The organism is Endozoicomonas sp. 8E, assembly GCF_032883915.1.
Taxonomy (GTDB): Bacteria; Pseudomonadota; Gammaproteobacteria; order Pseudomonadales; family Endozoicomonadaceae; genus Endozoicomonas_A.
Map to the genome: position 1 here is coordinate 3,045,782 of NZ_CP120717.1, position 56,989 is coordinate 3,102,770.

General features: G+C 47.7%; 55 protein-coding genes and 1 pseudogene (2 of these 56 cut by a window edge). 30 read left to right on the forward strand and 26 right to left on the reverse strand.

Going from position 1 to position 56,989, the window contains the following annotated elements:
- Positions 1-1,630, forward strand: the 3' portion of a protein-coding gene (locus P6910_RS09640; RefSeq protein WP_317146053.1) for a hypothetical protein. The gene continues 212 nt to the left of window position 1, outside the view; the window shows 1,630 of its 1,842 coding nt (coding positions 213-1,842); its start codon lies beyond the left edge, outside the window; its stop codon occupies positions 1,628-1,630.
- A gap of 12 nt (positions 1,631-1,642) precedes the next feature.
- Positions 1,643-1,876, forward strand: coding sequence for a hypothetical protein (locus tag P6910_RS09645; RefSeq protein ID WP_317146054.1), 234 nt, complete (start codon positions 1,643-1,645; stop codon positions 1,874-1,876).
- On the opposite strand, the gene P6910_RS09650 is transcribed toward P6910_RS09645, so the two are convergent.
- From P6910_RS09650 to P6910_RS09675, 6 genes and pseudogenes are all read right to left on the reverse strand, one after another.
- Positions 1,873-2,655, reverse strand: a complete 783-nt coding sequence (locus P6910_RS09650) for a restriction endonuclease (protein ID WP_317146055.1) — start codon at positions 2,653-2,655, stop codon at positions 1,873-1,875. The two genes, P6910_RS09645 and P6910_RS09650, sit on opposite strands and share 4 nt — an antisense overlap.
- 44 nt (positions 2,656-2,699) lie before the next feature.
- Positions 2,700-3,584, reverse strand: coding sequence for a GIY-YIG nuclease family protein (locus P6910_RS09655; RefSeq protein WP_317146056.1), 885 nt, complete (start codon positions 3,582-3,584; stop codon positions 2,700-2,702).
- A 642-nt stretch (positions 3,585-4,226) separates the two neighbouring features.
- Positions 4,227-4,580 (reverse strand): hypothetical protein, encoded by a 354-nt coding sequence (locus P6910_RS09660; protein ID WP_317146057.1) that lies wholly within the window; start codon positions 4,578-4,580, stop codon positions 4,227-4,229.
- 27 nt (positions 4,581-4,607) lie between these two features.
- On the reverse strand, positions 4,608-5,522 hold the full coding sequence (locus P6910_RS09665; protein ID WP_317146058.1) for a metallophosphoesterase: 915 nt from the start codon (positions 5,520-5,522) through the stop codon (positions 4,608-4,610).
- A 44-nt stretch (positions 5,523-5,566) separates the two neighbouring features.
- The gene (locus P6910_RS09670) at positions 5,567-6,088 is read right to left on the reverse strand and encodes a hypothetical protein (RefSeq protein WP_317146059.1); all 522 of its coding nucleotides are present in this window, start codon (positions 6,086-6,088) and stop codon (positions 5,567-5,569) included.
- Between the two features lie 239 nt (positions 6,089-6,327).
- Positions 6,328-6,546, reverse strand: a pseudogene (locus P6910_RS09675) (recombinase family protein); the annotation flags it as partial.
- Between the two features lie 248 nt (positions 6,547-6,794).
- On the opposite strand from P6910_RS09675, the gene tnpA (P6910_RS09680) reads away from it, so the two are divergent.
- Positions 6,795-7,247 carry an IS200/IS605 family transposase gene (tnpA, locus tag P6910_RS09680; RefSeq protein WP_317142097.1) on the forward strand — a complete coding sequence of 151 codons (453 nt, stop codon included), beginning with the start codon at positions 6,795-6,797 and terminating at the stop codon, positions 7,245-7,247.
- 429 nt (positions 7,248-7,676) lie between these two features.
- Here tnpA (P6910_RS09680) and P6910_RS09685 read toward each other — a convergent pair whose 3' ends face one another.
- The 7 genes from P6910_RS09685 to P6910_RS09715 all read right to left on the reverse strand — a co-directional run bounded on the left by P6910_RS09685 (position 7,677) and on the right by P6910_RS09715 (position 17,048).
- On the reverse strand, positions 7,677-9,347 hold the full coding sequence (locus P6910_RS09685; protein ID WP_317146060.1) for a DUF262 domain-containing HNH endonuclease family protein: 1,671 nt from the start codon (positions 9,345-9,347) through the stop codon (positions 7,677-7,679).
- A 101-nt stretch (positions 9,348-9,448) separates the two neighbouring features.
- Positions 9,449-9,904: a restriction endonuclease subunit S gene (locus P6910_RS09690; protein WP_317146061.1), complete on the reverse strand. Its 456-nt coding sequence runs from the start codon at positions 9,902-9,904 to the stop codon at positions 9,449-9,451.
- 20 nt (positions 9,905-9,924) lie between these two features.
- Positions 9,925-11,472, reverse strand: a complete 1,548-nt coding sequence (tnpC, locus tag P6910_RS09695) for an IS66 family transposase (protein WP_317146062.1) — start codon at positions 11,470-11,472, stop codon at positions 9,925-9,927.
- A 52-nt stretch (positions 11,473-11,524) separates the two neighbouring features.
- On the reverse strand, positions 11,525-11,881 hold the full coding sequence (tnpB, locus tag P6910_RS09700) for an IS66 family insertion sequence element accessory protein TnpB (protein WP_317146063.1): 357 nt from the start codon (positions 11,879-11,881) through the stop codon (positions 11,525-11,527).
- Positions 11,881-12,195, reverse strand: a complete 315-nt coding sequence (gene tnpA / locus P6910_RS09705) for an IS66 family insertion sequence element accessory protein TnpA (protein ID WP_317146064.1) — start codon at positions 12,193-12,195, stop codon at positions 11,881-11,883. The genes tnpB and tnpA (P6910_RS09705) overlap by 1 nt, the downstream gene beginning before the upstream one ends.
- Before the next feature lie 67 nt (positions 12,196-12,262).
- Complete coding sequence (locus tag P6910_RS09710) at positions 12,263-15,631, reverse strand: N-6 DNA methylase (RefSeq protein WP_317146065.1); 3,369 nt, start codon at positions 15,629-15,631, stop codon at positions 12,263-12,265.
- A gap of 394 nt (positions 15,632-16,025) precedes the next feature.
- Complete coding sequence (locus P6910_RS09715) at positions 16,026-17,048, reverse strand: hypothetical protein (protein ID WP_317146066.1); 1,023 nt, start codon at positions 17,046-17,048, stop codon at positions 16,026-16,028.
- Positions 17,049-17,288: 240 nt separating this feature from the next.
- Here P6910_RS09715 and P6910_RS09720 point away from each other — a divergent pair, with 240 nt between their 5' ends.
- The 4 genes from P6910_RS09720 to P6910_RS09735 all read left to right on the forward strand — a co-directional run bounded on the left by P6910_RS09720 (position 17,289) and on the right by P6910_RS09735 (position 20,557).
- Positions 17,289-18,200, forward strand: coding sequence for a hypothetical protein (locus P6910_RS09720; RefSeq protein WP_317146067.1), 912 nt, complete (start codon positions 17,289-17,291; stop codon positions 18,198-18,200).
- Positions 18,201-18,571: 371 nt separating this feature from the next.
- The gene (locus P6910_RS09725; RefSeq protein WP_317146068.1) at positions 18,572-19,123 is read left to right on the forward strand and encodes a GTPase family protein; all 552 of its coding nucleotides are present in this window, start codon (positions 18,572-18,574) and stop codon (positions 19,121-19,123) included.
- An 18-nt stretch (positions 19,124-19,141) separates the two neighbouring features.
- On the forward strand, positions 19,142-19,525 hold the full coding sequence (locus P6910_RS09730) for a hypothetical protein (protein ID WP_317146069.1): 384 nt from the start codon (positions 19,142-19,144) through the stop codon (positions 19,523-19,525).
- A gap of 45 nt (positions 19,526-19,570) precedes the next feature.
- Positions 19,571-20,557 carry a GTPase gene (locus tag P6910_RS09735; protein WP_317146070.1) on the forward strand — a complete coding sequence of 329 codons (987 nt, stop codon included), beginning with the start codon at positions 19,571-19,573 and terminating at the stop codon, positions 20,555-20,557.
- A 786-nt stretch (positions 20,558-21,343) separates the two neighbouring features.
- Here the strand turns inward: P6910_RS09735 and P6910_RS09740 are convergent.
- Positions 21,344-21,499, reverse strand: a complete 156-nt coding sequence (locus P6910_RS09740; RefSeq protein ID WP_317146071.1) for a hypothetical protein — start codon at positions 21,497-21,499, stop codon at positions 21,344-21,346.
- Between the two features lie 139 nt (positions 21,500-21,638).
- On the opposite strand from P6910_RS09740, the gene P6910_RS09745 reads away from it, so the two are divergent.
- Positions 21,639-21,857, forward strand: a complete 219-nt coding sequence (locus tag P6910_RS09745) for a hypothetical protein (RefSeq protein ID WP_317146072.1) — start codon at positions 21,639-21,641, stop codon at positions 21,855-21,857.
- On the opposite strand, the gene P6910_RS09750 is transcribed toward P6910_RS09745, so the two are convergent.
- Both P6910_RS09750 and P6910_RS09755 read right to left on the reverse strand, forming a co-directional pair.
- The gene (locus P6910_RS09750; protein WP_317146073.1) at positions 21,854-22,237 is read right to left on the reverse strand and encodes a DUF2237 domain-containing protein; all 384 of its coding nucleotides are present in this window, start codon (positions 22,235-22,237) and stop codon (positions 21,854-21,856) included. The genes P6910_RS09745 and P6910_RS09750 overlap by 4 nt on opposite strands.
- Before the next feature lie 103 nt (positions 22,238-22,340).
- The gene (locus P6910_RS09755) at positions 22,341-22,499 is read right to left on the reverse strand and encodes a hypothetical protein (RefSeq protein WP_317146074.1); all 159 of its coding nucleotides are present in this window, start codon (positions 22,497-22,499) and stop codon (positions 22,341-22,343) included.
- A 50-nt stretch (positions 22,500-22,549) separates the two neighbouring features.
- Between P6910_RS09755 and P6910_RS09760 the strand changes: the two genes are divergently transcribed.
- Positions 22,550-22,828 (forward strand): hypothetical protein, encoded by a 279-nt coding sequence (locus P6910_RS09760; RefSeq protein WP_317146075.1) that lies wholly within the window; start codon positions 22,550-22,552, stop codon positions 22,826-22,828.
- A 44-nt stretch (positions 22,829-22,872) separates the two neighbouring features.
- Positions 22,873-23,013 carry a hypothetical protein gene (locus P6910_RS09765; protein WP_317146076.1) on the forward strand — a complete coding sequence of 47 codons (141 nt, stop codon included), beginning with the start codon at positions 22,873-22,875 and terminating at the stop codon, positions 23,011-23,013.
- Between the two features lie 10 nt (positions 23,014-23,023).
- Here P6910_RS09765 and P6910_RS09770 read toward each other — a convergent pair whose 3' ends face one another.
- Complete coding sequence (locus tag P6910_RS09770; RefSeq protein ID WP_317146077.1) at positions 23,024-23,311, reverse strand: type II toxin-antitoxin system RelE/ParE family toxin; 288 nt, start codon at positions 23,309-23,311, stop codon at positions 23,024-23,026.
- Complete coding sequence (locus tag P6910_RS09775) at positions 23,301-23,552, reverse strand: type II toxin-antitoxin system Phd/YefM family antitoxin (RefSeq protein WP_317146078.1); 252 nt, start codon at positions 23,550-23,552, stop codon at positions 23,301-23,303. The genes P6910_RS09770 and P6910_RS09775 overlap by 11 nt, the downstream gene beginning before the upstream one ends.
- Positions 23,553-24,036: 484 nt before the next feature.
- On the opposite strand from P6910_RS09775, the gene P6910_RS09780 reads away from it, so the two are divergent.
- The 3 genes from P6910_RS09780 to P6910_RS09795 all read left to right on the forward strand — a co-directional run bounded on the left by P6910_RS09780 (position 24,037) and on the right by P6910_RS09795 (position 26,095).
- Positions 24,037-25,095 (forward strand): tape measure protein, encoded by a 1,059-nt coding sequence (locus P6910_RS09780; RefSeq protein WP_317146079.1) that lies wholly within the window; start codon positions 24,037-24,039, stop codon positions 25,093-25,095.
- 448 nt (positions 25,096-25,543) lie between these two features.
- Entirely contained in the window at positions 25,544-25,750 is a 207-nt protein-coding gene (locus P6910_RS09790) for a cold-shock protein (RefSeq protein WP_257275284.1), read from the forward strand.
- A gap of 102 nt (positions 25,751-25,852) precedes the next feature.
- Complete coding sequence (locus tag P6910_RS09795; protein WP_317146080.1) at positions 25,853-26,095, forward strand: hypothetical protein; 243 nt, start codon at positions 25,853-25,855, stop codon at positions 26,093-26,095.
- Positions 26,096-26,099: 4 nt separating this feature from the next.
- Here the strand turns inward: P6910_RS09795 and P6910_RS09800 are convergent, their stop codons facing one another.
- Positions 26,100-26,267, reverse strand: coding sequence for a hypothetical protein (locus tag P6910_RS09800; RefSeq protein WP_317146081.1), 168 nt, complete (start codon positions 26,265-26,267; stop codon positions 26,100-26,102).
- Positions 26,268-26,441: 174 nt separating this feature from the next.
- On the opposite strand from P6910_RS09800, the gene P6910_RS09805 reads away from it, so the two are divergent.
- The 6 genes from P6910_RS09805 (at position 26,442) to P6910_RS09830 (ending at position 32,990) form a co-directional block, all read left to right on the forward strand.
- Positions 26,442-27,407, forward strand: coding sequence for a restriction endonuclease (locus P6910_RS09805; protein WP_317146082.1), 966 nt, complete (start codon positions 26,442-26,444; stop codon positions 27,405-27,407).
- A gap of 767 nt (positions 27,408-28,174) precedes the next feature.
- Positions 28,175-29,482 carry a group II intron reverse transcriptase/maturase gene (gene ltrA, locus P6910_RS09810; RefSeq protein WP_317146083.1) on the forward strand — a complete coding sequence of 436 codons (1,308 nt, stop codon included), beginning with the start codon at positions 28,175-28,177 and terminating at the stop codon, positions 29,480-29,482.
- A 214-nt stretch (positions 29,483-29,696) separates the two neighbouring features.
- A complete protein-coding gene (locus P6910_RS09815) occupies positions 29,697-30,563 on the forward strand; it encodes a hypothetical protein (protein WP_317146084.1) in 867 nt (288 codons plus the stop codon).
- A gap of 167 nt (positions 30,564-30,730) precedes the next feature.
- Positions 30,731-30,940: an IS66 family insertion sequence element accessory protein TnpA gene (gene tnpA / locus P6910_RS09820; protein ID WP_317146085.1), complete on the forward strand. Its 210-nt coding sequence runs from the start codon at positions 30,731-30,733 to the stop codon at positions 30,938-30,940.
- 58 nt (positions 30,941-30,998) lie between these two features.
- Entirely contained in the window at positions 30,999-31,502 is a 504-nt protein-coding gene (locus tag P6910_RS09825; RefSeq protein WP_317146086.1) for an IS66 family transposase, read from the forward strand.
- A 237-nt stretch (positions 31,503-31,739) separates the two neighbouring features.
- Entirely contained in the window at positions 31,740-32,990 is a 1,251-nt protein-coding gene (locus tag P6910_RS09830; RefSeq protein WP_317146087.1) for a pepsin-like aspartic protease, read from the forward strand.
- Positions 32,991-33,258: 268 nt separating this feature from the next.
- On the opposite strand, the gene P6910_RS09835 is transcribed toward P6910_RS09830, so the two are convergent.
- Complete coding sequence (locus P6910_RS09835; RefSeq protein ID WP_317146088.1) at positions 33,259-34,044, reverse strand: 5'-3' exonuclease H3TH domain-containing protein; 786 nt, start codon at positions 34,042-34,044, stop codon at positions 33,259-33,261.
- Between the two features lie 369 nt (positions 34,045-34,413).
- Here P6910_RS09835 and P6910_RS09840 point away from each other — a divergent pair, with 369 nt between their 5' ends.
- From P6910_RS09840 to P6910_RS09855, 4 genes are all read left to right on the forward strand, one after another.
- A complete protein-coding gene (locus tag P6910_RS09840) occupies positions 34,414-35,613 on the forward strand; it encodes an O-succinylhomoserine sulfhydrylase (protein WP_317146089.1) in 1,200 nt (399 codons plus the stop codon).
- A 113-nt stretch (positions 35,614-35,726) separates the two neighbouring features.
- Positions 35,727-36,626: an AAA family ATPase gene (locus tag P6910_RS09845; protein WP_317146090.1), complete on the forward strand. Its 900-nt coding sequence runs from the start codon at positions 35,727-35,729 to the stop codon at positions 36,624-36,626.
- A gap of 5 nt (positions 36,627-36,631) precedes the next feature.
- Positions 36,632-37,624, forward strand: coding sequence for a DUF58 domain-containing protein (locus P6910_RS09850; protein WP_317146091.1), 993 nt, complete (start codon positions 36,632-36,634; stop codon positions 37,622-37,624).
- Complete coding sequence (locus P6910_RS09855) at positions 37,614-39,617, forward strand: DUF3488 and transglutaminase-like domain-containing protein (protein WP_317146092.1); 2,004 nt, start codon at positions 37,614-37,616, stop codon at positions 39,615-39,617. The genes P6910_RS09850 and P6910_RS09855 overlap by 11 nt, the downstream gene beginning before the upstream one ends.
- 375 nt (positions 39,618-39,992) lie before the next feature.
- Here P6910_RS09855 and P6910_RS09860 read toward each other — a convergent pair whose 3' ends face one another.
- Entirely contained in the window at positions 39,993-41,171 is a 1,179-nt protein-coding gene (locus P6910_RS09860; protein ID WP_317146093.1) for a macro domain-containing protein, read from the reverse strand.
- A gap of 254 nt (positions 41,172-41,425) precedes the next feature.
- Here P6910_RS09860 and P6910_RS09865 point away from each other — a divergent pair, with 254 nt between their 5' ends.
- Positions 41,426-41,827 carry a hypothetical protein gene (locus P6910_RS09865; protein ID WP_317146094.1) on the forward strand — a complete coding sequence of 134 codons (402 nt, stop codon included), beginning with the start codon at positions 41,426-41,428 and terminating at the stop codon, positions 41,825-41,827.
- Here the strand turns inward: P6910_RS09865 and acnB are convergent.
- Positions 41,788-44,379: a bifunctional aconitate hydratase 2/2-methylisocitrate dehydratase gene (gene acnB, locus P6910_RS09870; protein WP_317146095.1), complete on the reverse strand. Its 2,592-nt coding sequence runs from the start codon at positions 44,377-44,379 to the stop codon at positions 41,788-41,790. The genes P6910_RS09865 and acnB overlap by 40 nt on opposite strands.
- 469 nt (positions 44,380-44,848) lie before the next feature.
- Between acnB and P6910_RS09875 the strand changes: the two genes are divergently transcribed.
- A complete protein-coding gene (locus tag P6910_RS09875; protein ID WP_317146096.1) occupies positions 44,849-45,001 on the forward strand; it encodes a hypothetical protein in 153 nt (50 codons plus the stop codon).
- Between the two features lie 547 nt (positions 45,002-45,548).
- On the opposite strand, the gene P6910_RS09880 is transcribed toward P6910_RS09875, so the two are convergent.
- Positions 45,549-45,956, reverse strand: a complete 408-nt coding sequence (locus P6910_RS09880) for a hemerythrin domain-containing protein (protein WP_317146097.1) — start codon at positions 45,954-45,956, stop codon at positions 45,549-45,551.
- 391 nt (positions 45,957-46,347) lie between these two features.
- Between P6910_RS09880 and P6910_RS09885 the strand changes: the two genes are divergently transcribed.
- Complete coding sequence (locus P6910_RS09885; protein ID WP_317146098.1) at positions 46,348-47,061, forward strand: Fic family protein; 714 nt, start codon at positions 46,348-46,350, stop codon at positions 47,059-47,061.
- 112 nt (positions 47,062-47,173) lie between these two features.
- Here P6910_RS09885 and ppnN read toward each other — a convergent pair whose 3' ends face one another.
- Positions 47,174-48,553, reverse strand: a complete 1,380-nt coding sequence (gene ppnN / locus P6910_RS09890; protein WP_317146099.1) for a nucleotide 5'-monophosphate nucleosidase PpnN — start codon at positions 48,551-48,553, stop codon at positions 47,174-47,176.
- A gap of 251 nt (positions 48,554-48,804) precedes the next feature.
- Here ppnN and P6910_RS09895 point away from each other — a divergent pair, with 251 nt between their 5' ends.
- Both P6910_RS09895 and yfcD read left to right on the forward strand, forming a co-directional pair.
- Positions 48,805-48,942, forward strand: a complete 138-nt coding sequence (locus P6910_RS09895) for a hypothetical protein (RefSeq protein WP_317146100.1) — start codon at positions 48,805-48,807, stop codon at positions 48,940-48,942.
- Positions 48,943-49,085: 143 nt separating this feature from the next.
- Positions 49,086-49,625, forward strand: coding sequence for an NUDIX hydrolase YfcD (gene yfcD / locus P6910_RS09900; RefSeq protein WP_317146101.1), 540 nt, complete (start codon positions 49,086-49,088; stop codon positions 49,623-49,625).
- A 9-nt stretch (positions 49,626-49,634) separates the two neighbouring features.
- Here the strand turns inward: yfcD and P6910_RS09905 are convergent, their stop codons facing one another.
- Both P6910_RS09905 and lon read right to left on the reverse strand, forming a co-directional pair.
- On the reverse strand, positions 49,635-52,973 hold the full coding sequence (locus P6910_RS09905; protein ID WP_317146102.1) for a hypothetical protein: 3,339 nt from the start codon (positions 52,971-52,973) through the stop codon (positions 49,635-49,637).
- A gap of 403 nt (positions 52,974-53,376) precedes the next feature.
- The gene (lon, locus tag P6910_RS09910; RefSeq protein ID WP_317146103.1) at positions 53,377-55,860 is read right to left on the reverse strand and encodes an endopeptidase La; all 2,484 of its coding nucleotides are present in this window, start codon (positions 55,858-55,860) and stop codon (positions 53,377-53,379) included.
- 149 nt (positions 55,861-56,009) lie between these two features.
- On the opposite strand from lon, the gene P6910_RS09915 reads away from it, so the two are divergent.
- Both P6910_RS09915 and P6910_RS09920 read left to right on the forward strand, forming a co-directional pair.
- The gene (locus P6910_RS09915; RefSeq protein ID WP_317146104.1) at positions 56,010-56,597 is read left to right on the forward strand and encodes a DUF924 family protein; all 588 of its coding nucleotides are present in this window, start codon (positions 56,010-56,012) and stop codon (positions 56,595-56,597) included.
- Between the two features lie 93 nt (positions 56,598-56,690).
- Positions 56,691-56,989: the 5' portion of a chalcone isomerase family protein gene (locus P6910_RS09920; RefSeq protein ID WP_317146105.1), read on the forward strand. It continues 277 nt past the right edge of the window; the window shows 299 of its 576 coding nt (coding positions 1-299); its start codon is at positions 56,691-56,693; its stop codon lies beyond the right edge, outside the window.

A 56,989-nucleotide genomic window follows, 5' to 3' on the forward strand; every position in this document is an offset into this window, starting at 1 on the left:
TGTTCAGCAAAGTAGTCATCAAGGCAACGTTCTGGAAGCTCCACAGCTCGGACTGTTCTGGGGCAAGGTGCCTGAATTGGAGGAAGAAGTCAGAATTGGTCACCAGCAAGCCAGTGATCTCCAGAGTCAGCAACAGGCTCTCTGGCAGCAACCGCCTGCCAAAGAACTCAGCATCGATGAGTCCAGGGACCAGAGTATCCAGCCAAGAGAGCAGCAAAGTTCTGAACAGTGGCAGCAAGGCAGACAGATAGATCGGCAGAACACAGAGCGTTTTGATCGCAGTGACGAGTATGGCGCAGTCCATCAAATCACCGCCAGTGGCTACCAGGTACCAGCACCTGCATTGCTGAACTTTACCTTTGCGGCCAAACGTTACTCACCATTAACCACCCCAGACGTGTATTTCAATCTGGGCGAGAGTGCTCCCAATAGGGCCATTCAACCAAGAGACTCTCTGCAGCAGTCAGCCTTCAGCAGTAACCGCACTCAGGATGAACCCCTCATCATCCCGTGGGGACCCGGCAGAAAAGCCAAAGATGACACAGTCGACAGTGACTATGGCGGTGAGATCGATGTCATCGAAAAGCCACAACCCGAAGAACCAGAGATCAGGGAGACCTATCTGCTTATGAACACCATCAGTGTGGTGACGCTGCCCGACAGGACACCGATCGAGATGAGCAACATGGATATCAGCCTCGACATCGACAGCTTCAGCTGGGCACTCAGTGGGGAACTTTGGGGAGCCAGCAGTCTGGCATTAGTGGAACCCGATCAGGACGGCCCCAAACAGATCGAGGTCAACATCAATGGCTGGAAGTGGATCTTTATTGTGGAGCGATACACCGGCTCAAGAGCGTTCGGTCAAGAAAAATACTCGATATACGGAACCAGTCGTACACAGCTGCTGGCAGCACCCTACGCACCCCAGCGCAGCAAGTCCAACAGCAGCAACCTCAATGCAAAACAGGCGATCACTGAAGAGCTGGACAACACCGGCTTTTCTGCACTCTATCCGGAACTGGATGATTACAGCACACCCGACTGGATCATCCCTGGCGGCAGCTTCAGCTACCAGAGCGAAACCGCCATGACCGTCATCGCTCGACTGGCCAGCACTGCAGGTGCCGTGATCATTCCTTCCAGGGATGCTGACCAGCTGAACATCAAACCCCGTTATCCGGCCAGTCCCTGGAGCTGGAATACTGCCACCATGGACAAGATCGTGCCGGCCAGCATGGTGATCAACCTCAGTGCCAGCTGGAGGCCAGAGCCGGAATACAATGCCGTCTATGTGTCAGGCACCCATGCGGGCGTAGCGGTCAATGTAAAACGGCAGGGCACTGCAGGAGATAAACCAGCGCCGGATATTCTGGAAGACTGGCTGACGGAAACACAGGTGAATACTGAGCGAGGCAGAAACGAACTGGCCAAAGGTGGCCATCAAAGTATCACCACATTGGAGATGCCTCTGACGGACGCGAATATGGCTCCCGGGTTGATTGAGCCAGGTCAGTTAGTTGAGATGCAGGATGTGCCAGGTAACTGGCGAGCTTTATGCCTGTCCACCAGCATTAGTACCAGACAGGGTAAAGTCAGTCAGAGCATCGAACTAGAACGTCATTACTGAGTGGAGAAAAACATGGCCACCACTAACATCTGGCAGCAGTTCAAGGCGCTTATCCCGGAAGGAAGCAAGGTTATAGCTACTATCACCTTACTCAATGGCAATGGAACGAGTCAGGCCCGGCTTAGGGATGGTTCAATAGTGACGGTGAAAGGAGATTCTGTGGGAGTAGGGCAGAAGGCTTTTATTCAGGGGGGAGAGGTAAAGGGCTCTGCGCCGGATTTGGCGCAGTATGAAGCGTCCGTTTAACTGCGAATACCTCTGCAAGCAGGAAATCTGCTGCAACCCCAGAATTGCTTACCTTTGTTGCTTCCCTGTCTCGCAGTGCGCTTTACCATGGCAGAACCACATTTGGGACAAAGCTTTTCATCCTTGGGTTGATTGGACAGGGCATCATCATTTTTGAGAGGGGCTTCCCGGACGCTATTTACCAGACGGACCAGCCTTTGACCATCTATCAATTCAAGCCCGGTGTCTTGTGCAAATTTTTGCGCTTCCTTGGTGAAAGCGCCTGCAGTCACCAGCACTCCGCCAGTGGCCCCTTGCGCCTTGACCAAACCGAACATTTCCCGAACAACGGATACGCCAACCTTTCTGCGTTTCCAGTTTTTGCATTGAACCAGCAGTGTTTTCCCTTCTTGCCGGAGTATCAGGTCAACCCCACCGTCTGCTCCACCGAGTCCAGTTTCCTCAACTGAGTAGCCCTTTCTTCTGTAGGCTTCCCCAATGTACTGTTCGAACTGCTGCCAAGTAAGGTTCTGAATGCTCGTCAGGCTGGTTTGGTTGTTGAAGAGTTCTCCTCGCTGCCAGGAGTGGAAAGCTGAAGCGAGGGCCGCCAGGCAAAATAAAAGACTGAAAACCCAGGCCATCGATGGCAACGCTATAGCGATACCTTTAAAGATGGGATTTTCGGTTTCAATGGACGGAACAACAACCTTGAGGAGAAAGTAGGAAAGTATTGCCAGTATCAGGTTGAACCACCAGGGAAGTGTGCTGAGGTCATCCAGAAGAGATTGCTTGCGGGCCATTGTTGCTCATACCTTATTATTGTGTGGAAAACTGTTTGTATTTTCTATGGTTCCCTTTCCAAGTCTTTCAAGGTGCGATTATCATCTGTTCTCCAGGCAGTTAAACCATTGGTGCTTCGACCTCTGATTATGACGGCAGCTGCACTGGGGCTGGTGAATTCATAGTCCTCAGTAAAAATATAACAGCCGTCATCAAGAGTCAGTATGCCTTTTTCAATGAGCTTCGATCTAAATTTAATTATTCTTTCTGGGCAGGAGTCAACAGCTTGCTCTACCGCTTGAGACCCTTGGAAAATGGTGAACCCGCCTTCTGATCGCTTTCCTGTTGCTGTGAGCTTTCCTTTCACTTTGCATAAGAGTATCTGGTTAGAAGCATCAGAAGGTTTGTCAGGGTTAAGAAGATTGGGTTTTTCAGGAGAAAGGCTGGTGGATGTTAGGTGGTGAATGCCCAGTACGGGTAATAATTGCAGCATCCTTTCTATGTAAACATCCATCTCGGCTCGATCAGCTTCAGGCAGTGAAGAACCACTGGATGCACTGTTCATCACAACCACTCGCTTGCTGTTGTACGCCTGTTGAATCAGCTTTCCTTCAATGTAACGAATATGAGCTTTGGTCAGGTTGTCGTCTTTGCTGACGAAGGCTGACGTATGAACCCAGTAGTCTTTATCTTCATTTTTGGCGTGTTGCTTAAGACGACTGGATACGTCCTCTGCTTCACCAATGTAGATCACAGGCTCATTTGAATCTGCATCAATACCAGAAAGAAGATAAACGCCCGGACTTTTAAGTTCCGGGCGGCTCAGAAAGTCATCAAGATCACTGCGGGGGCCAGCAATGGCCTTGCCAGTCCAGTTTGAGATCTCTGCGGTGCGAAGGCCTGTTGGACTGCCTTTGACGAGGAAGAGTTTGATTGTGGCTGGTTGCATAAGCTTATTGTTAACTGTTGTCGGTCAAGTTGGCTACTGTGTTGCTTATATTAAGAAAAGACTGAGCTAGACAGTGGCCCGTGGCGCTTGAGTAATCCTTTAATCTTACTGACTGTGTATCCAGTCTGACAGGTAATATCCTCAGGATAGCAGCCTTTCTCTCTTGCTTGCTTCATCATAAGGGAGTCCTCTTGGTTGAGCATCGCTCCTTTCCCTGATTGCTGGTAACAATATTGAATCGGCCATCAAGTGGTTAATCGAGAGTTCATTTCAAACCGGTGATTTTGGGTCATTGTTTGCCGGAGGTAACAATACCAAAGGTAAGCAATTGGATTCTACTGTCATCAATCACGGTAGCACGTGATATGCCGTACAAGTGGTTGTTTGAGCAGAATTCTCAGCTACCAACTCCCAGAGCCTATACCCAGAAAAAACGAGGTCAACCCAAAAACAAAAAATAACCCAGTCAAAAGACAGTATTTGATGACATACCCAAAGGTCAGCTCCTGATCGGCAAGCCTGATGATGCCACCAATGATAAGTTTAAAGGCAAAGTAACACCCAGAGAGAAAGAATCCCAAGGAGAGTAAATTAAACGTCAATTCCAAATCCATAATAAAAGTTCCTTACAGCAGCCAACGGTTATTTTTCTTCAATAACGCCACATATGATTTCTGAGAACAGATCCCCGTCATCAACCACAAAACCTATGCTGCCATGGTATGTGTAATAATTTTCTCGGGCAGCTTTATCCTCCGGATCAAAGACTTGTATCGTAGCAAAGACCGTATCGGTTCCTTCCTCAACCAGAACCCCGTCATGGTATAGACTTGTGAGATACGACAGGAACTCACTTGAATAATCATCGTAGTCGCTTCGATATCGGGTTTTAAAATTCTGACCCGAGTGAACCGGCAGCTCCATGATTAACTCATCCTCACAAACTATTCTTCCCTGTCTCTTTCGATGGTTGTAAACAATATCAAGAGCGCTCATGCATAACTCCTTGCACACATTTGGTTATTATTGATTTCTGTCTATCCAAGTAAAGTTATCCTGAATAAGCTTCTGCTCACCCGACCAGCGATAAGCCACCAGTCTTCCCCCAGGGCGTGCAACGCTGTAGTCAACACAGGCAACCTGGTCACTCATTGGCCTGGGCTGTCCATTCATCCAGTAATGTCCTACAAATAACGGTACTGTATCCGTGTAGCGATAACTTTGTTCGGGCAGTGGAGTGTTGGGCAATTCTGCCTGTCCTGTCCCGATGGTTGCATTTGACCAATGAATTGCTTGTTCATCCCACCAGCGAATGCGGGCAGCGGTTCGCAGATTTCCTTTTTTATCTCTGAAACTAACGCCTGGTGGTAGTTCCAGCTCTACCCCTTTCAATAGGTACTCTATTGCATGGTAGAGCGGGTGTGATTTATCAGAAGCTGGAACATAAGCATCCGGTGTCAGGCAGTTATTTTCATCGAGAAAGGGGGCGACAATAGGAAAGCTGGTGTGATGCCATACTGCATGGATGATTCTCAATTCTCCCAGATCCAGAAACAGTGGCAGTGTCTTAAACCAGCTTATAGCCTCCTGATGTATGCGGGATTGAAATGGAAACTCAGCAATAAACTCCGCATGATCCCTGATGTTCTTCTCATTATGTGGGCGGAGGAAATCGCCAGCACCATCCGATATCGAATAACAGATGGCATTAAACTCATGGTTACCCATCACAGCAAGTGCAGTTTCCTGCTCGACCATCGAACGACAAATATCAATGGTTTTACGGTGTTGCCCCTGGCCATCTATAAAGTCCCCAACAAAAATGGCTTTCCGTTCGGGGTGGCGATATGCGGAGTTACGTCGTTCATAACCAAGCTTGAGCAGAAAGGCTTCCAGCTCATCAGCCCGCCCATGAATATCTCCAATAATGTCGTACATTCTTATTCTCATTGCATAGCGGAGGAGTGAGAAGGTTATCAGATTCAGTCTGATGAGAGAAAAGAGATCAACTGGTCATGATCCAGACTGTGATGCCAGCCAGGAAGATGGTCATCAATAAACTGTTCAACAAGCTCCCTTGACTGCATGACTTGTTGGGTTCCATGGTCACGAATAGCTTTCAGCGATTGCTGGTAATGTTTTTGATCCTGCAGGCCAGCTTTAAACTGTTGTTTTTGCTCTGACGTTTTCGCTGCCAATTCCTTCTGGCTGGTTTTGTGTTGTGACAGCTTTGAGAGAACACGCTTGAACTCTGTTGTAAGTAAATAGCGTTTCTCAGCCAGCAGCTGAAGATCATTATAAAGTTCTGCAAGCAGCTCAGAAGCGACCTGCTCTCCGATTTCCAGATAATTACGATTTGCCCTGGCATAGGTGGGCACATGACGACCAGTCCTGTATCCAGAGAAGGGGAATGTTATTTCTACTGTTAAACCAGATCGGGAGAGGTCAGAGATGATACCTGAGACTGAATGACCATCAATGGTCAAAGAGATGTGCTTATTCATTTTTTTAGTTCCTGTTTAGCGAGATTTATTAAGCGCCTGCAAGTAGGACTAAATTGGCGCTGACGGTTTAGGCTAATATATTCTGTGCAATAGGTCAAGAATAAGTCTCTTTCAATATGAAATGAGCCTGCTTCAGGCTCATTTCATATTGAAAGAGACTGAATACTTGCCTCGCTACCTAGGCGGCCCCATCCATCTCCATCCAAACCTTCAAAGGTCACTACGCTCCCAATGAGAGGCTATGGATGGAGAATTCCACGAGTTTCGTTAAACTGCTGGGTGACAGCGACGAAGGATACTTTATGCTTGTCGAACACCTCCACCAGCCGGGCAAAGTCAGTCAGCGACCTTGAAAGGCGATCCACTTTATAAACAACCACTACATCAATCTTTCCCGCTTCCACATCGTTCTTTAATCGCTGAAGCGCAGGTCTTTCCATATTGCCACCAGAAAAGCTGCCATCGTCGTATCATCCGGCACCAGAATTTCCAGCATTTTTCACAGAGAATACCTAACTCTCAGGGGTCGCATCGGCCCGGATTTCTCGTTAGAAAGACTCTGCCTAACGAACGATATCGAGTGGGTATTGCTCAATAATTAATCATTAGGTAAACCCCCGGCTATGCCGGGGAGACTCGCATAGGTTATACCGAGGCTTCGGTAGCTAACCTCAAAGGTTCCGCCAAGAACCAAGAGGTTTAACTTATGCCAGACTACAAAAGTCTGACTCATACTCGTTGGGATTGTAAGTATCACATTGTCTTTATTCCCAAAAAAAGGCAAAAGGTTATTTATGGGAGCTTGAGAAAATTTCTGGGAGCCATTTTCCACGATCTTGCCAGTCGCAAAGGGTGTGAAATTGTGGAAGGGCATTTGATGCGAGATCACGTTCATATTTGCATTAGCATTCCGCCGAAATACTCTGTTTCCAATGTTGTTGGCTATTTGAAGGGTAAATGCGCAATAGCTATTGCGAGACACTTCAAAGGTAAGCAGAGGAATTTTTCTGGTGAGCATTTCTGGGCAAGAGGGTATTTCGTCAGCACAGTAGGTCTTGATGAAGATGTGGTTAGGGAATATATCCGAAATCAGGAGAAAAATGATGAAACACGAGATCAGCTGAAACTTGGTTTTGACACGCGCCCTTGGGCGCAATAAAAGCCCTTTGAGGGCGTCACCTAATAAGCCTCCGGCTCTGCCGGAGGTCATTTAACTTGCAGTCGTTTACTAGCAATGATGCTCTAAGTTTTCTGAAGCTTTGCTATGGACGCTACCATTTCTTCAAACTCTTCTCTACGAGATTTTTCCAGAGTCATTTGCAGTTTTGTTTCCACTCGCATAATTTCTTTTCGGGTAGTTTTCAGCAACTCAATTCGTACCGACTTCTTGTTAGCCACCTTAGGCTGAGTCTCTGATCAGTCTTAGCTGACTTCAGTTTTTCAAGCTTGCAAACGGTTGTCTAATGCTGGGCGAGTAATTGGCCTATTTTGAGCTAAATTCAGAACAACCAGTCAATAAGTCAGCGACTTTGCCAGCTTTTCGGTAGCCATATAGAGCCATCTGGATTTTCATCGATCAAAGCCTATGTCACAAAAGAGTCACTGTGCCGGTCACTGACCAGAGAGAAAGACACTGACCTACCAGTCGCTCATGGCGTTTTTTAATGCTATCTTCGGTCCAGTCGTCCAGATCACATATCTCTTTCGTTAAATCAAACGACACTTTCTTGTTATGGCGGGCATAGCTTTCCAGCTTTTTGGGAAAACTATGGTGCTGGGCGCTACTGTTTTTGGCACCGCCAAGTAGCGTTAGATTTCCGAGTTTTTGTACCCACTGTGCATGGCAGTCATCAGAAAACCTTTCCTGCCAGTAGTTATCCTTGCGGCTCTGGGGAAGGATATGCTCAATGGAGAGACGGTGGTAACTTTTCTCGACACTGTCATCCTGCATTTCCTCTTCCAACCTCAATAGAACAGCCCTAACCATCTGTATTTTGTTGGGTGAGGGTTCGTAAAGATCACCCTGAATATGATGAGCAAAGTCCGCATTGTCAGCGTGGACATTAATGCCCTCAATAATTGAATTAAGATCATGCCCCTGGTTAATCCGAGTCAGCACTTCGAAGTACATCATCTCCCGCTTGCTTTTAATCAGTTTACGAATCCAGCTTTGGTAGAGCACTTTTTCAAAGGCCATTAAGAAGGTATCAATATCTTGTGGTGTAAAGCACTTATCGGTTGAGGCCCGGTTAAGAAATGCCAGTACCGCAGGAAACCATTCATCTGGTAGCAGGTTCAGGAAGCGGATACGTTTGCGGGTCAAGCCCTCAAAATCCGAATCCCGCAGTGCCTGATAATTCTTGGCTGAGGCCAGCAGATCACTAATCAGAGGAAGCACTTCACCATTATATTCATCCTGCAGGCGTTTAGTGTATGCAGCAAGAGGCTTGGGCGTAACGCGGTCTTTGTCCTTTTTATTGGCTATAGTATTGAAGTTCAGGAACCGATCAATATTTTCAATCCCGATAATATCTTCCAGCTGTGACCACTTTTGCTCAACGGTTGAGGAAGGTATTCGATTTACCTCTGCCTGTTCGAACAGTTTATTCTTGATCAGATCGCCGTCGGTAAGTGGGGTTCCCCGGTTATTCAATACATTGAAGAGCCGGTAAGAAGAAGCAAAATCCTCGGTACGAACAAAAACAATAAACACATTACGCAACAGATAGCGGGTAAGCCTGATCAGCGTCGCTTCATCATAGTCGGCCAGATATTCACCAATCCCCCTGAAATTGTTGATGAAAAGGCTCTCGGTATGGGTAGGTTTGTCGGGAAGGTTGGTATCCTTGCCCATGACGACATGATTGGTAAACAGCTCGAACTCTTTCAGCCGTATCTGCAAGCGAGGTTCTTCCGGTATATCCGAATATGGGTCTTCATGGAGAATGCGCTCCTGGAGGTCGGCTTTTACTTTAACATTGCTGATGAGCTGACACAGTTTTGCGCAAATCAGTGTCAGCGTGGTCAGGCGTTGCTGGCCATCCACCACTTCAAACCGGTAGTCGTTTTTCTGATCCTGAATACAAATCAGGCTACCGATAAAATATTCACTCTCGCCTTGCTCCATGCTGGTGAAAATATCCTCCACAAGCTGCTTGGCATTATCTTCGCTCCAGGAGTAGGGTCTCTGGTAAGGTGGAATGACAAAAGTTTTGGTTTGGACGAGTACGTCCTCAATTTTCAGTTCTTCGGCTTTCATAAAGGTTCTGCCCTCTAATGAATGGGGCTTGGATGAATCATTGTGCAAAAGTGAGGTTAGTGTCTAACCTCACAGGTTCTTATACCTTATCAAGGCAGTAGTTAAAGGTACTTTTTCATAACCGCCTCTTTTTTGGCTGGTGTTGCGGCGATGATGGCCTGGGCTTCGGCGATTTTAGTCTCCAGTGCTTTGACTTTGGTAACGAATGTCTCTTGCTCGGCTAGAGAAGGTACGGGTACCTTGATGTTTTTCATCACTGTCGCATTGATATTGGACTGATTAATCGACTTGGAAGCTTTGCCCCGGGCTTCTGTCAGAAAAGCCTGAGAGTTCATCATCTTGACCAGAAATTCCGGGAGAATCTGGTTTTTATCTGGCGTAACTCGCACGAGGTAAGAGGCAAAACAGTAATCGCCGTCTAAATCAAACAGGCCGGTTTTGCCCACATGCTCAATACTGTTGGTGCGGTTAAACAGCAAATCGCCCTTGTTCAGCTGGTATTTGACGAACTCATCTTGACTGATATCGGCGCACTTCATGCGTAAGCGCTTAGCCAACAACACCTACCCCGCAATGCTTAAGTGGGATATTTTAAAGATTCCGGCTTGATGTTCATCGGCAACAGCTGTTCCACGTCCGCGTCTTTCTCCAGGGCCGGTAGAATCGTCAACACATGCCGTAGCCACGCGTAAGGCTCGTGTCCGTTGATTTTGGCAGTTTCCACCAGTGTGTATAGAACCGCACTGCTGCGTGCACCAGCAATACTGTCTGAGAATAGCCAGCCTTTGCGCCCCATCACGAAGGGTTTGATCGCCCGTTCTGATGCGTTGTTGTCAATGTCCACAAGACCATTGTCCAGATAGCGCACAAGGTACGTCCACTGGTTCTGCATGTAGCGGACCGCCTCACCCAGCTTGCTTTTGGGGGTGACATTCAGCGCCTGTCTTTCCAGCCAGACCTTGATTTTGTCCATCACCGGACCGGCGTCGTTTTGCCTCGCCAGGCGTCGCTCATCCGGTGTTTTGTCCCGCACTCTCTGTTCTATGGCGTAAAGTTTTTTGATCAGTGATAACATCTGCCCAGGTCTGGACGTTGCCAGCTTCTTGTTTTTTGGCAGCACATCAAAGGCTTCCTTGAATTTCCTGCGGGCATGCGCCATACAACCTACCAGAGTGATGCCCGGTTGCTGCTTCTCCAGCTTTTTATAAGCGCTGTAGCCATCGCATTGCAGAGTACCCTGATAGCCAGCCAAAAAGCTGATCGGATGTTCAGATCCACGCCCCTGCTGGTATTCGTAGATGACAATGGGCGTACTGTAAGCACCATTGCGATAGAGCCACATATACGATTTGCTGGCCGCCTCTCGCCCCGGTTCTTTCAGCACTTGTAGGGTTGTTTCATCCGCCATGATCGCCGGTTGTTTCAACAGCTGCAGTTTGAGCGCATCGTACAGCGGAGTTAGCAGCTGTGCCGTTCTTATCATCCAGTTGGCCAGTGTCGCACGACTGATGTCGACATTCAGGCGTTTTAGGATGGAGACCTGCCGGTACAGTGGCAGCGCATCGCCGTACTTGCTGACGGTCAACCAGGCCAGCAGGCCGGGGGTCGCAATGCTTTTAGGTATAGGAGAGGCTGGAACGGGAGCAATCTTCACGCCGATCTCACAGCTGCGGCAGCCGTACTTCGGACGAACATGTTCAATAACCCTGGCTTGTGCCGGAACAATATCCAGCTTTTCGCTGGTTTCTTTGCCGATAACATGGAGTTTGCTACCACAACAGTCACACTGTTTGTCTTCTTCGGGAATGTCGTGGACGATTTGTTCTCTCGGGAGGTCTTTCGATAGCGGTCGACGAACAGGTTTCTTACGCTCATAGCTGATCTGCTCAACCTCTGGCGTATCATCCTGTTGATCTTCGGCTTCAGCGACAACTTCTTCCACCTCGTTGAATAGCGCCTGCTGGCCTTCGAAACGTTCACTGGAAGGCCCATAGTTTTTGTGGCGATGCAGGCGAAACTGTTCTTCAAGCCACTGCACCTTCAATTGAAGGTCATGCTTTTGGCGCTCCAGCTTTGCTATCGTTTTTTTCAGCTGTTTGTTTTCTTGTGCGGCGGATATTGTCATGACGACAATTGTACATCCCCGGACAACAGTCTTCTGCTGCGATTCGGTATCATCAGGTGACAGTCTGATACTGCAATGCTCGGTGGGCCTGCTTTTGTTCCAGCTGGAGTCCATCCAGCAGCCAGTTGAGCTGCTGGCGTGTCAGATTCACACTCTCATTGTTGCTTACCTTTGGCCATTGAAAGCGACCTTTCTCAAGTCGCTTGTAATAAAGCCAAAAGCCGGAGCCATCCCAGTGCAGAATCTTTATCTTGTCCCGCTGGCGGTTGCAGAACACAAACAGGCTGCCGGACAGGGGATTGAGTGCCAGGCATTCACTGACAATCACCGCCAGGCCATCGATGGATTTGCGCATGTCTGTCACACCCGTGGCCAGATACACAGGGTGATTGATATTAGCAGTCATCATCAGCCGATTACCTGGAGTAAACGTTGCAGACAGGCGACATCGAAATCTGAAGCCAGAGCCACAGTAAAGCCTCGGGGCGTTACAAGAGAGATGCCGGATTCCGGTGTTTGAACCTGATTGGTGTCATTATTATCTACTTTTACAGGAACCAGTGTTTGCTGCGGTTTCGGGGCAGATTGAAGGCGACGTTTATGGTAGCCGAATGTTTTGATTGGCAGCCCGTTGCGGCGGACATATTCAGCCTGGGACAGGCCACTGTTCTGCCAGGCTTCGATGTGGTCTTTCCAGTATTGCTGCTTTTGTTCTCTGGTCATAGGAACCTCCAAGGTCAGGGAGGTTAAAGTATTCAGGAGGTTGTGCAGGGTTTGAAGGTGTTGTTGGCTAAACGCTTACCTTCATGCTGCCATTGTCAACCATACGACCCAGGATGACTTCATTCATTCGGAAAATCTTGTAGCCGATGCCTGCCTCGTTCATCTTTTTGTTGAGGCCGTACTGTGGAGGAGTTTTGAGTAGTTTGCCAATTTCTTCGCGAGCAAACTCTAGCGCGTAGAAATGTTGAGTGAGTTTATCTATCTGGTCAGAGTGCTGTTTTATGAATGTTTCAGCATCTTTTGTGTTGCTGTCAATCAGCCGCCATTCTGCTACCACCCTGCTACGTGTCACTGGGTCAGACTGAGGGATAAGCATGGGAGCAATATCCTTTGGGTAGACGTGAGGTTGTGCAGCACCTTTCGCATGGCTTTGAATCTCACTCTGCCTGCATTTCATAATGTTGAATAAGTACTCTGTATGCTCATCGGTCGAACCGCGAACAGTAGAGCAGTCAGAAGCAAAAATTTCTTCATCCCAAAAGTTTACATAACCAGCATTTGCGCCAGATGCACTGACAGTGATGGTGTTTTTTGCACGATTGGCCTGATTATGGGTGTAGGCATAACTGATCCCGCCAGCAATGACTTTATATTCACCAGGGGTTGATTTTTTTTCTGTGATTGATGTTCCTTTCTGAATCTCTGCCACGCTGCTGAGCGGTACAAGAGGCCATCTGGAAGTAATAACAACTTTTTCTGTAAGTGATATCAAAAATTGCTTTTCGAAGGTAGCACGAGAAAAATCCAGCATCTCCACCAGTCGAGAAGGCTTTGCAACACTACTTAGGTTCTCAGGAATATCACTTAACGCATCCGCAAAATTGGCACCAATGTAATGGCTCAATTTCTCCGGATTGCTGCGATTAAACTGCATTGGATGGTCATGATCCGGACCATCGTACAGCGCCGTGATGTGCTTGCCGTTGGCATCTTCAATCAGTTTTATGCCTTCATCCCCTTTGGCACTGGACCAGTCATAACCGAGAAATTGTTTGATCTCTTTGGTGGCAGAAGGGCTGCGGATAATCAGCACCGGGTTGGCCTGGTCTGAGGCAAGGCAAAAAAAGTACAACTTATCCTGCTCAATTTCTCGAACATACTTTAGATAGTGTTTGGCAATCTCTGTCTGTTGGTCGTTCTTGCTCAGAACTTTGAACGTTTTCTTTTTCTTCAGGTTCTTCAGCTCAGTGCTTTTTTCAAACGCGTCGTGGTAAGGCTGAAAATGTTGATGTTGCTTCCAGGCTCCAGATGCTTCACCCCGGAGCAGGCTAAAATAATCGCCTTTCGGTACATTGATATGCGTGGTGTACATACCAATCAGGTAGCCATCCCGGTAGGCTTCTGCTCTATGAGTTGATGCAGCAGACCCTTTAAACCACTCGGCGACACGCTCTTTAAAGTGCTCAGCGGTATCGGGCTGTGTCAGTTTACGGCGCAGGAACAGGGTGACCGTGTTGGTGCCTGTCTTTCCAAAGGTACCGCTGCCGAACTCAGCAATGGCAATGATATCGAAATACTGCAACAGGATTTCACGGGCACGGATATAGCTTGAACCACCGTTGGAGAGGATGGAAGAGGGCAGGATGATGGCAGCAACCCCTTCACTTTTTAATAGCTGTTTGGCCCGTTCAATAAAGAAGGTTTCAATACTTCCAGCCGTTTCGGGGTCGTTGATGGTATCGCTCAGAGAGTAGGCTGTGCGTTCATTCTCCTGCAGCGTTTCCAGAAATCCTTTGACGCTGTAGGGAGGGTTTGCCACCAGCAAATCAAAATGGTCATCTTTAATATCCGGATAAGCACTGTGGCTATTGATCAGACCATCACCGTAACAGATCTTGATACCTTGCTGGCCGTACATAAAGGTTGAGACTTTGGCCACTTTGGAGAGCCGGTACTCCTTTTCAATACCGACCATGGATTTATGGTACTCAGGCAGTTTGGCTTCAGGTTTATGCTGCTCCAACAAGGGCTGTAGTTGTAAAGCCAGCTCGGTCAGGAAGTGACCGGCACCACAGGCGTAATCAATGGCCATAGGTGGAGCTGCCATGTCTTGCACCATCTTTTCCAATGGTAAACTCATCAGGATAAAACGACAAATGGGCATTGGCGTGAAAAACTGCCCTTCACTCTGTTTGACTCCCTGATCCAGAAAACCCTCGAACATATCGCCCAGAAACTGGTTGTGACCTTTGGTTTCTGTCAGGCGAATGTCCTGCCACATTTGCAGAATTTTCAGTAGTACCTCTGCGTTCTGGTAGAACAGTCGCTCGTTATGTACATCAATAAAGGAAAAATCATTATTGGTAAAAAACTTTTGTTGAATAAACAGGTTCCATACGGCCCGTTGGGTTGCGTCCGGATTTTGCTTGATAAAGCGCAGGGCGTTATTCACATCAAGCTGATTGATGTAGGTGATATCTTCGCCAAGGAATTTATCCATACCGGACTGATAGAGCTGCTGAAGACGATCCATCAGGTCAAAGTGCGTATCATAAGCGACACCTTTCCAGTAAAACTTGAGATCGTTCGGGTTTTCTATTTCGTCCACCAGCTTGCAGAGAAACAGGTTAACCAGCTTATCAAAGGCGTTTTCTCGACCGGACACATTGTGTTGGCGAAGAATGGTGGCAAACTCGTGATACTTTTTCTGTTGGTTTGTAGCTGTGATAGCGTGCAAATCAGAAAGTGCGTATTTGTCTTTGCCGATATGGTAGGCCTGTATGCTGTCTTCAAAGATACCCTGGGTGGTGTAGTCCAGCTGATAGGTATCACGCCACACCGCAAAGCGCTCCTTTACGTCTTTTGCTTTACTGAATGATGGAAGACTCAGGTTATCGGCTAAGTACTGCTCATTATCCCGATGGGCAATAATATGGCTCTTATATTGCAGCTTCTTTTCAAAAGAGGAGGCGTAAAGACAGAGGAACTGTGTTTCACTTATTTGCTGAGCGTAGCTGAATAGCTGGTCGCCATCCTGCTGGGTTTTACTCCAGGCTTTCTTAAACTCCGGACCAAAGGTTTTACACTCAATAATCAGCAAGGGTTTGACAAAGTTGTCTTTTATCAGAATATCAGCCCGGCCACCACTAGCCCCCCGTCCTACTTTCCATTTTGGTTCCAGCTCAATATGTTCTGGCTTGTAGCCTTTCTCCAGTAGACGGTGGACGCACTCAAAAACAACAAAATTCTCGGGCTGGGAAAAGTTGCAAGTCTGCCGCTCGTTTATCACCAAGCCATCGGGCTCGGGGTAGAGCAGCTCCTCTTTGTCTATGTCCGCAGCTAATGTACTTGACCCGATGGTCTTGCTGTAAGTGGAATGCTTTTTTTCAAAGCCAAGGGACTCAAGCAGAGCGGGGAAATTGTCGCGGGTGATCATTCCGTTCCTTCATGCGATATCAGGCTGATGGTACACAGGGGAGGTTAGCTTACTGTACAACTTTCGGCTTTGTATAGGCTTGAATAGTGATCTTGCTCAGAGCGTCAGCTGTTGTCTTGGGTATAATATCAGAATTTTCAGTGTATTTAGAGTTAATCATTGCGGATCTGAATTTCAGGCAGTTCTTCTCAGATTTGTAGCATTATCAGCCGTTTTTGAGGCACTTGGGCGTATTAAAAAATAAATAGGAAACCCTTATATTTGACACGGTAGCTTGGGAGACTGGTTGTAAGCCCAATAGATTACTGAATTTAAACGTGAATGTATTTGTTATGTTTGCGGATGAGAGTAGATTGGCGGTAATAGCCCCTGAGATGACAGGGGCCTTGAGCTGTCAGAGGACTTTTATGTCCAGGACTACGGGTACAAATTTCCTACCCTGAAGTTTACTACCCATAGTCAAGCTGACCTCAGTGGGGTATTCGAGGCTTTCCAACTTTCTGATACAGCTTTCATCCAGATCGAACTCTTCCATCTCGTAACCCCCTGATCCTGTAACGGTGAAATTACGGGTATTAGTCGAAACCACCTGTCGTACAGTATAAAGCTTGGAAAGTTCAAAGTTCTTCTGATATCTGGGTGAATAGCCGTGGCCTGTCTTATAGCCGAGCAAGATAAAGTGATCTGGATGGCTCGGGGTTAAGGGGGCATCATTCTGGCGTTCATGTTCTTCCATTGCCTGATTTGCCTGCATCATCATAAGATCGGCTTTTTGTTGCAGCTTTTTTTGGAGCTGCAGGTGGACAGGGTTGTGAATCCATTTCCTGGGCGCTTCTGAGATTACAGCTATTGCAATGGCCTCTGGAGATGCGTCCCTGTCCAGACCAGAGAGGTCGATTTCCATCATGCAGGTATTGGCTTCCTGCACTTTTTGTTTTTTGATGTTATCTACCTCATGGGTGACCCGGATTTCTATATCCAGATCCTGTTGTTCATAAGGATAGCCGGTTGCATCAGACCGGTAACCGGGTTTCAGTACCTCGAGACCTACCTCTTCAAAATCGATCATTTCACTGGTGACCCGTTCTCTGGCTGTGTGAATTTTTCCCGCTTTATCCACTGAACTGGCAGAAATATGATCTTCAGGTATGCGAACTTTTTTATGTGATGCAATGACCTGTTTGGCAAAGCGGTGAAGGGTGGTTTCTATGCAGCTTTCGCTTTCCTGACCCTGGTGGTGAGCAAAATGATGCGTTCTGACTTCACCTTTTCTGGCAATCAGGGGAGTTTTGCAGCCTGGGCAAATGCAGTCACAATCCAGTCCGCTTTTAACTTCTGAAATGTGGAGAAGCTGGCCGTTTTGTTCTCCGAATTTTAACTCGGCCTGGAGCTTGTTCTGTGTGCTTTCGATATCCATGATCCAATCCTCTAATATCTATTCTGATCAGTGAGCCAGCGAGTGCTGGTGAGGTTAATACTGGTATGGCATAGTCTTTCCAAACAGAGATAAACCCCGCTAAAAGGGGTTATAAGGGGTAAAGGAATGGGTGCGGATACTGCCTGCCAAGCCAGTCTTGATGCGGCTGAGAGTGTTTTGCTGTATCTCCAGGAGATAAGAAAGAGAAAAAGTTATTTAACTTTACATGAGTGGCTTTTTTTGGCTTTGGCTGAGAAGACGAAAGAGCTGGCAACAGCAGAAATTGCCAGTGAAGACCTTTTGTTTGATCCAGAAGATCTTGTCGAATGGCTTAAGCAACATTCAGAGAAGAAAATAAAGGCTGATCAAGAGAGCGCTTCAGATTATATTTCTGGTAAGTTTTCAGCTCTGATGAAGTCGCTCAAAGATGATGTCCGTGTCAAGGATATTGCTCTGGATAACAGTCTGTCGTGCTACGGTGTTCCTGCTAAAAAGTTGGGCGGTGGTAAAGGTAATCGCAATGAATATTATTTAGAACCTGTCTTTCTGACGGAAGATGAAACGGTGGCTTTTTCTGAGGCTCAAACGGCTTATCCTGTGCCAGAAATGGGTATTCGGTATCATGAGCAAAAGAAAAAGAGTGGCCCATTGATTGCCCGATTCCTTGATGGGGTCGACATGAAAGGTTGGCGACTCTGGTTATTCCTGTCGATGGTCATTATCCCCCTGCTGGTTTTTTCCGGTTTGATGCTGAGCCCGGCGCTTTCGCTGTTTGTACCAAAACTCAAAGGAGCATTGGCGGGTTTTATGGTAGTAGGGGCTATTTTTCTTGGCGTTTTCTTCGTTTTGTTTGGTTTTATATTTCGTCTGGTAGATAAGCGTGTGGCCATGCTGCCAGACTGGGTTTCACTGAGTCCGGAATATTGGTTGTTGGAATACCGGCCAATGAAAAATGATGCTGGAGAATACAGTCACCGAAAGATAGCGCTGGTTCATTATATTGCAGACTGTAAGGTGTGTTCAGGCGAAGTCACGGTTGGAAAGGGTGGCTGGCATTTTCCCGGACGACTGGTGGGACGCTGCAATGAAAACCCGGTGGAGCATGTGTATACCTTTGATCATGTGACTCGGGTAGGCAAGCCGCTCCGGTGAGGGAGCGATGGCCTTAATTGGCTACTACCGGTAAGCAACCTTATAGGTAGAAGTATGGCTTAACCCTGAGCGATCAGAAAATCAGCAGCATTATGATTTAGCTGCATAAATTAAGGTGACATCTTCCTTGAAAATCACCGCTTGCAAACTTAGACAACTTTAGCCGTGAACACTCAAAAATGGCTTGGAATGATGAATTCTGGATGAAGTGTCCTTGGTTTTCAACAGAGCCCTTGACATTTAGGTCCATTGTAGTTTGGTGCGAACTTGTGATTCTAAAGTGATGGTTTTATGCTGTTATAACTTATAGAAATTACTGTTGTTAGCTTGTATGATCAATACTCAATGATAATAACTGTGAAGCTTAGTTTTTGGATAAAATTAATATATTACTGGTTGGTGCAACAGGGAGTGGTAAAAGCTCGACAATCAATGCTCTTCTTGGCTCAGAAGAGGCCAAGGTTGGATATGGTGTTGATCCAGAAACAATGACCATAAGTCGTTATGAGTATGGGAATAAAGTTTTGTGGGACTCTCCAGGATTAGGTGATGGAAAGGAAGCAGACAAACTCCACTCGCAAAATATCATTAAAAAGCTGCTAGAACTTGATAGTCGTGGTTGTTATTTAATAGATCAGGTAATAGTAGTGGTTGATGGCAGCAGCCGTGACCTCGGCACGACATATAAGCTTTTAGAATCCGTCATTATGCCAAACTTGGAGAACGGTAAAGAAAGATTGCTTGTTGCAATAAATCAGGCTGATCGTGCTATGAAAGGCCGACACTGGAATTATCAGGAAAATAAGCCAGAACCTGTACTTAAAGAGTTTCTTGAAAAGAAAGTAGTCTCTGTAAAGCGAAGAATAAAAGAGTCAACTGGTATCGATGTAAAAGTCGTTTACTATTCATCCACTAGTTATTAAATATAGGAAAAAGTAATTATGTTGTTAGAAGAACATTTGGCTAATGCCAAAAGCGATTGCAAGCCGGAAGATTTGGAAATTTATTCAAAGTCTGACTTGGAATTAGCGCAGCAAGAACATTCAAGAGCATCGGTTGATCTAAGGAAAGCTATCATCAGGGAGATTGAAGAGCAAAATAAACTAAGTGATCAAGCCTCTAAAATTAGTAAAAAAATACATAATGCGTCTATTTTTACTAATTTGGAAAAACTTGGTAGACAAATGGAAAATATCGAATCAGAACGAAATAGAATACAAAGGGAATATGACCGTAAGAATGAAATTCTTACAGAAAAGTTAAATAAGCTTGAAGAAAGAATAGGTATTGTAAAAGAGAGCTTAGTAAAAAGAGGTCTTATATAATAAGTTAAAACTAAATATTAATGGAGTTTTTCTTTAGGTGAAATTATGATAGAGAGTGATCTTGCAGACAATATCGAATCACTTATTTGTGATTTTGATGTAGCTGACTCTAAAAAAAGAGAAATAATTAAAAATCTATACAAGTTAAAAGAAGCGAAGATCAATGTACTAATCACCGGTGCAACTGGTTGTGGAAAAAGTTCCACTATTAATGCTCTTTTTAAAAGTGATAAGGCCAAAGTTGGTATTGGTGTCGATCCTGAAACTATGTCAGTACAAAAGTACGACTTCGATAATCTTGTACTATGGGACAGCCCAGGTTTGGGTGATGGCAAGGAGGCGGATAATCTTCATGCCAAAAATATTATTAAAAAACTGTCTGAAATCGATGAAAATGGCGATGCCTTAATCGATGTTGTTCTTGTAATCCTGGATGGTAGTAGCAGAGATCTTGGCACATCTTATGCCTTGATCAACGAAGTCATTATTCCAAACCTTGGGCCAGACAAAAAGCGATTACTGATTGCTATCAATCAGGCCGATCAGGCTATGAAGGGTAGAGGCTGGGATTTTGAAGAAAATCGTCCAGAGCCAAAGCTCGAGAAGTTTTTAGAAGAAAAAGTTTTATCCACTAAAAATAGAATCAAAGAAGCCACAGAGGTTGAGGTGGAGCCCATCTATTACTCTGCTGGTTATACGGATGAGTTTGGGCAGACACCACCTTACAACTTGGGTAAGTTGTACAGCCATATACTCGCAAGTACTCCAATTCAGAAGCGTATTATTTTCGCAGATAAGCTCAATGAAAATCCTGAGGTCTGGAAAAATAATGATGAACTTGAGGATTATGGCAAAAAAGTTAGGGCCAGTTATTCCGAGTCTATCAATGCTATTCTTGCTGGAGCTGAAGCAGGCTCTGAAGTAGGTGGCAGAATAGGTAAAGCAATAGCAGGCTCTAAAGGTGCAGTCGTGGGAGAAGTACTTGGTGCGATAATAGGTGGAGGGGCAGCATTCTTTAAATCATTTTTCTAGACTTAGCTCAGGGGGGCTCAGCTGAGGCTTTTTGACGAAAAGTATTGACGTTAAACTCAGTAATGCGACTAATTTTTCGGTTAACTGATCATAGCTGGTGGCTGCCTTATCCAATTACTGAAATATCTTCACCTTCACTCTGGTATTCGGGTCGCAGCAAGTGAATACATCAAGGAGCCGCTGTGTCACGATTGTTGATGCCTATATTGATTTATTATTAGTCATGGTGGAGGTTATCAGAAAATCATGCCGAAGGTTCCCTCCCCACCGCCATACATCAAAAACCTAGCGATTTCTGTCGCTAGGTTTTTCTGTTGTTCAGCCTTAAAAAATACGGCTTTTTCACTCCTCCCGGAGTTTTCAGTCTTCGTCGTTTAACCGAATTCTTGCCTGTTTTTTCTGTATTTTTCTCTCTTCTCTCAAACACTGTGGTCTACAGCGGTTGACGAACCACAGCTCTATTTCCCTTTTTTAATCAGTACGTTAGATCTATTTTTGGCTGTGGTTCAAATTTCTGTTCGTTGACAAACCGGCGGTAGGGGCTCGGGACGCTGAGCCAATCTATTTATTCTGCACATCCTTCTTCAATGGCCTGCATTGCCTGCTTGAAAGACTCCTGAACATCGTCAAGCCAGTACATGACTTAGTCTGGTGCTTTGCCTTGTTGAGCAGGATTACGCACCAACGATAAGGTATCTTTCATCTTGTTCAGGTTCCGTACTGGTTCCCAGCTTATGATGTCTTAATGAGGGGGTGTGGTGGAGCAAACTCGATTTGCGTGGTGAGTTATTGAGGACGCAGATTGTTGTGAGACAAGTGAAAGGTCACTATCAGTTCGACAGTGACCGGGGAGAAATAGCGGCGATTTTCATAAAGTGTTCCCGTTGTTCGCTCCAGAGCATGGGGAATGGCTTCACGCAGTCCTTGAGAGAAAGTACCCACTCTCCCGTATTACAGAGAATCGCCTCCTGAATATCGGGTGCCAGGCAGGTCAGGAACAGGATTTAGACCTTCCGGCCACACTGGTGCAGTTAGAATCCATCAATGAAGAACAACGACGGGTCAACTAGCAAAGTACCGGATGGAATTCAATATCAGTGCCGTGGCGAAAACCAACAAAGATACGACTTACACTCTGCTGGATTTAACCCGCTCTATCCGTGAGCTATTCACCACCAAACAACGCTTCACTCCTGAAGCCCGAAATATCAGCTTCAGTGAAATCCGGTTTGATATTGCCCCAAGCAATGCCCATCTTTCGTTTGCTGATTTGCAGCTACACATTGAAGTCGTCCTTTAATAACAATCCAATGCCATCTGCTCCAGCGTCGCCAAGTCAACCATTTCAAGCGCTGCCATATTGGTCGCTGCGAGGTAAACCGGCGGAGCGACACCTGCCTGATGTGCCTCTAACCAGCGACTTACGCACAGACACCAGCGGTCACCGGCTTTCAGGCCGGGAAAGCCAAACGCAGGATTAGGTGTGATGAGGTCGTTACCTTTGGACAGGGAAAATTGCAGGAACTCATCGGTCATACGGGCGCAGACCGTATGACTGCCGGAGTCCTCTGGACAGGTATGGCAATATCCGTTCCGAAAGAAGCCAGTCATTGGACTCTGACAACAAACCTCTAATTGTCTACCAAACACATTGAGCTGTTCAAACAGCATTTCTAACATTTAAAACTCTCCCATTATCAACCCATGGCCTACAGGATAGGAGAAAAACCATGTCTACGATGGACCGCAGCTTTATCGGCGCAGGCAGCATCCATATTCAGCCTTACGACAAATCCGTACCTCTGTTGCCCATCGGAATGTCAGCGAATTTAACTTCAGCTTTGAAGAAGATCGTAAAGAGTTGAAAAACTATCTGGGCGGTGGTGGCAATCGCAATGTTATCAGTCGGGTGTCGGGCATTACTGCCAATCTGGTAGCTCATGATTTTACTGCCAGTAATATCTCCCTGGCACTTCGAGTGCGATCACGCCGGTGACTGATGAAGCGCAAGAAACCTATGGTGTGGCAGGTGAATTGATTACTTTCCAGCGGTTACCTGATTTGAGTCAGGCTATCACGGTAAAAGACAGTCTGGATACCATACTGGTAGAAGGTGACGACTACCAACTGATGAAGTCTGGCATTCAGGCCATTGAAGGTGGAGGTATTGATGACCAGGGCATCAAGGTCAGTTACACCCCACTCAAGGCTAATATGATACAAGCCCTCGTAGAGTCCGGGCGAGAGTTTACCTTGTTTATGGAAGGTTGAATGATGCTCAGGAGGGGTTGCCCTTTAACATACGGGTACATTGGGTGAAGTTCTCTCCAGTACAGAGTCTGGGCTTTATCTCTGATGACTTCGCCAGCATTCCCTTGCAGGTGGATGTGCTGGCAGATACGTCGATTTCAGGGAATGGGTTGAGTTCGTTTATGCAGTTGGATCTGGCTGGGTAAGGGAGGATGCTTATGGGCGTCGTTTTCTTAAGGTCTTATAGACAGCGTCCTTGTCTCGCTTGCCGATGGCTAATACATAGACAACAATCTCCTCATCAATAACTTCATATGCCAAGCGATATCCAGCTGTCCGTAGTTTGATTTTGTATACGTTGTCGTAGCCTTTCAGTTTGGCCGAGGGAACATGGGGGTTCTCCAGACGCTCTGCCAGTTTTTTCTTAAACTGGTTACGCAATGGAGAGGCCAGCTTGTTCCACTCTTTCATAGCTGCCGGAAGGAACTTGAGCTTATAAGTCATCCAGGTTCACTTCCACAGCCTGATCCAGGTCTTTCCGACGTTCCTCAACCAGTCTGGATAACTCCTGGTCATCCAGGGCATCCATTAACCATTCGTAGGTCTCTGCCGGAATCAGATAAGCCGTTGGCTTATTGTGATTGAGGATTGCTATGGGTGAACCGTCTGACTGGGCCAGCAGTGCTGTCGGGTTTTTCTTGAGCTCTGAAATACTGGCCGAGCAATCTGCTAATACCTGTCTCATGATAAATGCTCCTTATTTAGTTCTAAAAACAGGTCTTATATTAGATCATTTTTATTCTAATTGTTAACTTTATTGCGTTTGACCCAGGGAGTGGACTATATCTACCATCAAGGAATTCGTCCTTCGGCTGGTACTAAAATCCAAAGACTCCCCATCCAAAACCGTCTACCAGTCAGCAACCTCCCTCGAGTCCCTTCGCAAAGAAGCCCAAACACTCAAACAAAAACTGTCTGATTTGCAGAAGCAAGATCGTCTTCTGTCGTCTTTCCAAAAACAGACAGCAGCCGTTCGAGATGCAGGCAAAGCCTAGCGGGAAGCGGAAATCAAGGTTGAACAACTGGCTCGGGAGTTTCAACAGACTAAGAAACCTTCCCGGTCTCTTCAGCGTTCTCTGGGGTCGGCTCGTAAGTCCGTGGTGTCAGCCAGTCGAGCTTATCAGAATCAGCGTCAGAAGCTGGCCGAGTTGCGGAGCAGTTTGGAGCAGATGGAGCTTTCCAATAAGAATCTGACTACCCAGCAGCATCTGCAAAGGGAGCTGAAAGAAACCGCATCAGCTCTGCAAAAGGTGGATGCCAAAGCTAAGACGTCTTCCCGCACCTTCAAACGTTCCGACTTCAGGCAGTTAGCCCGATATGCAGATCGGGCATCAGGCGGTTGGGGGCGTTTGTCGCAGCGGTTGGGTGCTCTGGTGGCTGTCAGTGTGGGTTTGTATACCGTCAAGCGGGCGATTCAGGGATTGCTGGGAACGGGGGATCAGTTTGAGCGCTTGCGGGTGCAGCTCAATGCTGTCATGGGTTCTGTGGCTGAGGGTGAGCGAGCCATTCAATGGATCAAGCAGTTTACCCGTGAGACGCCTTATCAACTGGAGCAGGTGGCGGAAGCTTTTGTACGACTGAAGGCGTTTGGTCTTGATCCCATGGACGGCAGTATGCAGGCCATGGTGGATCAGGCTTCCAAGCTGGGTGGTGGCATGGAGCGCCTGAATGGGATTTCTTTGGCGGTTGGGCAGGCCTGGGCCAAGGAGAAGTTGCAGGGCGAAGAGATCCTGCAACTGGTTGAGCGGGGCGTACCGGTTTGGGAGTTACTGGAAAAAGCCACTGGTAAAAATGTTCAGGAACTGCAGAAGCTTTCCACAGCAGGCAAACTGGGTCGAGATACCATTGCCCTGCTGATCGAGGAAATTGGCAAGAGCTCTGCCGGGGCTGCCGCTGAGAATATGTCTCTGTTGTCCGGGTATGTCAGCAACCTGAAAGACAGCTGGCAGAACTTTCTGGATGAAGTGGCCCAGAGCGGCACACTGTCTTATGCCAAGGATCAGCTAAAAAGTCTTTCGGACCAGATCAGTATTATGTCTGAAGATGGTCGTTTGTGTCGACTGGCTCAGTCTATCAGCGATGCGTTTGTGCAGATAGGGGAGGCGATCAAGGCCAACTTTACTGGTCTGACGTTTGAAGGAGTGGTAGCCAGCATCCAGTCCGCCAGTCAACGTATTGCTTCCACCCTGGCCAGGTGCCGATTTATCGCCCGGGGGATATTGTGGTGATCAGTCACACCCAGAGCAGGGCAACTAGGGAGCGTTCTTATCTAACCAGACGATCAATTTACTGACGTTGCCATGCTAACCAGATCATGATGGCTGCTATCTGAAGCATTCCCATATAATTGCGTGCCAAGCGTTCATAGCGAGTTGCAACTCGCCGAAAGTTCTTGAGCTTTTGGAATAGTTGCTCAATTAGATTTCGCTCCTTATTAATGCTAATTGAGTAGTTACCGCCGTTAATGATTGTTTTATACTCGTTGTGAAAAGCTCGAAGCCATGTATAATGGGCACCACGTTATAAGTGCGTTTGATTCTTTATGTATAGATTTAGTGTTCCGAGCGTAGTGGCTCGTCCTGTTCTTCATAAGCGATAACAAAACTTCTAGCTCTGCCGCCTTATCCGTGACAGACACGGTAAGGTATTTTGCTTTAAAAAAATCAGGATATGATTATGTCTACTACTACCGGTACTGTTAAGTGGTTCAACGAAGAGAAAGGTTTTGGTTTCATCGCTCAGGAGAATGGTCCTGACGTGTTTGCCCATTTCCGTCAGATCGTTGGCGACGGTTTCAAAACCCTGACTGAAGGCCAGCAGGTTGAATTTCGAGTGACTCAGGGCCAGAAAGGGCCTCAGGCAGAAGACATTCGACCTCTGTAAAGATTGAGCTGCATACTATGTAGCTGACTTGCTTCACATAGGTGAAGGTGAAAAGGCAATACCTCAGGGTGTTGCCTTTTTTGCGTTTAGGGAAGAGTGAAAGTGAAAACCATGGCCACCACCAACATCTGGCAAAAGTTCAAATCTCTGATCCTGGAAGGAAGCAAGGTTATAGCTACTATCACCGTACTCAATGGCAATGGAACCAGCCAGGCCCAGCTCAGGGACGGCTCGATTGTGACGGTGAAAGGGGGGTTCTGTGGGGGTAGGGTAGAAGGCTTTTGTTCAGGGGGGGAGGTAAATGGGGCTGCGCTGGATTTGGCGCAGTATGAGGCAGTTGTTTAATTTATCATTTACCACGTGTGGCTGGTGTTGACTCATACAGGCTGTAATCAGCCATCTCATCCTGCCAGATATGAGCTTTGTCTTGTCTGACTTGCTGAATGGTTTTACCAAATATATCCAAGTGGATCTGCTCCATCAATGTCGGCAGCTCGATGTTTGTCACCGTGCGCATAAATACGTCAGCGTGTATAAAACCTTCGCAACGATGTTTCACTGAAACAGGCAGTTTTTGAGTGCGCTTGGACGCGCAGAACAACTCAGTTAGTCCGGCTTCGACTTCTGTAAGAAACTTTTGTTTATCTACGCAATTTGTTTTAATTCACTCTTCGCCTGTAAAATACTGATTATGGTCTTTTTAGCTACCGGCTCAGAGCCATGCAGTTACAAGGATAGCCAGTACTCAATGTCCATACCCGATTACCAGTCCACCTTCCGCCCTTTGCTCTGTGCTATTGAAAATGGTGCTGAGGTCTCTTTTAATGATGCTCTTGAATCTGTCTGTAAGCATTTCCAGCTGACACAAGAAGAAGTCCAGGAACGACTCCCCTCAGGTGGGCAAACCGTCATCAAAAACCGAGTTTCCTGGGCAAGAACTTACATGAAAAAAGCGGGTCTGGTTCTGGCTCCAAGGGGAAAAATTCAGATTACCGAACGAGGCCGCCAAGCCCTGTTGGATTGCCCAGAGAAAATAACGGTTAAATACCTGAAACAATTCCAGGAGTTTCGGGAATTTTATACCAGTAAACGAACCAACACATCTATCACCTCTTCACAGCAGGAAGAAGAATCATCGATCACTCCAGAGGAACAAATGGCAGAAGCCTATAAATCCGTTCTGGAGTCCCTCTCAGCCGACCTGCTGGAGAACATTCAAAAACAAACATCCGCTTTCTTCGAACAACTGGTCGTCGATCTAATGCTCAAGATGGGCTACGGTGGCTCTCGTGAAGACGCGGGCAGAGCTACTCAGCTTTCAGCAGACGGTGGGATTGATGGTGTCATTTATGAAGACCGCTTAGGATTAGATACCATCTACCTGCAAGCCAAACGCTGGGAAAATACTGTAGGCCGCCCGGAAATCCAGAAGTTTGCCGGAGCTCTGCAAGGGGAGGGTGCCAGCAAAGGCGTATTCATCACCACCAGCAACTTCAGTAAGGAAGCCAAAGATTATGCCAACAGAGTCAGCAGCCGGATTGTGCTTATAGAAGGCCACCAACTTGCACAGTTAATGATTGATTACGGTCTTGGCGTCAGTACCCGCCAAACCTACGAGATCAAGTCTGTTGATAGTGACTACTTTAATGCAGAATAGGGCAGTGGGGATGTAAAGGCTACCGAATGTTGAGGCGACTGGGCGTGGATACACGACTGGCACGGAATACTGCCAAGTCTGCACATGGGCCTTGGCGTTTAAGCGGCAGTCCAGCGCTGCGTTATGCGCTAACAAATACTTTAGGAACCTTGGGCTGCCAGAATGAGCAGCAAGATGAATGCAGAGTAGATTTGAAACACTGTGCTACGTGATCCGTATGGCCGGTGTTGTGGGAGTTGCGCCTTGCAAGCGCGTAAAATCTTGTGACCTGAAATGGTCATCGCGGTAAAGCTGTGGTCGGCAGCCGTGTACCGAGTCTTGCGTGGTAGAAGGTAACGACTACTGCGAAGCGTAGACAGGGTGATAACAGGCCGTAACGTCTGCTAAGGGATAATTAGCCCCGAAATTGAACGTGGTTGAAGTGGCTGACCTTCTCTCTCAATGGGGAAAGCGGAAGTCGGGAGCTCCGCTAATGACAAGGCATCCCGACTGCTTCCGGGGTTCGTACCCACGGCATGTTATCGAATGATTTTACGTGAACAAGGGAGATCCTGAACGTTCAGGCGGAGCCTGTAGGGTCCGACGAGCCTGTAAAGCAAGAACGACTTGATGACGTTCAGGAAGTCAGACCAGCTGATAGTACTCCGAGGCGGGGAGAGCCCGTCACATGGGGAAGCGGCTGGCGGTATTTGAGCCTTTCCAGGGAAACATGGGCTCCACATCTGAGGGAGTTACGGTCTTTTACGCAGTGAGAAGGTAAACCAGCCATGGCAACGGGACTGGAGAGGGTAGCAGCGAAAGCCCGGAGTTATCCGAAACTTCGCTTCACAAGTCTGGCACATCATATTACCTCGGCGAGCCTGTGTATGAATCTGAACAAGATTCCACACAACACATCGCCCGGAGTCGATGGGCTGACTGTCGAAGAGACAAAGAAAGACTTTAAGCGGTGGTTGCAACAGACACTGACGTCTATCCATCGGCAAGGCTACAAGGCACCGCCGGTCAAAAGGGCATGGATACCCAAGCCGGGGAAAAAGGAAAAGCGCCCTCTGGGTGTTCCCTGCATCAATGACCGGGCTTTGCAGCGAAGTGTTGCTGATGTGCTGAATGCTATTTATGAGCAGGACTTTTTGCCCTGTTCCATGGGTGGCAGGCCACGACTGGGAGCGCACCATGCCCTGTCCACTTTTAACGAGGTGGTTTCAGGCCGAAAGGTCAGCTGGGTGCTGGAAGCGGACTTGAAGAACTTCTTTGGGAGTCTTGACCATGGATGGCTGCTTCGTTTTGTGGAACACCGGGTCGGTGATCCCAGAATTCTGAACCTTATACGGCGCTGGTTGAAAGCCGGGGTGATGGAGGCCGGGGAGTTGCAAGAGTGTGAAGAAGGTACGCCTCAGGGTGGGCCGATCAGCGTAGTTCTGAGCAACCTGTACCTGCATTATGTGCTTGACCTCTGGTTCGAGTGCAAGGTCAAGCCCCGGCTAAAAGGCGAGGCATGGCTGATCAGGTACATTGATGACTTTGTGGTGTGTTTTCAGTATCGCAGTGATGCGGAGCGGTTCATGAATGTGCTGCCACAGCGACTGGAGAAATTTGCGTTGAAACTGGAGCCGGATAAAACCCGGTTAGTCAGGTTCGGACGTTTTGCCAGTCGTGGGGGAAGACGATCGGAGACGGTTTACTTCCTTGGCTTTACGCACTACTGCACAAGGAATCTGAAAGGAAACTTCATGGTGGGAAGGAGAACGGAAAAATCCCGCCTAAGACGCAGCATAGCCAAACTGAAGGAACTGCTGAGACGAATACGCCATGATCCGCTGCACGAACAAGTGACAGCGATCAATCGACGGTTGAGAGGGCATTATGCGTATTACGGTCTGGGAGGAAACTTCCGAAGTATGGAGAAGCTTTACCGGTTTGTTGACCGCTACTGGTACAAGATGCTGTGTAGCCGATGCCGGAAAGGCAAGATTCCATGGGAAAAGTACCATAATCTCAAGCAGCTTCTGCCGTTACAGAAACCGAGGATAATGCTGCCTTTTATGGCAATGAAATCCATGGCTGTGCTGTGAGTCAAATATCGAAGAGCCCGGTGCGGGAAATCCGCACGCCGGGATCTGAGGGGGTTGGAGCTACAATTGGTAGCTCCTTCTACCCGGTGAGCAGAGTTGTGAGACTCTGCCCTATCCCGATTATGTTACAAAAACACAAACAAAGTCCTCTAAATGTCTTAATATGTCTATACATACAGCATTTCCTTGAATTCTCAAGGAGGGGAGGTTAGCTGTGTTTTATCCAAGTTCAATTCATCATCGATCCCTCTTGCTCGATTCAGTCTTACTTTACTCATTGGTTCAAGTGCAAAACACTGACGCATTGACTACTTTTTTTCAAACAACGTTTAGTGCTCAAGATAATAGCTATTCATTGATAGCTGAAGGAGAGGTCGCAACTGATATAAATAGCAGCCAAATTACTTTCAAACTATCTGATAACCCAATGCCTCTATTAGAAATGTGGAATCATCCCGAAAGGCTATCATTTACAAATAAACAGAGTTTATGTCATCAGGTAAGTTCTCCTTATTTGGGAGAAACCTCAGTTTTTGCATTATTAATTGATAACTGTTTACTTTCTGGTGTTCCGTTAAATTATGTGACATCAGAGCTAAAAGAAAATTCATTTATTTGGTTAGATATTCCAACCCTCAAACCAAGCGGTTCTAATAAAGGAATAACTCCTGTTTTTCGTATTACTAGATTTAGTAGCAATGAAAGTCAGTTAATACTCAAAGCTCAACCATTAAATTGTGATCAATGTCCGTACCGCCCGAAAAGTGGCCGGTCAAGTAATAAATGTTGTGGTGGCTGTGAAGATAGTAGTAAATCAATGATATTTGATCCCGATACAGATAGTCGGAGTTTATCCAGTACTAAAACCCGAGAGCACTTTTTCGAGCCTATAGAAATAAAATACATAACATCAACTAATGAAGTGCATTTTGATTTCAATACAACACAAGGCGTATTTACAACAAAATTATTCCAGCATCCCTATGAATCACCTATTTCAGAAGGTTTTCAACCTTTAGCTATACCTTTGGCTCTTTTACTGTCAGCAACTACTCTAGTCCAGTCAAGAACCAAAGAGTAGCAGCATTACACATATGAGCGGAAACTCTGTCAAGGGCAAATAACTACCCCTTGGCAACAGGAGCCAATAAAAAACTTGGCAAGAGAGAAAGCGGTCATTTAAGGACGTCTTTCAACACCACCGATATATGATCATGCCACTCCTGCAATCATCCACAGGAGTTCACTATGAGTAAAACAGCAAAACGACTGACTAAAGAACAGTGGCAAAACTTAATCTCTGAGCAGCGAAGCGGCAGTATGAACCAGTCCGAATTCTGCCGGTTCAAAGGGCTTTGCCTTGCCACCTTCTACAACTGGAAAAGCAAACTCAACACCCCTGAAACGACTCCCCAATGGGTAGAACTTCCCGTTGCTGGCCAGCCTGCCCCGCAGTAAACCTGGGACATTGAGCTGGAACTGCCCGGCAATATCATCCTAAGGATGCGTCAGTGATATGTTCTTCCCGGAATCCGGTGTCAGGGTGTCAAACATTACCGGAGAGCAGAAAAAGCAAATCCGGCAGGAAGAATCAAAACCATTGGTTGATGAGTTCTTCCTCTGGTGTCATCAGGAGCGGCAAAAGCCTGAACTCACCAAAACCAACCCGTTAAGCAAAGTATTGGCTTATGCAGAGAACCATAAAGGCCCTCTGGAAGTGTTTCTGGATGACCCTGATGTTCAGATGGACACCAACCATCTTGAGCGGTTACTCCGGTGCATCCCGATGGGCAGAAAGAACTGGTTGTTCTGCTGGACAGAGACCGATGCAGAGCATGTTGCCATCATCCAGAGTCTGCTGGTCAGTTGCCGCCTACAAGATGTTGATCCCTGCAAATATCTGGTTGACGTTCTCCAAAGGGTCAGCCTGCACCCCGCCCGACAAATAGATGAACTGATTCCCCGAAATTGGAAAGAGCGCTTTGGGAAAAATCCGTTAAAAGCGCCTCTGGACAAATAGGGGGAGTCTCTTTGTTGTTTGACCGTTTACTCCAGACCTGACTTTCTGATTGTTGTCACCTCCATGTGCAAAGCCCGGTTAAAATCTCCATGTCTTTTTCTTAAATTCTGCACAGAATTATAAAAAACATGACAAAAAGCACTCTTAAAAGTCTGGCTTGATAAGGCGACGGACATCGACTAGCCTGAACAGGCAGTGTCACACCACCCTCATCACCCTCATCCGGGATGACTCACCATGAACCGACTTCTCTTCGCTGTAGTTCCTTCCATGCTTTTGTCTCAGGCCCTGGCGGCTCCAACGGATGTAACCAAAAAGTCGATTTTTGACCAGCAGGCCGATTCGAAAGGAAAGCGGGCCTATATCCAGGTTCTTGAATCGACCGCGGACCAGAGCAGTAAGCTGAAAGCACAAACACCAGAAGAAGGTGAAGTAACTCTCACAGACAGACATAACCTCCTGTACTTCGGCGCCTTTACCATGGGGGCCCAAAAGCAACCGTTCACAGCAGTGTTGGATACCGGCTCCAGCAATATCTGGGTGCCGGAAAAGAACTGTTACACAGCAGGCTGCCGGGGCAAGAAAAAATTCGATCCAGACCGCAGCAGTAGTTTCTTCACCTATGGTCGGGAACTCTCCGTTCAGTATGGCACTGGTAGCATGCGAGGTTATGTAGGCTATGATACCCTCACGTTTGGCGGCATCACTGTCACCAAGCAGGGCATCGGTTTGGCCACCCAACTGTCTCACTACTTTAAAAACTTCTCTTTTGATGGCCTCTTTGGCATTGCCTACAAGTCCCTCGCCAGTGATAAGGTCACACCCTGGATGGATAATGCGGTAGCACAGGGCCTGATTTCAAAAGCCATTTTCTCATTCTATCTATCCAACACCCCAGGCGATGGAGCTAGTCGTCTGATTATCGGTGAACCCGATCCTGACTATTATCAGGGGGATATCACCTGGCACTCACTGCAATCTCTTGAGACTGGTGGCCCCGTCGATCAATACTACAGTATTGCCTTCGACGGTATTGCCGTTAATGACGTCAGCATTCCTCTGACCTGTCAGGACCAAGGTCAATGTCGGGCCGTTGTTGACTCTGGCTCCAGTAAGATCGTGGGGCCAGCCAATGATATTGCCAGCATCCGGGACGCCCTGAGTATCAAACCGGACTGCTCAAACCTTTATGAACAGCCAAGCCTGGTTTTCACTATTGATGGTACCAGTTACACCGTTGCCCCAGAGTTTTACGTGGTGAAAGAGGTCGATCGGTCGGGGCAGACAGTGTGTACTGCGGGACTGGCCTCCGGCGAGGAGGGCTTCTGGATTTTCGGTGATGCCTTCATGCGAGGGTTTTATGTTGTGTTTGACAAGAGTGACAGCCGGTTAGCTTTCGCTAAGCTGTCTGACAGTCTGGGTGCACCGAAGGAGCTGAGAAAACTCTTTGTATCTCATCCTATGATCACTTCAGGGGTTCAATATTAAGAAAAAAAACGCTGTCAACTATCAGACAGCGTTTTTTGGTTCACTCAATGGCTAAGTACTCAACCATACGAAATCATATTTTCTGACTCATTGTTCAGGCACTCGCGGCAACTGCTCCTGCGTTGCTCTAGCTCCTGCATCCATGCAGTCGTGCTGCGTTGCAACTCTGGTCACATAGCTTACTATGTTCCCGTCGTTGCGCCTTGCAGAGCACCTGCCCAATAAGCCAGAAATATTCGATTCCGTATGGCTGAGTACTTAACAGCATTTAGGGGTAATCTCCAAATACAGTCTCATACCTCAAATCTTTCATCCTTACTCCAACCTCAAGTTCACAAGTCAAAGTTGCCAATTTCAGGCTTAACAATGCCTGTTCTTTCTGCTTCACTACTTTTCCCGCCGCCCCTTTAGCCTCCTCTCCTAACAAAAAGATATTGCTTATTTCCTGATGTTCCAGAATCAGGGAGGTCGCTCCCTTATCGCCTACGCCCTGAACACCGGGCACATCGCCCACACCGGCAATTGCCCAGAACTGGGTTAGCTTTTCAGCCCCGAAGCCGTAAAGGTTCTGTACACTCTCTCCCTGATAGTCAATCTTCTGGAAATGATCACGCAGTTTTATCTGCGGAACATTCAACAGTTGCAGGAAAATACGGTCGGTTGAAAGGATGGTGGTTTCGACGTTGGCTTTTGATGCCTTGGAGGCCACAGCGGCAATGACATCATCTGCTTCCAGACCTGTTTTTCTGAATGTTTTTACCCCCATTTTCAGAAAAGCTCTGTTAAAATCGCCCAGTCTTTTTCTCAGTGCTTCGGGCATGGGCTTGCGACCCTTTTTATAGTCAGGGTAAAGCTCATGTCGCCAGGTGGGAGGGTTGCCATCAAAAACCATCAGGCAATGCGTTGGCGATGTTTCCTTAATGGCTCGTGTCAGCGATGCGACGGTAGCTGAAATAGCCCCGTCTATCTGGCTGTTTTCATCCGGGGCCCTGACAGCAGCATGTACTCTTCGGATAAGATTAAGCGCATCAATCAAAAGCAGGTGAGGGCGCATTCTGTTTTTCCTGAACAGCCATGGGTGTATAAATCAACAATACACATTTAATAATCGTGTTCCCAGATTACCCTATTCAGTGGGCGGGAATTTTCTTTTATCTTTCTAAAACCGAGCAGTGAGGGTGGTTATTTCTACTGTCCACTGCCGGTTTTTTTCGTTATCGTTGGCATCTTGTCAGCCAACCGGGATATCTCGGGCTGAAGGTTTTTTCAGGCCGAATAGAAAACCTCAGCCAGACATATAACCCAAGCCTCGGAGTTGTAGGCGCATAAACAGCCATGAGTGAGAAAATATAGCGTAACTTCTGAAGAGCAGAACAAAATATTTTTCATGATAAACAGCCCTCAGCGGTACAAAGGACCAGAAATGAAAGACAACGATGTGAGTAATAACCAGAATCAATGGGCGTTTGAAACTCAGGCTATCAGGACTGGCGTCATTCGCAGTGGTGAGAGAGAGCACAGCGAAGCTATTTATCTGACTTCCAGCTTCACTTATGACAGTGCTGAGCAGGCTCAGGCTGTTTTTGCCGGAGATGAACAGGGCAATGTTTACTCACGCTATACCAATCCTTCAGTAAAAATGTTTGAAGAGCGTATGGCAGCCCTTGAAGGGGGAGAGTTGGCCTGTGCCGCTTCTTCAGGCATGGCGGCTATCCTGGGTATGTGCATGGGGTTGTTGAAAGCCGGTGATCATGTGATTTGCTCTCGCAGTGTTTTTGGTACGACGGTCACCATTTTTGCCAAATACCTGGACAAATTTGGCGTAGAAACCACTTTTGTAGATTTCACGGATTACCAGCAGTGGCGAGATGCAATGCGTCCTGAAACACGTCTTTTGTTTCTGGAAACGCCTTCGAACCCTCTGGGCGAAGTAGTGGATCTGGAAATCATGGCCGCCATTGCTCATGAGAATGATGCTTTGCTGATGGTGGATAACTGCTTCTGTACACCGGCTCTGCAGCAGCCTCTGAAACTTGGAGCGGATATTGTCGTCCACTCTACCACCAAGTTTATTGACGGTCAGGGACGCTGTATGGGCGGAGTGGCTGTCGGCAGCAGGGAGCTGATCAGTGAGATGCATCTCTGGCAACGAGCGGCCGGCGCTTCAATGAGCCCTTTTAATGCCTGGAATTTCTACAAGTCTCTTGAAACACTCAGCCTCAGGGTCAATGCTCATTGCCGCAATGCAATGGCACTGGCCCAATGGCTGGAAGCGCATCCTGCTGTTGAAAAGGTTCACTACAGTGGTCTTGAGTCTCACCCTGGTCACAGTCTGGCAAAACGTCAGCAGAAAGCCTTTGGCGGTGTTCTTGCCTTTGAAGTCAAAGGCGGTCGAGAGCAGGCCTGGAAGGTAATGGATGCGGTAACCTTTATTTCTAGAACCGCTAATCTGGGTGATACTCGTACAACGATTACTCATCCGGCTACCACTACGCACTGTCGTCTTTCTGATGAAGACAAAGCAAGAGCCGGTATTACCGAAAATTTGATCAGGGTGGCTGTAGGCCTTGAGAACCTTGAAGATCTCAAGGCTGATCTTGAAAAAGGATTAGCCCAGCTTTAAATAAGCCCCCCGGAACAGAAAAGGAATTCTGTTCTTTTGTGTCGATTGACCGATAAAACAGCCTTGAGTACAAAAAGCAAAGTCTTCAAAATAATAACAACGGTTCCCAATTAATGAATGAAGTCAATCAATGTATTCATGCGCTGAATACGATTATCCGTGGCAAGGACCTGGAAATTCGGCTTGCGGTTTGTTGTCTTCTTGCCCGAGGTCACCTGCTCATCGAAGATCTGCCAGGAATGGGTAAAACAACGCTGGTTCATGCACTGGCGCGGGTCATGGGGTTAGATCACCAGCGAGTGCAGTTTACCAGTGACTTGCTACCTGCTGATATTATCGGGGTCACCGTTTTTGATAAAAAGAGTGCCAGCTTTGCCTTCCAGCCCGGGCCAGTTTTTTCCCGGCTGTTGCTGGCGGATGAAATCAACAGAGCTTCACCCAGAACGCAAAGTGCCTTACTTGAAGCCATGGAGGAGCGTCAGGTTTCGGTAGATGGTCAGCCGCAATCCCTGCCCGAACCTTTTTTCGTAGTGGCAACCCAGAATCCTGTCTATCAGGAAGGCACTTTTCCCCTGCCAGAATCCCAGCTTGACCGATTCTTGATGAGACTGGAGCTGGGCTATCCCGATCCTGAATCAGAGAAAGCCATTTTGAAAGGCGAAGCCGGCAGGGTGGAACTGAATGCGCTGCCTGTCATCTTCAATGCAGATCAATTGATCAAGGCCCAGAATGCATCAGCCCGGGTACATGCCGGGGAGATGTTATTGGACTATGTCATGAGGCTGATTTCTCGCACCAGAGAGGCGGGTTGCTTCCATGTTGGACTCTCGCCACGGGCGGGTCTGGCGTTAATGGCGGCTGCAAAAGCCTGGGCCTGGATGGAAGGTCGGGGCTATGTTATACCCGAGGATATTCAGGCTGTGTTTGTCCCTGTTGCCGATCACCGATTACATGCAAAGGAAAAAGGTCAATCGGTCAGGGAGTTGCTGACTACCACTCAAGTTGTGGGATAACAGGTATGTCAGAAGGCGCTGTAAAACGGCGATATCGCCAATGGCTGGATCGACGCATTCCTCCGGCTGCCCAGGTGACTCTGGATCAAAAGCGGATTTTTATCCTGCCCACAAAAGGGGGCTACATCTGGCTATCTGTTGCGACCCTTATTTTTATTCTTGCCGCCAATTATGTTAACAGTCTCGCTTTCGGCCTGTCCTTTTTTATGGTCAGTCTGTTTATGCTGACCATCCTTCACACCTGGAGAAACCTGGCGGGCATCACCCTGGTTTCAAAATCTGCCGGTTCGGGACATGTTGGGGACCTGATACCGGTTCACTTGCAATTGCAGACAGGTGGGCGAGGTCGGCAATCTGTGAGATTAGGCTGGCCCGAAAATGAGCAAGTGACCTATTCCTTCGAAACGGATCTGGACTTGAGCCTGCGGGTAAAAGCAACATCCAGAGGCTGGTTTCGTCCGGGAAGGATGAGAGTCGAGAGCCTGTATCCTCTGGGATTTTGCAGGGCCTGGAGTTGGGTTCAACTTGAAATGCACACACTGATTTATCCCCGACCTGATTATACCCACCCTGTTCCAAGCCTACTGGGCGCGGGAGAGGGAGCCGGTGTCCAGACACGATCAGGGCAGGATGAATTTGCCGGTTTCCGCCGGTTTAAAGAGACGGATCTTGCGGGTCATGTTGACTGGAAAGGGTATGCGAGAACCAGTGAGCTGAATACCAAGCTGTTTGAAGAGCCTATTGGTCATCAGGTTAAGCTCTCCCTAAAGCATAATCCCGGCGTGAGTCTGGAAGATAAACTATCTGTTCTGGTTGGCTGGTGCCTGAAATGCGAATCCACTAACAAACCTTACAGCTTGTCTGTTCCCGGGACAGAGTTGGCTGCCAATGGAGGGCGCAAGCATTTAAAACAGTGCCTTGAGACTTTGGCACTATTTGCTTCTGGTTCTGACAGGGCTTCGGACAGTGTAAAGTCAGGAGGTGGTCGTGCTGAGTAATGCTCAGGTGAGCAGAACCTCAACATTGTGGTTAACTGCAGCACTTCTGTCAGTCCTGTTGCCCATTTGGAAGCAAGTTCCGACGCTGATTATTTTGCTGGGTTGTCTTTCAGCAGGCTGGCGGATCACTATTTTGCTGGGTAGAGGGCAGTGGCCGCCTTTTTTATTGCGTCTGGGTCTGATTCTGATTGCACTGGTTACGGTGATAGTCAGTTTCAGGCCATTGATATCTCTGGAATCATCGGTCTCTTTTCTGGCAGCAGGGTATGCTCTCAAACTGTTGGAAATGAGAAGCCAGCGTGATGCGCTTGTTGTGATTTACATCGGTTATTTTCTGGTGGCGACAGCCGTCCTTTTCTCCCAGTCGTTATTACAAACACTCTACCTGATGTTCTGTCTGGTCATGTTGATTGCTGCCCAGCAGGGCTTGTTCCGGTCAACGAATGCGGCACCTGTTATTTCGAGTGTCAGGTTTGCAGGCCTTCTTGTTTTGCAGGCAGCTCCTTTAACCGTTCTCCTGTTTGTCCTGGTGCCCCGAATGGGACCGCTCTGGTCAGTACCCCTTCCTGACAACAGTGCCAGAACCGGCTTAACCGATGCTATGACGCCCGGCGATATAGCAAAACTCAGTCGTTCAGATGAGCTGGTGTTTCGAGCACGCTTTGCTGGTGATGTGCCACCACCTCGGCAAAGATACTGGCGGGCTGTGGTTTTGGATCAGTTTGATGGCAAGACCTGGAAGCAAACGGACAAGCCTTTTTCTGTTGCCGCTATTTTGCAGAAAGATTGGGTCAGTAGGCAACCTGAAAGTGAAGGCTGGTGGAAGAATCGTCACGGAAGCTATCAATATGAAGTGATGATGGAGCCTACCGGAAAACCATGGATGTATACATTGGGGGCCGCTGGCACAGTGGCTGAAAACAGTTTTTTCTACAGGACAATGAGACTGGTATCAGATCGACCGATTGACAGCCGATTGTTGTACTCCCTGGATGGGATGTTGCCTCAGACACGATCTGTCTCAATGCCAGACTGGCTTGCTGCATTGAATACTCAGATTCCGGATCTTGGAAATGACCGAAGTCGACAATATGCCCTCAGACTCTTCAACCAGGCAGGTCAGGATCCCATGAAAATGGCGGCTCGATTGTTGTCGCTGTTCCGTCTGGATGACTTCCACTACACCCTTTCACCGCCTTTATACGATCAAAACTCTACGGTTGATGAATTTCTGTTTGAAGGTAGGCGAGGTTTTTGTGCCCATTATGCCGGAGCATTTGTTTATCTGATGAGGGCTGCGGGTGTTCCGGCCAGGGTCATCGGCGGTTATCAGGGTGGAGAGTTTAAGGAAGCTGATAACCTGATTCAGGTTCGGCAGTTCGATGCGCATGCCTGGGCTGAAATCTGGGTGGCAGGACAGGGATGGCTGAGGTTTGACCCAACTGCAGCGGTTTCACCCCAGCGAATAGAGGCGGGTCTGGAAGCGGCTATCGGCAGCTCCGGAACTTTTTTGCCAGACAGTCCTTTATCTCTCTACCGTTACCGTGAGTCAGACTTTATTAACAGAGTCAGGCTGGCCTTTGAGAAAGCAGAATATCAATGGCAGAGATCGGTCGTGAATTTCAAGCAGGATCAGCAGGAAGCCTTTCTGAGAAGCCTGTTGGGTGATAAAGATTTTTATTGGCGACAAGGGGTAGCTCTGACGATAGGGGTAAGCGTGATACTGGCCATATTATCCCTGACTTTACTGTATCGCCGACAGACTCTACCTCCGCTCCAGAAACTCTATGCCCGTTTCCTGAAAAAAATGGCCAGAAGAGGCTTTGTCCCTCAGGAGGGTGAAGCAGAGTTGAGTTTTGCCCGCCGTATTTCTCAATCGGATGACAGGCTTACAGAACCTGTGATGTCGTTTTGTGAGGTTTATATGCGAGCGGCTTATGGAGAAAAGCATTCGGAAATGGACGAGCTGAAGCGGCTTTTGACCCGTTTTTAGGGCTAGCAGCCTGTCGGACTTAAGACTGTCCTACGCGGCAACTGCTCCTGCGTTGCTCTAGCTCCTGCATCCATGCAGTCGTGCGGTTGCGATAAATTGGTCTAAAAATTCCTGCTCCCTCGTCAAATAGCTCGCTATTCTCCTCGGAATCAGAAATTTTTATCCTCAATTTCTCGCAATCCTCGCTACGGACGCTCAAGTCCGACAGGCTGCTAGGAGCCTGACCGAGAATAGACTGCCCTACTGCGGCGGCAGCAAATTGGTCTGAAAATCCGCTTTTGTTCGTCAAATAGCTCGCTATTCTCCTTACAAAACCGAATTTTCATCCTCAATTTTCTGCCGTCCTCGCGACGGGCGCTATTCTCGGTCAGGCTCCTAGATGATTTCTCGTTTAGGTGGCTTTGGCATCTTCTGGCTCAGATAATGGTTAATGTATCGCTGGGTTTCCTGACCTTTTTCGGTGCCGGGGCAAACCAGATACACTTTGGGTGGTTTGGTTTCATAAGTATGGCTGCTCATGTATCGGCTGATGGCTACGCAAACAATGGTCGCTGCTCTTTGCGGGGAAAGGTTCATTTCAGAGCTGAAAATGGGGATGGCTATGCTCGACAGATTTTTCCTGTGAGCGGCTTCAATGGTGGATCGGTAGGCGCCGACCAACTCTGAATGAATATTCCCGGAATCGGCATGTGGAAGCATGGCATGAACCATGTGACTGAAGCCTCTGTCCCGCAGAGCAGGGCTGGGTGAAATGACGGCCAGTCCCGGTTGCACCTTTTTAATAGCTTCCAGAAACCCTTTTTTTGCCAAGCCGGTATCAATTTCGGAAAGCTGCTTCAGTAAAGCCGTCTCATGTTTTGATCCCTTGGGAGTGTACGGGCAGGCAATGGCTTGAATAGGCGGGGTTTGTAGTTCATTCAACCGGCTGATATCCCCGGACATCAAAAAGACCTCTTGTCCAAGCAGTTGGTCAGTAGGTATTGTGACATCCGTTTGCATCAGAGTACCTGTAGATGGTTGTGCTGAAGGAGTGATAAGAAGCTCAAGGGGCCTGACAAAATCGGCAAGTTTGCGAGCCTCTCCAACAGGATGCCTCGTAGTCAGATCATTCAAAACAGCTGGCCAGTTAGCGGCGCCCACCTGGTTCACAAGTTTGGAAAAAGCCTGCAGGTCTTCCAGCGTTCCCTGTTTGTAGGTTTTGATTTGAAGGCGTCTGGCTTGGGTTAGCAGTTTGTTCTGAAGTTCAGATAAGAGGTCAGTCTCTTCAGTGAGTGTGCTGACATCAATACCAATGCGGGCAAAGTCATTCCTGGACTGTTGAGCGGCTCTGTTGATTCGGGACCTGGGAGTATCATGGCGTTTAATGTCTCGAAGTCTTATGCCCGAATAAGGATTGTCGCCTCTGGCTCTGGCTTCCTGAAGCAGGGCGGCAGGGTCTTCCAGTACCCGGGTTTTCCGGTTCCAGTTAAAGGCTGAGCGCAGTTTGTGTTTTACCCAGCTTTTGAAAATCTGCCAGTTGGATGCCGAACTGACCGAGTCAGACGTTGGAATCATGCTTAAGCCAGAAAATCTACTGATAGTCTTCAGTATAATCAGTTCATTCCTGATCTGGATTTACAGGGCTAAAAGGTATCTGGCAAGGCTGGCTGACAACGTCAGCTGGATAAGTTATCGACTTTCTGGCGAGTCTTTCTGCTGGCAGGAAATACGCTGTCAATTTTTCCACTTTGGCAACCAGGCTTAGAAAAAAGTCCCCGCACAATAGCGGCTGTTGCAAAACTCCAACAACTCGTTCCCACGCTCTGAGGGTGTCGCAAAACTCTCTCCAGCCTGGGAACGAGTTGACTCCCGTCATTCCCGACTTCATTCTCGTCATTCCCGACTTCATTCTCGTCATTCTCGGTTTTATTCTCGTCATTCTCGGTTTTATTCTCGTCATTCTCGGTTTTATTCTCGTCATTCCCGCGAAGGCGGGAATCCACACTGGCTCACCACCAGAGCCATACTGCCCGGTGCCACCCTGGCCTTGTCATCCCCGAGAAGGCAGAGATTCACCGTTGGCGCTGGATTCCCGCCTTCGCGGGAATGACGACCTCAGAGCGTGGGAACGAGTTGTTAAAAAAATCCCCGCACAATGGCGGGGATTTGAGGTTGACAATCGGGTTACTGATCAGCTTGCTTTGGCGATAACGTCATCAGCTGCCTTCTGATAGGACTCTACCTGATCAAAGTTCAGGTAACGGTAGACTTCACTGGACATGGAATCCAGGTTTTGAGCGTATTCCATGTACTCATCAGCTGTAGGAATCTTGCCCAGAATCGCGCCAACAGAAGCCAGCTCGGCAGAGCACAGATATACATTAGCGCCGTCACCGAGACGGTTCGGGAAGTTACGGGTAGATGTTGACAGCACGGTAGCGCCGGGTTCTACCCGTGCCTGGTTACCCATACACAGTGAGCAGCCAGGGATTTCGGTACGTACACCGCTGTTCTGATAGATGTTGTAGTAGCCTTCTTCTTCCAGCTGGGCCTTGTCCATCTTGGTGGGAGGAGACATCCAGAAGCGGGTTTGCAGAGGGGCCTTGTTCTGCTCCAGCAGTTTACCCGCTGCACGGAAGTGACCGATGTTGGTCATGCAGGAACCCAGGAAAACTTCGTCAATCTTGTCGCCAGCCACGTCAGACAGTGTACGGGCATCGTCTGGATCGTTGGGAGCACACAGGATCGGCTCTTTAATTTCAGACAGGTCAATTTCAATCACTTCAGCGTACTCTGCGTCAGCATCAGCGCGCATCATAACCGGGTTGGCCAGCCACTCTTCCATCTTGCGGGCACGGCGCTCCAAAGTGCGAGGGTCACCGTAACCTTCGCTGATCATCCAGCGCAGCATGGTCACATTCGACTTCAGGTATTCGGCGATGGACTCTTCAGACAGAGTGATAGTACAACCTGCAGCGGAGCGTTCAGCAGAAGCGTCAGACAGTTCGAAGGCTTGTTCGGCGGTCAGGCTTTCCAGACCTTCGATTTCCAGGATACGGCCAGAGAAGGCATTTTTCTTACCTTTCTTCTCAACGGTCAGCAGACCTTGCTTGATACCGTACAGTGGAATGGCGTGAACCAGGTCACGCAGAGTGATGCCGGGCTGCATTTCGCCTTTGAAGCGAACCAGAATGGATTCCGGCATATCCAGAGGCATAACACCGGTGGCCGCAGCAAAGGCGACCAGACCGGAACCGGCGGGGAAGGAAATACCCAGTGGGAAACGGGTGTGAGAGTCACCCCCTGTACCGACGGTGTCTGGCAGTAGCATACGGTTCAGCCAGCTGTGGATGATACCGTCACCCGGGCGCAGGGATACACCGCCACGGTTCATAATGAAGTCTGGCAGAGTGTGGTGAGTTTCAACATCAACCGGTTTTGGATAAGCCGCTGTGTGACAGAAAGACTGCATCACCAGATCGGAAGAGAAGCCCAGGCAAGCCAGATCTTTCAGTTCGTCACGGGTCATTGGGCCCGTGGTGTCTTGAGAACCGACGGTGGTCATCTTTGGCTCGCAGTAAGTGCCGGGACGAACACCTTCAACACCACAGGCTTTACCAACCATTTTCTGAGCCAGGGTAAAGCCTTTCTCGGAGGCTTCAGGAGCAACAGGGCGACGGAATATCTCGGAATGTCCCAGACCCAGAGCTTCACGTGCACGGTCGGTCAAGCCACGACCAATGATCAGGTTAATACGGCCGCCAGCTTGCACTTCGTCCAGGATGACATCGGATTTGAAGCCGAATTCAGACAGCACTTCACCGGATTCGGACAGGATTTTGCCGTCGTATGGACGGATCTCGATCACATCACCCATGCCCAGCTTATCAACGGGGGCTTCGAAAACCAATGCGCCAGCATCTTCCATAGTGTTGAAGAAGATAGGTGCTACTTTTCCGCCAATACAGATACCGCCAGCACGCTTGTTAGGTACGCCCGGAATATCATCACCGAAGAACCAGAGTACAGAGTTGGTAGCGGACTTACGGGAAGAGCCGGTGCCCACTACGTCGCCCACGAAAGCAACGGGCAGGCCTTTGGCCTTGATGTCGTCGATCTGCTTCAGAGGGCCGGTAACACCGTGCTCTTCAGGCTCCAGACCGTCGCGGGTCATTTTGTACATGGCTCGGGCATGAACTGGAATGTCCGGGCGAGACCAGGCATCAGGGGCAGGAGAAAGGTCATCGGTGTTGGTTTCGCCAGAGACTTTGAAGACGGCAACTTTGATGCTTTCCTGAACCGCTTGACGCTGGGTGAACCACTCGGCATCTGCCCAGGACTTCAGGACAGCTTGAGCATGAGCGTTTCCGGCCTTGCTTTTCTCTTCGATGTCGTGGAAGGCATCGAACACCAGCAGGGTGCTTTTCAGTTGTTCTGCGGCCAGCTCTGCCAGTTCGGTGCTGTCCAGCAGTTCAACCAGCGTCTCAATGTTGTAGCCACCGTGCATCAGGCCCAGCAGTTCAACCGCTTTTTTCTTGTCCAACAGTGGGGATTCTGCCTCACCTTTAGCAATGGCAGACAGAAACCCGGCTTTAACATAGGCAGCTTCGTCCACGCCGGGCGGAATGCGGTTTTCCAGTAGGTCCAGCAGATACTCTTCTTCACCGGCTGGTGGGTTTTTCAGCAAGGCTACCAGTCCGGTGACTTGCTCAGCGCTTAATGGCTTTGGTGGGACACCTTCTGCTGCACGCTCTTCGACATGTTTTCTGTAGGCTTCTAGCACGGATCAACCCTCATCATCTGTGCGGCCTGCCCGTTCACCCTTGCTGTAATGTCTACAGTGATGGGGCGGACAGTTGCTGATGTTCCTGTGAATGTAGGTCCTGCACGGTATGGCTGGGCGGGTAAAGAAGAAAGCTCTGCCGGATACTTCTGCTCCTCCTCCAGAACAGGAGTTTACTTTAGATCACTTTCATGCCCATGACGATGTGTGCAGGCATCGTAAACCGGTCGGAATTATTCTGTATAGATTAGCAGTGAAAAGAACTGCAACCTTTGCTTCTTCAGCCAACCGGCGGCGCGGGCAGTATAGCGGATAGCGTTATTCAAGTTAAGGGAAGCCCGCAATCTTTGATATAAATTTGGTGAATAATGGTTGAATCGGTCGGAAAAGCCCTTGTTGCACCGGTTTTTTTCGCATATCCCTTAAATCAGTGGTAGCCAACAGGCAATCCAGAGGATTTTGTTGTGAGGTGACGCGGTTATTTCCGAAGGTGGTTCACGATGATGACCAGAGTATCTTCGATTTTGTCAAACCTGAGACGATTTTCACGCTGGTTTTCCAGTACTACTTTGTGTGTCTCTTCAGTAACCTTGATGAGGCGATGTACTGCGCTATCCAGTGATTCAAAATGAGATTCCAGTCTCTCTACCCTTATTCGTTATGAACCAGCAGCAGCCTGTGAAGCAGGAAGCTCCTACGTTCTTATTAGGGGAGCAGTTACTTACTTTAATTGGCATATCTCCAGTTTTCGCTTTACTGGCTGATCAGTTTGAGAGGTGGATGGAATGTCCATTGCTGGTCTTATTGATGCCTGGCTATTTTGTAGTGTTTGCATGGTTCTTCCCTGATAACAGATTGAATGATTAATAAATCTGTATAAAAAGAAGATGTCACTAACATTCGAGTCAGCGAACATAATAAAGAACTAAAGGGAGCAGCGGCTAAAGGCTGCTAATGAATTTTTCAGGTGCTCACAACTCAATATCAGAACCAGTATCCGCTGTTAGTGCCTGGCAATGTTTGTATTACTTCCTGATATTTATCAACCGCATCGGTTATGTCATGCTTCGTCTTTAGGATGATTCCTGGTGTCTTGATGTCTGAATTTGTATTCTTCTGGAAAGGAATGATGATCGGCCGAGAACCAGCCGATCATTTAAGCTGGTGGCTCAGAGGTCTTTGATTTTGTCGTAAGTCTTGTAGAGAACCGCTTCTTCCTTGGAAATTCGCTTGCTTAACGCCCTGATAATATTGTTGCAGTCCTGCTGAAAATTTTCAATGGTATTATTACCATTTTCATAAAGGTTGAAAAAAATCATCACTTTGGCAGAAATCTTATCCATATCAAGCGCATAGTCAGTCAGAGTGGACTTCAGGCTTTCATCGTTCTCAGCGGCTTCTCTCAATACGGGATACAGGAGCTTATCTTCTTTGTTTAAATGTGCCAGCAGTATTTTTTTGGCGGACAGTATCAAATCCCGACCTTTCTGATTGCCAATGCCAACGTCACGTGCTTGTAAAAGTAAGTCACTGATTTGCACATGTTCGCTTTTGAATTCCTCAATTAACTGAGACATTTTTGTTCACTCCCTGAACATAACGGTTACTAATAAATAGTTTAGGACGTGATTTTCATATTTGTCTCAAATTATTAATTATTTACCGTTATGAGTGTCTGGCTTAACATCCGGGAGTTTTTCAGGAGGTCGCTTCGAATTATCTTCATGTTTGTCTGGGCTGGAGGCGAGGTTTGACAGAGACCCGGAAGTTGATTTTAGAAAAATTTAAAGAAGTTATTTATGAGTATTGGTTCAACCAATCATGCTCATTGTTTGGATTGCTGCGCCTGAGGCTCAGTTCCTGAAATTAGCGTTATCCGTTCTTGCTCAAACTCTTCGATCTACATGACGATAAGAACTCGTACAGATATAATGTGGGAATTTTCACTGCAACTCTTGGGATGAGCCAATGAGAACGGCAAAAGATACTGTTTGGGGAATGAACCCTGATCGTGCGATGGCCAGGCAGCTTGCCGTTCGTGATATTCCTTCTTTGGTCTATGACGCTGTCAATCTTGAAGGTGTTGCGATGACTCTTCCAGAAATTCAAACATTATTAGATGGGATAACTGTTGGAGGCCATAAAATAAGTGACCAGAATATGGCTCTACATCAGGCAGAGGCCTGGAAATATCTGTTTGCTCTGACTGCTGAAGGAAAGTTCTCTTTTTCCAAAGAGGTTGCCCTGGCAATTCACAACATTGCGGGTAAAGCAGAAGCTCTGGTGTGGGGGGCTTTTCGAACTGGTAACGTCACGATAAGTGGATCAGCATACGAACCTCCCTCACCCAATGAGCTGAATAACGTCTGGGTTGAGATTGAGTCGGAAATCGCTACTTGTAACGATGTTTATAATATGGCATTTACCGCTTTTTTGAGAATGGCGAGAGCACAGTTCTTCTGGGATGTGAATAAGCGCATGGGACGATTTATGATGAACGGCATTTTGCTTTCTCATGGGTTTCCCATTATCAATGTTCCAGCAAAACGTCAGAAAGAGTTTAACCAGTTGATGCTTGATTTCTATACAACAGCAGACACAACCCGGATGAATAAATTTCTGAGATCGTGCCTTAATGAGAAAATTATTGAAAATTTCAAATCCGATCCATCGAACGGCTGAAAAAAATCATGGGATTGCCTTTGGATGAGGCATTAAATGGTCGGGTAAGAGTCATTGTGCCAAAAAGGGAGAAAGCGAAGATGTATCACTTCGCTTTCCAGAGCTACTTTTCTTAGCTTTCGCTTTCGATCTCGTAACAGGGGACATAATGACTGCCCGGCAGCTTCATTCTGAATTGTTCTACAAAAGACTGAAGCAGGCTATCCACCTGTTTCATCAGTTCAGGCTCTCCCTTTAATTGATAGGGGCCTTTTGCCCTGATCTGGCAAACGCCTTCTTCTTTTATATTGCCTGCCACAATACCTGACATGGCGCGTCGAAGATTGGCCGCCAGAATATGGGCAGGCAGCTGGGTATTCAATTCAAGATTCGCCATATTTTCATGGGTTGGGTCAAAGGGGGTTTGAAAGTCCTCTTCAATCTGAAGCAACCAGTTGAAGTAGTAGGCGTCGCCATGCTTTCTGCGATAACGGGTAACCTGCTCCAGTCCACTTCTCATCACCCGGCTGACTTCCAGCGGATCATCAATAATAATCTGGTAGCGTGACTGGGCTTCTTCCCCTAGTGTGTTGCCAATAAACTCATCAATTTTTTCAAAATATTCCCTGGCGGCTTCTGGCCCTGTAAAAACCAGTGGGAAAGGGATTTCCCTGTTGGCAGGGTTGAGTAAAATGCCGAGAATATAGAGAATTTCCTCACAGGTTCCCGGTCCACCCGGAAAAACGGTGATACCATGACCCAGACGAACAAAGGCCTCCAGACGCTTTTCAATATCCGGCAGGATAATCAACTCGTTGACTATAGGATTGGGGGATTCGGCCGCGATAATGCCAGGCTCTGTTAAACCAATGAATCGTCCACGGGATATTCGTTGCTTGGCATGACCGATATAAGCCCCTTTCATGGGGCCCTTCATGGCACCCGGACCACAACCTGTGCAAATGTTCATGCCTCTCAGGCCCAGCTGGTAACCCACTTTCTTGGTATATTCATATTCATGTCGGGCAATAGAGTGTCCGCCCCAGCAAACCACAATGCTGGGAACCTGCTGGGTAATAAAAGCGTCAGCGTGTCTGAGAATCTGGAAAACCAGATGCGTGATATCCGAGGAACTGTTTACAGCAAAACGCGGGTCTTCTGTGATACGAGACGACACATAAAGTATATCTCTGAGGACAGAAAACAGGTTTTCCCGGACGCCGCGAATCAGTTTTCCAGCTACAAAGGCGTCGGCGGGAGCATTAATTAATTCCAGTTTTAGTCCGCGGTGTTCCTGAACAATACGAATATCAAAATCCTGGAATTGCTCCATGATTTCTTCGGTGTCATCACCTTCCTGTTCACAGTTGAGTATGGCCAGGGCGCACTGCCGGAACAAACGATGCAACCCTTTCTGACTGGTGTCCTGAAGGCTGCTGACTTCATGGTTTGAGAGAACACGCATGGAGCCTACAGGGTTAACAATAGTGGAAACAGTATTTCTGGCGGTCATGATACCCCCTGGTTTTTTTTATCGTGAAAATCATCCAGCAATTTGAATAGCAAAGTGGTTCTGACCTCGTGGCCATGTTATGTAATCGGCCACAGTCTGATTATATGTGGTTATAAGACATTTTTTCAGTCTTGACGGATTGTCCATCCTCTGACAAATTGGGAGTGTTGACACCTTGTTCAGAGCCGAATGGTGACTCACCGGCTCACATGTCATTTCGGCCCTTTCAGGCTTTGCCTGAGGTAGTGAAAATGGCTGGACGAAGAGTAGTGGGCTATCTGAACCATCACCATGTGACCTTTTCAACCCATCGCCATCCTTCCGCTTTTACGGCTCAGGAAATTGCCGAACAGGCACACATCAGTGACCATAATCTGGTCAAACAGTGATGATGCATCTGAACTCTTGATGTTAGGTTGGCAAGACTTTCAGGAGTTCGTACATCCGGTTGTGCTCTCGAAGAGACAGAGAGATGCGATTGCGTGAAAATGTCTCACGGTAAAATAAAACGAATATCCGGAGCCTGGTATTTATGCCATCTAACCCAGAACTGCAGCCTGCATCAGAAAAGGTCATTATTGTCGATGAAAGTAACCGCGTGCTTGGCGCTTTACCCAGAAGCCAGATGAGAGAAGAGAAGCTTTGCCACCGGGCTACTTATGTCTTTGTCTTTAACAGTAAAGGGCAGCTCTATGTTCAGGAAAGGACGCTGAGCAAGGATATTTACCCGGGTTATTTTGAGCCGGCAACGGGAGGCGTAGTGGCTGAAGGTGAGAGTTATGATGTCGCTGCCGTCAGGGAACTGGCTGAAGAGCTCGGCATAGAAAACACACCTTTAGAGTCTTTGTTTTACTTTTACTTTCATAATGATGACTGCAGTGTCTGGGGCAGGGTGTACAGCTGCCAATATGAGGGTGAGCTGAGGTTGCAGGAAGAAGAAGTGGCAGGGGTCATCATGGAGTCGCCCGAAGACATTCTGTCAAACCGCTTCAACCGGAGATACACGCCAGACAGCCTCGTGGCTCTTGAACGCTTGATGAATCTCTATGGTGATAGCGAAATATCTGCTTGATCTTTTTGGTCAAATCGACATTATCTTAAGTATTGAGGCCCACTGACGCCTGAGCTCTGGATCAAGAAAACCTTTCGAAGATCTGGAAAATACAGGTTGGCTAAGCAGCGATGCATAGCTTGAGAAAGAGTTTGAAAGCAAGAAGTTCTCTTCTTCCAGGTGCCTGGTTTCATCGGTTGGAGGGATCTTTATTTCCTTATCTTCACCATCGATTGCCACAGGCAAGTCATCAATCGTCGGGTTGTAGGGTGTATCCAAAGCATCGAAAAACTCATCATCATCTTCTTCCATACCAGATATTGTCTCAGAGGCAGTGTTGTTTTCTATGGTGGTTTCGGCTATCTGGCCTTGAGACGTCAGCATGGCCAACAGGTTGGGCTCAACAGGTCCCCTAACTTTTATCAGTAATTCCATAACCCGATCAACCTGCTGATTTGCATCCTGAATCTTCTTCAGCACCAAAGGTTTGCTTAAGTAGGCTGACTCATCAGTTCGGGCAGTTTTCAGGTGCTCTTCAACTTGATTCAGGATTCTCATGCGATCATTCAGAGTGAGCGCTTCTCCGTTTTGAAGGTTAAACAGCTTATTGACTGCTTTCACGAAAGAAGCCTTTTTTTCCTCTGTCATCAATAGATCTTCTGTGAAAATCCCTGCAAGTTCCGGATGGGGTTCTTCTGTAACAAGATCGGCCAGGATTGAAATAGCTGTCTCTCTCATGACTTCCGGGGTTGCAGGAGTTTCTATCAATTGCCTGAGGCGACGAACCTCCTTTTCTAACGTTACACCTTCAGGTAGCTCATCCCTTGCCGCCAATTCCAGTTTCACCTTCAGAGCTGAAGGGTTACCCTGCCTGATGCCAAGGTCAAGCATTCTTGCAGCCTGTCTGCGATCTCCTGACTCAATCAAAAGTTCAGCGGCTTCTTTAAAGCGACCATGCTTGATCAGCAGGATTTTAAGATAATTCAGAGTGCTATGAGCTTGAATGTTGTCATTTGCCCAGAGATTTTGAAGAAGAGTCTGTATCGGAAAGTGTGCCAGTGAGCGGGCAACGATGTCTGGATGACTTTGGTCAAGCAGGTTTAATAATGAGATGAGATGATGAGGGTCTGTAAAGTAGGGGTGGTGACTGATCAAGTCTTGAATAAAAGTATTCAGCTGCTTTGTTTTATAGAGATTATTCTTGTTCCAGTCGACAAGCAGCTTGATCACTTCTTCTGCTTTTTCCGGATTGGATTTACAGGCAAACTCGGCCAAACGGAAGGCAATGGCTTTTTCCTCGGGCGTGTTTTTAGGGAGGTTTTTTGCCAGATGGATCATCCATTCAGTGTCAGTCACCAGTTTACTGGCATTTTCGATGTCTTTTCTTTTCAACAGCTGTTTGTATAGCTCAAAGGCTTTCTGTCGTTCAACGACAATCAGCCTGTGAGCGACACTCTCAAGCCATAGCCATTGCTCATCATCCGCTTCAGCAGCTTCTCTGGCGTAGAAAGCTTCAGGGATAGCCTGCAGGGCCATCATGCAGTCACTTTCATGCTGAAATCTTTCCTGATCCCGGACAAAGCGGAGCAGGGTCCGGCAGGCGGCCTCATCACCTTTTGCCGCTTCTATGCAACGTTTTTCCATTAATCTTGGCACCATCCTTACCGGCTGGGCTAAAGCCTGGTCTTCTGAGATGATGTCACTGAGCAATTTACTGAAGGCATCGGGTACAATGAGTACACCCTCTTCTTTTTTGAGTGCTTCTATATGTTGATGATGAAGAGTAGGCGACACTTCATGTGAGGTATTGCCTGGTTGAGATTGACCTCGTACTGAAGCACCTTGAGCGTGCATCTGATTCAGTCGCTCATAGGTGACCTGATCGTGATCTTCTATTCTGGTTGCCGGTGTTCCGGGGAGCAGACCAGGTAGATCGATTTTGCACGCGATAAATTCAAACGGCCAGCCTATTTGCAGTCCTGTTCCACCTTCGTACGGAACCAGTCGTGTTTCTTTAGCTGTTAGCGCTTTTTTTACCAACCATCCAGTCAGGCTTCCACCTGAAACCCTGATACCGTGTTTCAAATCTTTCATCCTGACTTCACCGTGCTGCATAAAAGCGAAGATATCGAGATGAACAGGTTTTGAGAAGAGAGGAGCTAATAACCAACCAATGTAGGGAATGTTTCGAATGGTTTTGGGGTGAATGATCAGTGAGCTGGTGAAGGTTCCATTATGAGTGTCATCGAAGTGCTGAATGTTTACTTTCTTAAACTCCAGCAGGGCAGGGCGGGCTGATTCGTTGACAAACTTTAACGTGTCGAACACGAGTATGGATGTTTGTTTTGCTGAAGCTTTGAGCAGGTCAAGGGGCTTGCAAAAGCGGACGCCTTTCATGATCAGCTTTCCCTTCTCATAACCTACTACGCAGTCTGATTCTTTTGAAGGGTCAGGTATTGTTGTCAGCTCTTCATAAGAGTCCAGATTTTCATATCGGACTTCAACTCTTTCAGCGGAAAGTTGCACCGCTGTTTGATCCTCGGAGGAGGAAATGAATGAGTTTTTCAATATCTGGGAGATGCTGATATCGGTGCCGACTGAGATAGTCGTGTTCTCGAGTCTGATTTGCAACGTCAGTGGGGGGTTATCTTTAACCGGAATTTCGACCGTACAGGAAAGGTCCCCCAATTCAAAATGGTTTTTTGTGGCTTGTCCATTGATTAAATAGCTCTCTGATGCCTGGACGACTCTTTTCGAGTCGAAGTTCAGCGCTGTAATTCTAACGGGCAGGTCATCGCCATTCTTTATGAGTATCTCATTAAAGTTGAATGGAGTTTGCTCTCCGTCCACAACCACCGCCGTATAACTGCACAGCAAGTCGTATAACAAAGAGCGCCACTGGCGTCTTTCATCCTCACGGCTGATCTCAATACCAGCCTGATGATTGACGAAATTATCAAGCTTTGATGCGACTTTCTCGTAACCTGCACCAGGAAGGTTCGCCAGTGCTCCGACAGCCCTGCCTGGAAGGCCTTTCAGTAAACCAAGGTAACCGGTCTGCTTTTCCGCTTCTTCAGGTTCAAAATCCTTAGTAGGAGGGAGCGTCGAGTTTTTCTTACCGATGTAACTTTTGTACCATCGCCGGAAGAACCAGGGACGTCTTTCAGCTTTTCGCTCATTAATCTGGGGGGATTCAGGTGCCTGTTGATCAGATGATTCGTGGCTCAATTGACTCCTGGTGCTTGTCTCACTGATCTGTCTGCCCAGATGGTCCTGTCCAGTGAGTGGAGAAGGGGGCGGATTACGATGGCCAGTAGATCCGGAGGAAGGGGGCGAGTTGTTGCTGCCAGGTGTAAGAGGTGATGACATGTCGCCGCAGTCCGTTATGAGCTTTCGGGTTCGTCAGCATTTCAGTATTTATTAATTTAGCTTAGCTGATAGCAATAGAGCTTGGCAGTCTGGTTGAGGCGGAAGGAGAAATTGTGTTTTTGCGCGGCTGAAAAGTGTCAAATGAGTGGCAGATCGTTAAAGAGAATGGCTGGCATTCTGCAGCGTGACGAAAATTGACTTAAAAAAAAATTCTTATGCTTCAAAATTCTTGATTGCGGATGGACAGCAATCTTTATGAAGTCAATACTTAGCTCGCTCACTAATGTGTCCTAACGGGGGTCTCCCTCGTTGTTAGAGCATTGAATCATGTGCCGCCCCCTAAGGGGCGGCACAGTTCGTTGTGAGGAAAGGAATTTCCAAGTCTGGGTGGATCTGATTGAGCTCAGCGTTTACTCACAGGCTTTTTGCGTGTGGTTTTCTTTGTGCTTTTCTTTACAGTCGATGTCTTTGCAGGCGATGTTTTTGCAGGAAATACTGCTTCGCGCACATCTTCGAAGGTCTTAGCAAAGTGAATGCTCATACCTTTTCGAATATAATCCGGCAGTTCATCGTAATCTCTTCGGCATTCTTCCGGAATGATCAGGGTATGAATACCTTGTCGTTTGGCAGCTATGACTTTTTCCCTGACCCCGCCAACAGCCAGAACTTTGCCGGTTAGAGTCAGCTCACCAGTCATGGCTACAGAGGCAGGCTTTTTGCCCGTGGCAAGAGATAACAGTGCGGTTGCCATGGTAATCCCGGCGGAAGGACCATCTTTGGGGGTTGCGCCTTCAGGCACATGAAGATGGATAAAGGCTTTTTCAAAATAGGCCTCCGGAATGCCTAATTTTTCAGCCTGGCTTGAAACAAAGCTATAGGCTATTTCGGCAGACTCCTTCATGACATCCCCCAACTTGCCGGTCAGTTTGAAGCCAGCTCGCTGATGATGAATAAGGCTGGCTTCTACTGGCAGGGTTGCGCCCCCCATGGCAGTCCAGGCCAGACCTGTCACCACACCAATGCCTTCAATGCGCTTCTCTTTTCTGAAGTAAGGTGCACCCAGATATTCAGATAGATTCCTGGTAGTCACACTGAGACTCTTACCGGTGCCTTCAAGCAGTTGAACAACGACTTTGCGAATAATTTTATGAAGCAGCTTTTCAAGGTGTCTTACGCCAGCTTCCCTGGCATAGCCCTCAATGACTGCCTTCAAAGTGAGATCGGAGAGCTTGATCTGGCTCTTTTTTAAACCCGACTGTTTCAACAGTTTTGGCCACAGGTGATTTTTGGCGATAGCCATTTTTTCTTCTGTGATATAGCCTGAAAGCCTTATGACATCCATTCGATCCAGAAGAGGAGCGGGAATCGTATCCAATTGATTAGCGGTGCTGATAAACAGCACTTTTGAAAGATCGATTCTCATGTCCAGATAGTGATCGAGAAACTCACTGTTTTGTTCGGGGTCGAGCACTTCCAGCAATGCGGATGCAGGGTCTCCACGATAAGAGGCACCGATTTTGTCAATTTCATCCAGCATGATAACGGGATTGGCAACATCGACTTCCTTAAGGGCCTGAACCAGTTTGCCCGGCAGTGCACCGATATAGGTTCGGCGATGACCTTTAATTTCTGCTTCATCCCTCATGCCACCCAGACTGAGACGATAAAACTTTCTGCCTAAAGCACGGGCGACAGATCGTCCTACAGACGTCTTACCGACGCCGGGAGGGCCTGCCAGTAACATAATACTGCCTGATACTTCCTGTTTGTAAGCACCAACAGCCAGAAACTCGATGATTCGGTCCTTGACGTCTTCAAGCCCGTCATGATCGGCATTTAAAATTTTTCTGGCATGGGCAAGATCAAATATGTCTTCGGAGTATTTGCCCCAGGGTACCGAGGTGGCCCAGTCAAGATAGTTACGGCAGATGGCATATTCAGGGGAGCCCACTTCGAGAATCGAGAGCTTTTTCATCTCGTCGTTGATCTTTTTCAGGGGCGTTTCCGGAATAGCCAGCTCGGCAATCCGTTTTTCAAACGCCTCAATTTCAGCCGTTCTGTCGTCTTTCGAAATGCCAAGTTCTTTTTGAATGACTTTCAGCTGTTCTTTCAGAAAAAATTCACGTTGATGCTTACTGATCTTGCGGTTCACTTCAGCGTTAATCTCACCCTGAAGGCGGGCCACCTCCTGTTCCTTGCGGATGAGAATCAATACTTTCTCCATTCGACGCTGAACAGAAAATGTTTCAAGGACTTCCTGCAACTCCTTACCTGGCGCGGTGGTGATGGCAGCTGCAAAGTCCGCCAGTGGGGACGGATCTTTTGGACTGAATCGATTGAGGTAATTTTTCAGTTCTTCGCTGTAGAGCGGGTTCAGCGGGATTAATTCTTTGATGGCCTGAATCAGTGCCAGAGCATAGGCTTTGATTTCATCGGTGTCATCTTCAATATTGTCAGGGTACTCTACTTGAGCCAGGTAGGGTGGGCGTTTTCGAAGCCATTGCTTGATACGAAAGCGCTGCATGCCCAGAGCGATGAATTGGATCTGGTCGCCTTCCGGAAGGATATTATGAATTCTTACGGTACAGCCGACCTGCGGGAAGTCTCCCGGACTGACTTCGTGGCCAGCTTCTGTCATGCCGGCAACATAACTGAGCCCTACTACTTTATGCGGGCTCTGGGCCACTCGCTGAAGTGTTTCTTCCCACTCCTGGCTACTGAATACCAGAGGTTGGACCTGTGCCGGGAAAAACGGCCGGCTTGAGACAGGGATGAGGTAAAGCTTGTCAGGTAGAGCGTGTTCCGGGAGCACCAGTCCGGTACCCATATCCTCTACCTGCTCATCAGCTGAAATAACTTCGGGTTCCTGGTTGTCCTGATCTGTCATAGTCTTTTCGGATTGCTTCTCGGAATGAATAGTAAGCGGATAATGACTATCTGGAGTCATCTCCAGTGATTTCAATAGGCGATGTAATTAAGTATGGTTGAGTAAAATCTGCATGCCACTCAACTGACGAGATCAAGGGAGTTAATGATATGAAAAGTTTTCAGGAAGTTTTGGGTTTCTGGTTTGAAGGTGAACCCCTTGGCAATCTGCAAATGTCCCGCTGGTGGAAGAAAAGTGAGGCTCAGGATCAGCAGATCCGCAATCAATTTGCCGACTTGCCGGAGGCAATAGAGTCAGGAGAGTGCGACGAATGGCTGGAATCCGCTGAAGGGCGGTTGGCAGCGATTATTGTGCTGGATCAGTTTCCCCGGAATATGTTCCGGGGCGATCCCAGATCCTTTCAGTACGATCATACTGCCCTGACGATTTCCAGAGCGGGTGTCGAGTTAGGGCAGCTGGATCAGCTGACAGAGCTGCAACAGGCTTTTTTTGTCATGCCTTTCATGCACAGTGAGTCGCTTGAAGATCAGGAGCGATGTGTGAGGCTGTTTGAGAGCATTCTTGGCGGTGCTGGAGATGGCTACCAACAATACCTTGCGGGTTCACTGGATTTTGCTGTCAAACATCGTGATATTGTCGCCAGGTTTGGACGCTTTCCCCATCGCAACAGCCTGCTGGGACGCGAGAGCACCGATGAAGAATTGAGCTTTCTTCAGCAGCCAGGATCATCTTTTTAAGCTTTTTTGATCACGTCCGTTGCAAAAATGGGAATAAAGTATCAGCTGCTGTAATATGTCGCGACAAACAATAATAATACCCAAAGGATACTTATGAAAAAGTTGTTTATTGTCGCATTTGGGATGGCGCTCTGGCAGTCAGCTCAGGCTCTTTCCATGAAAGGTATGGAGATCCCTGATGTTGTGAAGTCAGACGACACTGTTTTACAACTCCAGGGTGCAGCAGTTCGAACATGGTATTTGGTGGTAGACGGTTACATTGGTGCACTCTATCTCGAAAATCCCACCACTGACGTTTCCCGCATACTCTCTGAAGAAAGTTATCAAAGAATGAGCTTCACCATTCTGTTATCGAAAATGAGTGCGAGACGTATGGCCAATGCCTTCTATGA

What these genes read in the sequence shown, in the direction of transcription:
- P6910_RS09770 (WP_317146077.1), bottom strand. Translation starts at nt 23,311, where the DNA reads ATGACTTATAAGCTCAAGTTCCTTCCGGCAGCTATGAAAGAGTGGAAC.
- tnpB (WP_317146063.1), bottom strand. Translation starts at nt 11,881, where the DNA reads ATGATGACTGCTAATATCAATCACCCTGTGTATCTGGCCACGGGTGTG.
- P6910_RS09645 (WP_317146054.1), top strand. Translation starts at nt 1,643, where the DNA reads ATGGCCACCACTAACATCTGGCAGCAGTTCAAGGCGCTTATCCCGGAA.
- P6910_RS09660 (WP_317146057.1), bottom strand. Translation starts at nt 4,580, where the DNA reads ATGAGCGCTCTTGATATTGTTTACAACCATCGAAAGAGACAGGGAAGA.
- ltrA (WP_317146083.1), top strand. Translation starts at nt 28,175, where the DNA reads ATGGCAACGGGACTGGAGAGGGTAGCAGCGAAAGCCCGGAGTTATCCG.
- P6910_RS09885 (WP_317146098.1), top strand. Translation starts at nt 46,348, where the DNA reads ATGAGAACGGCAAAAGATACTGTTTGGGGAATGAACCCTGATCGTGCG.
- P6910_RS09790 (WP_257275284.1), top strand. Translation starts at nt 25,544, where the DNA reads ATGTCTACTACTACCGGTACTGTTAAGTGGTTCAACGAAGAGAAAGGT.
- P6910_RS09655 (WP_317146056.1), bottom strand. Translation starts at nt 3,584, where the DNA reads ATGCAACCAGCCACAATCAAACTCTTCCTCGTCAAAGGCAGTCCAACA.
- P6910_RS09650 (WP_317146055.1), bottom strand. Translation starts at nt 2,655, where the DNA reads ATGGCCCGCAAGCAATCTCTTCTGGATGACCTCAGCACACTTCCCTGG.
- P6910_RS09750 (WP_317146073.1), bottom strand. Translation starts at nt 22,237, where the DNA reads ATGTTAGAAATGCTGTTTGAACAGCTCAATGTGTTTGGTAGACAATTA.
- lon (WP_317146103.1), bottom strand. Translation starts at nt 55,860, where the DNA reads ATGACAGATCAGGACAACCAGGAACCCGAAGTTATTTCAGCTGATGAG.
- P6910_RS09710 (WP_317146065.1), bottom strand. Translation starts at nt 15,631, where the DNA reads ATGATCACCCGCGACAATTTCCCCGCTCTGCTTGAGTCCCTTGGCTTT.
- P6910_RS09745 (WP_317146072.1), top strand. Translation starts at nt 21,639, where the DNA reads ATGGAATTCAATATCAGTGCCGTGGCGAAAACCAACAAAGATACGACT.
- P6910_RS09860 (WP_317146093.1), bottom strand. Translation starts at nt 41,171, where the DNA reads ATGATTCCAACGTCTGACTCGGTCAGTTCGGCATCCAACTGGCAGATT.
- P6910_RS09835 (WP_317146088.1), bottom strand. Translation starts at nt 34,044, where the DNA reads ATGCGCCCTCACCTGCTTTTGATTGATGCGCTTAATCTTATCCGAAGA.
- tnpA (WP_317142097.1), top strand. Translation starts at nt 6,795, where the DNA reads ATGCCAGACTACAAAAGTCTGACTCATACTCGTTGGGATTGTAAGTAT.
- P6910_RS09840 (WP_317146089.1), top strand. Translation starts at nt 34,414, where the DNA reads ATGAAAGACAACGATGTGAGTAATAACCAGAATCAATGGGCGTTTGAA.
- P6910_RS09880 (WP_317146097.1), bottom strand. Translation starts at nt 45,956, where the DNA reads ATGTCTCAGTTAATTGAGGAATTCAAAAGCGAACATGTGCAAATCAGT.
- tnpA (WP_317146085.1), top strand. Translation starts at nt 30,731, where the DNA reads ATGAGTAAAACAGCAAAACGACTGACTAAAGAACAGTGGCAAAACTTA.
- P6910_RS09905 (WP_317146102.1), bottom strand. Translation starts at nt 52,973, where the DNA reads ATGTCATCACCTCTTACACCTGGCAGCAACAACTCGCCCCCTTCCTCC.
- P6910_RS09805 (WP_317146082.1), top strand. Translation starts at nt 26,442, where the DNA reads ATGGTCTTTTTAGCTACCGGCTCAGAGCCATGCAGTTACAAGGATAGC.
- P6910_RS09685 (WP_317146060.1), bottom strand. Translation starts at nt 9,347, where the DNA reads ATGAAAGCCGAAGAACTGAAAATTGAGGACGTACTCGTCCAAACCAAA.
- P6910_RS09665 (WP_317146058.1), bottom strand. Translation starts at nt 5,522, where the DNA reads ATGTACGACATTATTGGAGATATTCATGGGCGGGCTGATGAGCTGGAA.
- P6910_RS09670 (WP_317146059.1), bottom strand. Translation starts at nt 6,088, where the DNA reads ATGAATAAGCACATCTCTTTGACCATTGATGGTCATTCAGTCTCAGGT.
- P6910_RS09775 (WP_317146078.1), bottom strand. Translation starts at nt 23,552, where the DNA reads ATGAGACAGGTATTAGCAGATTGCTCGGCCAGTATTTCAGAGCTCAAG.
- tnpC (WP_317146062.1), bottom strand. Translation starts at nt 11,472, where the DNA reads ATGACAATATCCGCCGCACAAGAAAACAAACAGCTGAAAAAAACGATA.
- P6910_RS09755 (WP_317146074.1), bottom strand. Translation starts at nt 22,499, where the DNA reads ATGAGCTACCAGATTGGCAGTAATGCCCGACACCCGACTGATAACATT.
- P6910_RS09915 (WP_317146104.1), top strand. Translation starts at nt 56,010, where the DNA reads ATGAAAAGTTTTCAGGAAGTTTTGGGTTTCTGGTTTGAAGGTGAACCC.
- P6910_RS09780 (WP_317146079.1), top strand. Translation starts at nt 24,037, where the DNA reads ATGGAGCTTTCCAATAAGAATCTGACTACCCAGCAGCATCTGCAAAGG.
- P6910_RS09830 (WP_317146087.1), top strand. Translation starts at nt 31,740, where the DNA reads ATGAACCGACTTCTCTTCGCTGTAGTTCCTTCCATGCTTTTGTCTCAG.
- tnpA (WP_317146064.1), bottom strand. Translation starts at nt 12,195, where the DNA reads ATGACCAGAGAACAAAAGCAGCAATACTGGAAAGACCACATCGAAGCC.
- P6910_RS09730 (WP_317146069.1), top strand. Translation starts at nt 19,142, where the DNA reads ATGTTGTTAGAAGAACATTTGGCTAATGCCAAAAGCGATTGCAAGCCG.
- P6910_RS09825 (WP_317146086.1), top strand. Translation starts at nt 30,999, where the DNA reads ATGTTCTTCCCGGAATCCGGTGTCAGGGTGTCAAACATTACCGGAGAG.
- P6910_RS09715 (WP_317146066.1), bottom strand. Translation starts at nt 17,048, where the DNA reads ATGGATATCGAAAGCACACAGAACAAGCTCCAGGCCGAGTTAAAATTC.
- P6910_RS09800 (WP_317146081.1), bottom strand. Translation starts at nt 26,267, where the DNA reads ATGCGCACGGTGACAAACATCGAGCTGCCGACATTGATGGAGCAGATC.
- P6910_RS09735 (WP_317146070.1), top strand. Translation starts at nt 19,571, where the DNA reads ATGATAGAGAGTGATCTTGCAGACAATATCGAATCACTTATTTGTGAT.
- P6910_RS09895 (WP_317146100.1), top strand. Translation starts at nt 48,805, where the DNA reads ATGGCTGGACGAAGAGTAGTGGGCTATCTGAACCATCACCATGTGACC.
- P6910_RS09845 (WP_317146090.1), top strand. Translation starts at nt 35,727, where the DNA reads ATGAATGAAGTCAATCAATGTATTCATGCGCTGAATACGATTATCCGT.
- yfcD (WP_317146101.1), top strand. Translation starts at nt 49,086, where the DNA reads ATGCCATCTAACCCAGAACTGCAGCCTGCATCAGAAAAGGTCATTATT.
- P6910_RS09850 (WP_317146091.1), top strand. Translation starts at nt 36,632, where the DNA reads ATGTCAGAAGGCGCTGTAAAACGGCGATATCGCCAATGGCTGGATCGA.
- ppnN (WP_317146099.1), bottom strand. Translation starts at nt 48,553, where the DNA reads ATGACCGCCAGAAATACTGTTTCCACTATTGTTAACCCTGTAGGCTCC.